The organism is Pseudomonas sp. MWU16-30322 (assembly GCF_020515535.1).
In the GTDB taxonomy this organism is placed as follows: domain Bacteria; phylum Pseudomonadota; class Gammaproteobacteria; order Pseudomonadales; family Pseudomonadaceae; genus Aquipseudomonas; species Aquipseudomonas fluorescens_H.
The window spans coordinates 228,840-283,989 of record NZ_JAIWYL010000001.1; the positions used below are offsets into that span (position 1 = coordinate 228,840).

At 59.7% G+C, this 55,150-nt stretch carries 54 protein-coding genes and 3 tRNA genes (2 of these 57 only partly in view); 18 read left to right on the forward strand and 39 right to left on the reverse strand.

Annotated elements, in window-relative coordinates; genetic code table 11:
* The 10 genes from LCH64_RS00955 to LCH64_RS01000 all read right to left on the reverse strand — a co-directional run.
* On the reverse strand, nucleotides 1-1,630 hold the 5' portion of the coding sequence (locus LCH64_RS00955) for an acetoacetate--CoA ligase (protein WP_226499205.1). It extends 326 nt beyond the left edge of the window; the window shows 1,630 of its 1,956 coding nt (coding positions 1-1,630); its start codon is at nucleotides 1,628-1,630; the stop codon falls past the left edge of the window.
* A gap of 167 nt (nucleotides 1,631-1,797) precedes the next feature.
* Complete coding sequence (gene hbdH / locus LCH64_RS00960; protein ID WP_027612662.1) at nucleotides 1,798-2,571, reverse strand: 3-hydroxybutyrate dehydrogenase; 774 nt, start codon at nucleotides 2,569-2,571, stop codon at nucleotides 1,798-1,800.
* 7 nt (nucleotides 2,572-2,578) lie between these two features.
* Nucleotides 2,579-3,970, reverse strand: a complete 1,392-nt coding sequence (locus tag LCH64_RS00965) for a GntP family permease (RefSeq protein WP_226499206.1) — start codon at nucleotides 3,968-3,970, stop codon at nucleotides 2,579-2,581.
* Nucleotides 3,971-4,248: 278 nt separating this feature from the next.
* A complete protein-coding gene (locus tag LCH64_RS00970; protein ID WP_226499207.1) occupies nucleotides 4,249-5,664 on the reverse strand; it encodes a sigma 54-interacting transcriptional regulator in 1,416 nt (471 codons plus the stop codon).
* 169 nt (nucleotides 5,665-5,833) lie between these two features.
* Nucleotides 5,834-7,408: an ABC transporter ATP-binding protein gene (locus tag LCH64_RS00975; protein WP_226499208.1), complete on the reverse strand. Its 1,575-nt coding sequence runs from the start codon at nucleotides 7,406-7,408 to the stop codon at nucleotides 5,834-5,836.
* Nucleotides 7,409-7,417: 9 nt separating this feature from the next.
* Entirely contained in the window at nucleotides 7,418-8,440 is a 1,023-nt protein-coding gene (locus LCH64_RS00980) for an ABC transporter permease (RefSeq protein WP_226499209.1), read from the reverse strand.
* Nucleotides 8,440-9,501, reverse strand: coding sequence for a microcin C ABC transporter permease YejB (locus LCH64_RS00985; protein ID WP_226499210.1), 1,062 nt, complete (start codon nucleotides 9,499-9,501; stop codon nucleotides 8,440-8,442). The genes LCH64_RS00980 and LCH64_RS00985 overlap by 1 nt, the downstream gene beginning before the upstream one ends.
* Nucleotides 9,501-11,369: an extracellular solute-binding protein gene (locus LCH64_RS00990; protein WP_226499211.1), complete on the reverse strand. Its 1,869-nt coding sequence runs from the start codon at nucleotides 11,367-11,369 to the stop codon at nucleotides 9,501-9,503. Before LCH64_RS00990 ends, LCH64_RS00985 begins: the two co-directional genes overlap by 1 nt.
* A gap of 135 nt (nucleotides 11,370-11,504) precedes the next feature.
* Complete coding sequence (locus LCH64_RS00995) at nucleotides 11,505-11,786, reverse strand: peptidylprolyl isomerase (RefSeq protein ID WP_007912303.1); 282 nt, start codon at nucleotides 11,784-11,786, stop codon at nucleotides 11,505-11,507.
* Nucleotides 11,787-11,882: 96 nt separating this feature from the next.
* Nucleotides 11,883-12,752, reverse strand: a complete 870-nt coding sequence (locus LCH64_RS01000) for a triacylglycerol lipase (RefSeq protein ID WP_226499212.1) — start codon at nucleotides 12,750-12,752, stop codon at nucleotides 11,883-11,885.
* A gap of 337 nt (nucleotides 12,753-13,089) precedes the next feature.
* On the opposite strand from LCH64_RS01000, the gene LCH64_RS01005 reads away from it, so the two are divergent.
* Nucleotides 13,090-14,268 carry a hypothetical protein gene (locus LCH64_RS01005; RefSeq protein ID WP_226499213.1) on the forward strand — a complete coding sequence of 393 codons (1,179 nt, stop codon included), beginning with the start codon at nucleotides 13,090-13,092 and terminating at the stop codon, nucleotides 14,266-14,268.
* Between the two features lie 67 nt (nucleotides 14,269-14,335).
* Here the strand turns inward: LCH64_RS01005 and LCH64_RS01010 are convergent, their stop codons facing one another.
* On the reverse strand, nucleotides 14,336-15,400 hold the full coding sequence (locus LCH64_RS01010) for a 3-deoxy-7-phosphoheptulonate synthase (protein ID WP_226499214.1): 1,065 nt from the start codon (nucleotides 15,398-15,400) through the stop codon (nucleotides 14,336-14,338).
* Between the two features lie 618 nt (nucleotides 15,401-16,018).
* Here LCH64_RS01010 and LCH64_RS01015 point away from each other — a divergent pair.
* The 8 genes from LCH64_RS01015 to LCH64_RS01050 all read left to right on the forward strand — a co-directional run bounded on the left by LCH64_RS01015 (nucleotide 16,019) and on the right by LCH64_RS01050 (nucleotide 20,945).
* Nucleotides 16,019-16,780 carry a carbon-nitrogen hydrolase family protein gene (locus tag LCH64_RS01015; RefSeq protein WP_226499215.1) on the forward strand — a complete coding sequence of 254 codons (762 nt, stop codon included), beginning with the start codon at nucleotides 16,019-16,021 and terminating at the stop codon, nucleotides 16,778-16,780.
* On the forward strand, nucleotides 16,777-17,220 hold the full coding sequence (locus LCH64_RS01020; protein WP_226499216.1) for a GNAT family N-acetyltransferase: 444 nt from the start codon (nucleotides 16,777-16,779) through the stop codon (nucleotides 17,218-17,220). The genes LCH64_RS01015 and LCH64_RS01020 overlap by 4 nt, the downstream gene beginning before the upstream one ends.
* 127 nt (nucleotides 17,221-17,347) lie before the next feature.
* Complete coding sequence (gene uvrY / locus LCH64_RS01025; RefSeq protein ID WP_226499217.1) at nucleotides 17,348-17,989, forward strand: UvrY/SirA/GacA family response regulator transcription factor; 642 nt, start codon at nucleotides 17,348-17,350, stop codon at nucleotides 17,987-17,989.
* Between the two features lie 2 nt (nucleotides 17,990-17,991).
* Nucleotides 17,992-19,815, forward strand: a complete 1,824-nt coding sequence (gene uvrC / locus LCH64_RS01030) for an excinuclease ABC subunit UvrC (RefSeq protein WP_003225418.1) — start codon at nucleotides 17,992-17,994, stop codon at nucleotides 19,813-19,815.
* A 32-nt stretch (nucleotides 19,816-19,847) separates the two neighbouring features.
* Nucleotides 19,848-20,408 (forward strand): CDP-diacylglycerol--glycerol-3-phosphate 3-phosphatidyltransferase, encoded by a 561-nt coding sequence (gene pgsA, locus LCH64_RS01035; protein WP_003225417.1) that lies wholly within the window; start codon nucleotides 19,848-19,850, stop codon nucleotides 20,406-20,408.
* A 60-nt stretch (nucleotides 20,409-20,468) separates the two neighbouring features.
* Nucleotides 20,469-20,544 (forward strand) — tRNA-Gly (locus LCH64_RS01040).
* Between the two features lie 46 nt (nucleotides 20,545-20,590).
* Nucleotides 20,591-20,664 (forward strand) — tRNA-Cys (locus LCH64_RS01045).
* A gap of 194 nt (nucleotides 20,665-20,858) precedes the next feature.
* Nucleotides 20,859-20,945: transfer RNA gene (locus LCH64_RS01050), tRNA-Leu, on the forward strand.
* Nucleotides 20,946-21,177: 232 nt separating this feature from the next.
* On the opposite strand, the gene LCH64_RS01055 is transcribed toward LCH64_RS01050, so the two are convergent.
* The 13 genes from LCH64_RS01055 to LCH64_RS01115 form a co-directional block, all read right to left on the reverse strand.
* Complete coding sequence (locus LCH64_RS01055; RefSeq protein ID WP_226499218.1) at nucleotides 21,178-21,954, reverse strand: hypothetical protein; 777 nt, start codon at nucleotides 21,952-21,954, stop codon at nucleotides 21,178-21,180.
* Nucleotides 21,955-22,051: 97 nt separating this feature from the next.
* Nucleotides 22,052-22,270: a hypothetical protein gene (locus tag LCH64_RS01060; protein ID WP_045122476.1), complete on the reverse strand. Its 219-nt coding sequence runs from the start codon at nucleotides 22,268-22,270 to the stop codon at nucleotides 22,052-22,054.
* Nucleotides 22,271-23,052: 782 nt separating this feature from the next.
* A complete protein-coding gene (msrA, locus tag LCH64_RS01065) occupies nucleotides 23,053-23,559 on the reverse strand; it encodes a peptide-methionine (S)-S-oxide reductase MsrA (protein WP_103485138.1) in 507 nt (168 codons plus the stop codon).
* Nucleotides 23,560-23,765: 206 nt separating this feature from the next.
* A complete protein-coding gene (locus LCH64_RS01070) occupies nucleotides 23,766-24,050 on the reverse strand; it encodes a hypothetical protein (RefSeq protein ID WP_003225413.1) in 285 nt (94 codons plus the stop codon).
* A gap of 107 nt (nucleotides 24,051-24,157) precedes the next feature.
* Entirely contained in the window at nucleotides 24,158-24,388 is a 231-nt protein-coding gene (locus LCH64_RS01075) for a hypothetical protein (protein ID WP_003225412.1), read from the reverse strand.
* Nucleotides 24,389-24,510: 122 nt separating this feature from the next.
* Nucleotides 24,511-24,741: a hypothetical protein gene (locus LCH64_RS01080; RefSeq protein ID WP_003225411.1), complete on the reverse strand. Its 231-nt coding sequence runs from the start codon at nucleotides 24,739-24,741 to the stop codon at nucleotides 24,511-24,513.
* A 70-nt stretch (nucleotides 24,742-24,811) separates the two neighbouring features.
* Entirely contained in the window at nucleotides 24,812-26,437 is a 1,626-nt protein-coding gene (locus LCH64_RS01085) for an ABC-F family ATP-binding cassette domain-containing protein (RefSeq protein WP_226499219.1), read from the reverse strand.
* Between the two features lie 146 nt (nucleotides 26,438-26,583).
* On the reverse strand, nucleotides 26,584-27,612 hold the full coding sequence (locus tag LCH64_RS01090) for a DNA topoisomerase IB (protein ID WP_103522285.1): 1,029 nt from the start codon (nucleotides 27,610-27,612) through the stop codon (nucleotides 26,584-26,586).
* A gap of 69 nt (nucleotides 27,613-27,681) precedes the next feature.
* On the reverse strand, nucleotides 27,682-28,761 hold the full coding sequence (modC, locus tag LCH64_RS01095) for a molybdenum ABC transporter ATP-binding protein (RefSeq protein WP_003225408.1): 1,080 nt from the start codon (nucleotides 28,759-28,761) through the stop codon (nucleotides 27,682-27,684).
* A 3-nt stretch (nucleotides 28,762-28,764) separates the two neighbouring features.
* Complete coding sequence (gene modB, locus LCH64_RS01100; RefSeq protein WP_003225407.1) at nucleotides 28,765-29,445, reverse strand: molybdate ABC transporter permease subunit; 681 nt, start codon at nucleotides 29,443-29,445, stop codon at nucleotides 28,765-28,767.
* Entirely contained in the window at nucleotides 29,446-30,213 is a 768-nt protein-coding gene (gene modA / locus LCH64_RS01105) for a molybdate ABC transporter substrate-binding protein (RefSeq protein WP_226499220.1), read from the reverse strand.
* Between the two features lie 170 nt (nucleotides 30,214-30,383).
* Nucleotides 30,384-31,448, reverse strand: a complete 1,065-nt coding sequence (locus tag LCH64_RS01110; RefSeq protein ID WP_226499221.1) for a nitronate monooxygenase — start codon at nucleotides 31,446-31,448, stop codon at nucleotides 30,384-30,386.
* 114 nt (nucleotides 31,449-31,562) lie between these two features.
* Nucleotides 31,563-34,025 carry an autotransporter gene (locus LCH64_RS01115; protein WP_226499222.1) on the reverse strand — a complete coding sequence of 821 codons (2,463 nt, stop codon included), beginning with the start codon at nucleotides 34,023-34,025 and terminating at the stop codon, nucleotides 31,563-31,565.
* A gap of 190 nt (nucleotides 34,026-34,215) precedes the next feature.
* On the opposite strand from LCH64_RS01115, the gene LCH64_RS01120 reads away from it, so the two are divergent.
* Nucleotides 34,216-35,199, forward strand: a complete 984-nt coding sequence (locus LCH64_RS01120; RefSeq protein ID WP_226499223.1) for an MDR family oxidoreductase — start codon at nucleotides 34,216-34,218, stop codon at nucleotides 35,197-35,199.
* 60 nt (nucleotides 35,200-35,259) lie between these two features.
* Entirely contained in the window at nucleotides 35,260-35,718 is a 459-nt protein-coding gene (locus tag LCH64_RS01125; protein WP_226499224.1) for a GyrI-like domain-containing protein, read from the forward strand.
* Here LCH64_RS01125 and ada read toward each other — a convergent pair.
* From ada to LCH64_RS01150, 5 genes are all read right to left on the reverse strand, one after another.
* Nucleotides 35,715-36,782 (reverse strand): bifunctional DNA-binding transcriptional regulator/O6-methylguanine-DNA methyltransferase Ada, encoded by a 1,068-nt coding sequence (gene ada, locus LCH64_RS01130; protein ID WP_226499225.1) that lies wholly within the window; start codon nucleotides 36,780-36,782, stop codon nucleotides 35,715-35,717. The genes LCH64_RS01125 and ada overlap by 4 nt on opposite strands.
* Before the next feature lie 87 nt (nucleotides 36,783-36,869).
* Nucleotides 36,870-37,535, reverse strand: coding sequence for a DNA oxidative demethylase AlkB (alkB, locus tag LCH64_RS01135; protein WP_226499226.1), 666 nt, complete (start codon nucleotides 37,533-37,535; stop codon nucleotides 36,870-36,872).
* Nucleotides 37,536-37,540: 5 nt separating this feature from the next.
* Nucleotides 37,541-38,251 (reverse strand): 2OG-Fe(II) oxygenase, encoded by a 711-nt coding sequence (locus tag LCH64_RS01140; RefSeq protein WP_226499227.1) that lies wholly within the window; start codon nucleotides 38,249-38,251, stop codon nucleotides 37,541-37,543.
* A gap of 93 nt (nucleotides 38,252-38,344) precedes the next feature.
* Nucleotides 38,345-38,515 (reverse strand): hypothetical protein, encoded by a 171-nt coding sequence (locus LCH64_RS01145; RefSeq protein WP_003225397.1) that lies wholly within the window; start codon nucleotides 38,513-38,515, stop codon nucleotides 38,345-38,347.
* Nucleotides 38,516-38,543: 28 nt separating this feature from the next.
* On the reverse strand, nucleotides 38,544-38,846 hold the full coding sequence (locus LCH64_RS01150; protein WP_003225394.1) for a DUF1883 domain-containing protein: 303 nt from the start codon (nucleotides 38,844-38,846) through the stop codon (nucleotides 38,544-38,546).
* A gap of 212 nt (nucleotides 38,847-39,058) precedes the next feature.
* On the opposite strand from LCH64_RS01150, the gene LCH64_RS01155 reads away from it, so the two are divergent.
* Both LCH64_RS01155 and LCH64_RS01160 read left to right on the forward strand, forming a co-directional pair.
* On the forward strand, nucleotides 39,059-39,415 hold the full coding sequence (locus LCH64_RS01155) for a hypothetical protein (protein ID WP_226499228.1): 357 nt from the start codon (nucleotides 39,059-39,061) through the stop codon (nucleotides 39,413-39,415).
* A gap of 72 nt (nucleotides 39,416-39,487) precedes the next feature.
* Nucleotides 39,488-39,718, forward strand: coding sequence for a hypothetical protein (locus tag LCH64_RS01160; protein WP_003225391.1), 231 nt, complete (start codon nucleotides 39,488-39,490; stop codon nucleotides 39,716-39,718).
* Nucleotides 39,719-39,721: 3 nt separating this feature from the next.
* Here the strand turns inward: LCH64_RS01160 and LCH64_RS01165 are convergent, their stop codons facing one another.
* Nucleotides 39,722-40,003 carry a hypothetical protein gene (locus LCH64_RS01165; RefSeq protein ID WP_226499456.1) on the reverse strand — a complete coding sequence of 94 codons (282 nt, stop codon included), beginning with the start codon at nucleotides 40,001-40,003 and terminating at the stop codon, nucleotides 39,722-39,724.
* A 157-nt stretch (nucleotides 40,004-40,160) separates the two neighbouring features.
* The gene (locus LCH64_RS01170) at nucleotides 40,161-40,346 is read right to left on the reverse strand and encodes a hypothetical protein (protein WP_003225388.1); all 186 of its coding nucleotides are present in this window, start codon (nucleotides 40,344-40,346) and stop codon (nucleotides 40,161-40,163) included.
* A gap of 258 nt (nucleotides 40,347-40,604) precedes the next feature.
* Between LCH64_RS01170 and galU the strand changes: the two genes are divergently transcribed.
* Nucleotides 40,605-41,444 carry a UTP--glucose-1-phosphate uridylyltransferase GalU gene (gene galU / locus LCH64_RS01175; RefSeq protein WP_007912230.1) on the forward strand — a complete coding sequence of 280 codons (840 nt, stop codon included), beginning with the start codon at nucleotides 40,605-40,607 and terminating at the stop codon, nucleotides 41,442-41,444.
* A gap of 342 nt (nucleotides 41,445-41,786) precedes the next feature.
* Here the strand turns inward: galU and LCH64_RS01180 are convergent, their stop codons facing one another.
* Nucleotides 41,787-43,535, reverse strand: a complete 1,749-nt coding sequence (locus LCH64_RS01180) for a phosphoethanolamine transferase CptA (RefSeq protein WP_226499229.1) — start codon at nucleotides 43,533-43,535, stop codon at nucleotides 41,787-41,789.
* A gap of 200 nt (nucleotides 43,536-43,735) precedes the next feature.
* Nucleotides 43,736-43,918 (reverse strand): DUF6026 family protein, encoded by a 183-nt coding sequence (locus tag LCH64_RS01185; RefSeq protein ID WP_003225385.1) that lies wholly within the window; start codon nucleotides 43,916-43,918, stop codon nucleotides 43,736-43,738.
* Nucleotides 43,919-44,192: 274 nt separating this feature from the next.
* Between LCH64_RS01185 and gnd the strand changes: the two genes are divergently transcribed.
* Genes gnd through LCH64_RS01200 form a run of 3 tightly spaced genes read left to right on the forward strand, consistent with a single transcriptional unit; the run spans nucleotide 44,193 to nucleotide 47,511 of the window.
* Entirely contained in the window at nucleotides 44,193-45,173 is a 981-nt protein-coding gene (gnd, locus tag LCH64_RS01190) for a phosphogluconate dehydrogenase (NAD(+)-dependent, decarboxylating) (RefSeq protein WP_226499230.1), read from the forward strand.
* Entirely contained in the window at nucleotides 45,170-46,693 is a 1,524-nt protein-coding gene (zwf, locus tag LCH64_RS01195; RefSeq protein WP_226499231.1) for a glucose-6-phosphate dehydrogenase, read from the forward strand. Before gnd ends, zwf begins: the two co-directional genes overlap by 4 nt.
* Complete coding sequence (locus LCH64_RS01200; RefSeq protein ID WP_226499232.1) at nucleotides 46,690-47,511, forward strand: HAD family hydrolase; 822 nt, start codon at nucleotides 46,690-46,692, stop codon at nucleotides 47,509-47,511. Before zwf ends, LCH64_RS01200 begins: the two co-directional genes overlap by 4 nt.
* 124 nt (nucleotides 47,512-47,635) lie before the next feature.
* On the opposite strand, the gene nhaB is transcribed toward LCH64_RS01200, so the two are convergent.
* The 3 genes from nhaB to LCH64_RS01215 all read right to left on the reverse strand — a co-directional run bounded on the left by nhaB (nucleotide 47,636) and on the right by LCH64_RS01215 (nucleotide 51,040).
* Nucleotides 47,636-49,138 (reverse strand): sodium/proton antiporter NhaB, encoded by a 1,503-nt coding sequence (gene nhaB / locus LCH64_RS01205; protein WP_226499233.1) that lies wholly within the window; start codon nucleotides 49,136-49,138, stop codon nucleotides 47,636-47,638.
* 68 nt (nucleotides 49,139-49,206) lie between these two features.
* The gene (locus tag LCH64_RS01210; protein WP_226499234.1) at nucleotides 49,207-50,493 is read right to left on the reverse strand and encodes a hypothetical protein; all 1,287 of its coding nucleotides are present in this window, start codon (nucleotides 50,491-50,493) and stop codon (nucleotides 49,207-49,209) included.
* 280 nt (nucleotides 50,494-50,773) lie between these two features.
* Nucleotides 50,774-51,040: a hypothetical protein gene (locus tag LCH64_RS01215; RefSeq protein ID WP_003225374.1), complete on the reverse strand. Its 267-nt coding sequence runs from the start codon at nucleotides 51,038-51,040 to the stop codon at nucleotides 50,774-50,776.
* Nucleotides 51,041-51,385: 345 nt separating this feature from the next.
* Between LCH64_RS01215 and LCH64_RS01220 the strand changes: the two genes are divergently transcribed.
* A complete protein-coding gene (locus LCH64_RS01220) occupies nucleotides 51,386-52,711 on the forward strand; it encodes a sigma-54 dependent transcriptional regulator (RefSeq protein ID WP_003225372.1) in 1,326 nt (441 codons plus the stop codon).
* Between the two features lie 86 nt (nucleotides 52,712-52,797).
* Here the strand turns inward: LCH64_RS01220 and LCH64_RS01225 are convergent, their stop codons facing one another.
* The 3 genes in view from LCH64_RS01225 to LCH64_RS01235 are tightly spaced (at most 45 nt apart) and all read right to left on the reverse strand, a layout consistent with a single transcriptional unit that may run on beyond the window.
* Nucleotides 52,798-54,120, reverse strand: a complete 1,323-nt coding sequence (locus LCH64_RS01225; RefSeq protein WP_226499235.1) for a hypothetical protein — start codon at nucleotides 54,118-54,120, stop codon at nucleotides 52,798-52,800.
* Nucleotides 54,121-54,165: 45 nt separating this feature from the next.
* Entirely contained in the window at nucleotides 54,166-54,912 is a 747-nt protein-coding gene (locus LCH64_RS01230) for a hypothetical protein (RefSeq protein ID WP_226499236.1), read from the reverse strand.
* A 44-nt stretch (nucleotides 54,913-54,956) separates the two neighbouring features.
* Nucleotides 54,957-55,150, reverse strand: the end of a protein-coding gene (locus LCH64_RS01235) for a C39 family peptidase (protein ID WP_134786490.1). Its footprint extends 487 nt past the window's final position; the window shows 194 of its 681 coding nt (coding positions 488-681); the start codon falls outside the window, past its right edge; it ends in the stop codon at nucleotides 54,957-54,959.

The following is a 55,150-nucleotide window of genomic DNA, read 5'->3' on the forward strand; positions in this document are numbered from 1 at the left end:
CTTTCTCGACCTGACGATAGATTTCCGCCGTGCCAATACGCACGCCGCCGGGGTTGAGCACGGCGTCGGAGCGACCGTGGATCAGCATCCCGCCGTGAGGCAGTTGCTCAGCGTAATCGCCCTGGGCCCAGACGCCGGGGAACAAGCTGAAATAGGACTTGTGCAGTTTTTCGCCGTCAGGGTCGTGCCACAGGCCGATGGGCATGGCCGGGAAGTGCCGGGTGCAGACCAGCTCGCCTTTTTCGCCGATCACGGCAACGCCGGCGTCGTTCCACACCTCAACCGCCATGCCCAGGCTCTTGCCCATGATTTCGCCTCGGCGTACCGCCGACAGCGGGTTGCCGTTGACGAAGCACGACACCACATCGGTGCCGCCCGACATCGACGCCAGGCACACATCGCGCTTGACGTCGCGGTAGACGAAGTCATAACTCTGCGGCGACAGCGCGGAACCGGTACAGAGCAAGGTCTTCAGGCTACTCAGATCATGGCTGTGCGCAGGCTTCAAGCCGCTGCTTTCCAGTGTTGCGAGAAATTTCGGGCTGGTGCCGAATACGCTGATGCGCTCGTCGTCGATCAGATCCAGCAGGCGCTCATGGCCGGGATGAAACGGCGAGCCGTCATACAGCACCACCGCGCTGCCGACCGCGAGCGCCGAGACCAGCCAGTTCCACATCATCCAGCCGCAAGTGGTGTAGTAGAACAACCGGTCACCGGGGCCGAGATCAACGTGCAGTCCGTGTTCCTTGGCATGCTGCAGCAGCACGCCGCCAGTGCTGTGCACGATGCATTTCGGTATGCCGGTGGTGCCACTGGAGTACAGCACGTACAACGGGTGATTGAACGGTACCGGGACAAAACGCGGTTCGCCGCCGGGTTGGTAGAAATCGTTCCACAACGTCACGTTGGCGTGGCTGCGGTAATCCTCGGCACGGGCCTGTTCGCGGGCATAGGGCACGATGATCAACTGCTGCAGCGACGGCAGTTGCGCGAGGATTTCGTTGACCTTGGTGGTCTGGTCGATGTCTTTGCCGGCGTAACGGTAGCCGGCGCAGGTGATCAACACCTTGGGTTCGATCTGGCCGAAACGGTCGATCACGCCGTGGGTGCCGAAGTCCGGCGATGAGCACGACCAGATCGCGCCGAGGCTGGTGGTCGCGAGCATCGCCACCAGGGTTTGCCAGGTGTTGGGCATGCACGCGGCCACCCGATCGCCGAGGCCGATTCCGCAGGCGATCAGGCTGGCCTGAAAACCGGCGACTTGCTCGGCCAGTTCGGACCAGGTCAGTTGTTCGCGCTGGCCGTTTTCCGCCACGGCAATCACCGCGACTGCATCGTCACGACGGCGCAGCAGGTGCTCGGCAAAATTCAGGGTCGCACCGGGAAACCATTCGGCACTGGGCATTTGCGCGCCTTCACGCAGGACGGCTTCGGGCTGGGTGTGAAAGCGGATGTCGAAGAAGTCGACGATCGCCTGCCAGAACGCCTCGCGCTGATCCACGCTCCAGCGGTGCAGGTCGGTGTAGCTGCTCAAGGCCAGGCCATGACGCTGATTGATAGCGCGGCGGAAATTGTCCATGCGCGATTGGGCGATACGCTCGGCATCGGGTTGCCAGAGGATGTCGGACATTGGTTTGCCTCTTGTTTTGTTGGTCAAGCACACAGGTCAGAGTGCAGCACTTACTTATGTGGCGAGGGAGCTTGCTCCCGATCGGCTGCGCAGCAGTCGTAAATTGCCGGGGGCGGCTTCGCCACCCAGCGGGAGCAAGCTCCCTCGCCACAGCGGTCCAGCGCTGCTTATTGCGCCAACCACCCCCCATCAATATTCCACGCCGCCCCCCGCACCTGACTTCCAGCCTCGCTGCACAGAAACAACACCAATTCCCCCAGATGCTGCGGCGTGACGAACTCCAGCGACGGCTGCTTCTCCGCCAGCAGATCATGCTGCGCCTGCTGCGGGTCGACCCCTTTGGCAGCACGATCATCGATCTGTTTCTGCACCAGCGGCGTCAGCACCCAGCCCGGGCAGATCGCATTGCAGGTGACATTGCTGGTGGCTGTCTCGAGGCCGACCACTTTGGTCAAACCAATCACCCCATGCTTGGCCGCAACATACGCGGCTTTGCCGGTCGAGCCGACTTGGCCGTGCACCGAGGCAATGTTGACGATCCGCCCCCAGCCCTTGGCGCGCATCCCCGGCAAGCTGAGGCGGGTGCTGTGGAACACCGATGACAGGTTGATCGCGATGATCGAATCCCAGCGCTCTACCGGGAACTCCTCAACGGCGGCGACATGCTGGATCCCGGCGTTGTTGACCAGAATGTCGACGCCGCCAAATTCACGTTCGGCGTAAGCGATCATCTCGGCAATCTGCGCCGGATCGCTGACATCGGCTGGGTGGTGACCGACCTTGCCGCCGAACTGGCCGACTTCGGCGATCACGCTCGACGCATCGCCAAAACCGTTGAGAATCAGATTGGCGCCGGCCTTGGCCAGGCTCAGGGCGATGCCCAGACCGATGCCGCTGGTGGAGCCGGTGACCAGTGCGGTCTTGCCCGAAAGAGTCGTCATGAATACCTCACACAATGCCAGTGGCGTAGAAAGTGCCGATCACTACGAAGACCGCCAGGGTCTTGATCAGCGTAATACAGAAAATGTCTTTATAGGCTTCGCGGTGGGTCAGGCCGGTAACCGCCAGCAGGGTGATCACCGCGCCGTTGTGCGGCAGAGTGTCCATGCCGCCGCTGGCCATCGCGGCCACGCGGTGCAGCACTTCCAGCGGAATGTTCGCCGCGTGCGCCGCCGCGATGAACTGCTCGGACATCGCCGCCAGCGCGATGCTCATGCCGCCCGACGCCGAACCGGTGATACCCGCCAGCAGGGTGACGGTAATCGCTTCGTTGACCAATGGATTGGGGATTTGCTTGAGCCAGTCGGCCAGCACCAGAAAGCCTGGCAACGAAGCGATTACCGCGCCGAAGCCGTATTCCGAGGCGGTGTTCATTGCCGCCAGCAATGCGCCGCTGACCGCGCTTTTGCTGCCTTCGGCGAGTTTGCTGCGGATCGCCTTGAAGCCGAACACCAGCACCATCAGGATGCCGATCAGCAATGCCGCCTGCACCGCCCAGATCGCCGTGAGCTTGGCGATTTCCGTGGTCACCGGCGCGGCCATCCCCGGCAGCGCCAGGCTGTGGGTCTTGCCGTACCACTGCGGAATCCACTGGGTGAACAACAGATTCATGATGCCCACCGCCAGCAGTGGCGACAGGGCGATCCATGGATTCGGCAGCTGCAGATCTTCGGCCGTTTCCGGCTCGTTACGCAGTTCGGTGCCGTAGCCTTCACCCGCGCGCTGCGCCTTGTTGCGCTGGCGCTGCAGGAACAGCATGCCGGCGCAGAACACGAAAATCGTACCGATCACCCCCAGCCACGGCGCGGCCCACGCGGTGGTGTTGAAGAAGGTGCTGGGGATGATGTTCTGGATCTGCGGAGTGCCGGGCAGGGCGTCCATGGTGAAGGAGAACGCGCCGAGGGCGATGGTCGCCGGAATCAGGCGCTTGGGAATATTGCTCTGGCGGAACATCTCGGCGGCAAACGGATACACCGCAAACACCACCACGAACAGCGATACGCCGCCGTAGGTGAGCAGGGCGCAGACCAGCACGATCACCAGCATCGCCTGTCGGGTGCCGAGCAAGCCAATCGCCGCAGCCACGATCGAACGGGAGAACCCCGACAATTCGATCAACTTGCCGAACACGGCGCCGAGCAGGAATACCGGGAAATACAGTTTGATGAAACCGACCATTTTCTCCATGAACACCCCGGTGAAGGCAGGGGCGACGGCGGACGGGTCGGTGAGCAGGACAGCGCCGAGGGCGGCAATCGGGGCGAAGAGGATAACGCTGTAGCCACGGTAGGCGGCGAGCATCAGCAGCGCGAGGGCTGCCAAGGCAATGATCACACTCATGGTGTGTCTCCAGGGATTGTTATTTTTGTGGGTGAAGCGGGTGTGGGGAGGGCTTTAGCGAGATCTGTGCCAGATATTCAAACCATTGAAATGTAAGGGTTTTATAGGTTTCAGCGTGTTGAGAGTTGAAGGGTTGTCTCTTTCTGGAGATTTTTGCTGAGAGGGCTGACGCCTTCGCGAGCAAGCCCGCTCCCACATTTGGAATGCGTACCCCCCTGTGGGAGCGGGCTTGCTCGCGAAGCTCTTGCTGCTGTCTTTTTTTGGAGACTTAAGTCTCTTTATTGAGACTCTGCGATACCCAAGGCCAGCATCTTCTTGTACAGCGTCGAGCGTCCCAGCCCCAGTCGAGCCGCCGCCTCCGGCACTTTGCCCGCACATTGCGCGAGGGCAGACTGGATCAACTGCCGGTCAAACCGCTGCCGTGCCTCGGCGAATGTCTCCTCGGCCAACGGTTCCAGCGTCGAACCCGACGGACGCTCAACCGGGGTAAACGTGCCGATGGCTGCACGAATATCCTCTTCGGTGAGGATCAGGTCATCGCTGAGCAGCGCCGCGCGCTCCAGCACGTTGCGCAATTCACGAATGTTCCCCGGCCAAGCATGTTGTCCGAGCAGTTCCAACGCCGCGCGGCTGAGTTCATGCTGGCTACGCAACTCTTCAAGAATCGCTTCGCTGAGCGCCGGCAAATCGTCGAGACGCTCGCGCAGCGGCGGAACCTGGATCGGCAGCACGTTGAGGCGGTAATACAGATCGGCGCGGAACTCACCGCGCTTGATCGCGGCTTGCAGATCGGTCGAAGTCGCCGCGATCACTCGCACATCGCTCTGAATCACGTCGTTGGAGCCAACCGGTTCGAATTCCTTTTCCTGCAGCACCCGCAGCAGTTTGCTCTGCAGCGGCAACGGCATGTCACCGATCTCATCGAGAAACAGCGTGCCGCCCTGTGCGATCTGCAACTTGCCGGTCCGACCCTTGCGGTCAGCGCCGGTAAACGCACCGGGCGCGGTGCCGAAAAACTCGGCTTCCAGCAGCGCTTCGGGAATCGCCGCACTGTTGATGCTGACGAAGGCTTTGTGCGCCCGGGGCGAAGCGCTGTGAATCGCCTGGGCCAGCAACTCCTTGCCGGTGCCGGTTTCGCCGAGCAGCAACACCGGTGAATCGGTGCTCGCACTGCGACGGGCGCGGCGTTTGACTTCGAGGCTGGCGCTGCTGGTGCCGATGAAATGGGCGAAGTTGTATTTGGTCTGCCGCGCCCGCAGCAGCGAGCGGGTCGAGGCCAGTTCTTCCTGCATGCTCAGGTAGCGCTTGAGCATCGGTGACAGGCTGCGCAATTCGTCGAACAGGGCAAACCCGATGGCGCCGATCACCGCTCCGGCGGCGTCGAGGATCGGCAGACGCATCACCACCAGCGGCTCTTTCGGCGTGTCCTGCATGTCCAGCAGAATGGGGCGGCCGGTGCGCACCACTTCACGCAGCAGGCTGCCGGGGATCACGCTTTCGCAGGGTTTGCCGATGGCTTTTTTCGCCGACTCAAGACCAAAACGCCGCGCATAGCGCTCGTTCATCCAGACGATGTTCGCGTCACGATCGACAATCACCGTGCCTTCGCTGGACTGCTCGATGATCTCGAACAGCGAGCGGATCGCCAGCGTGCGAACGCGTTGGTAGTCCTTGAGGCTTTCGGTGGTGTTCATGCGTGGGTTGATCCGGAGTTTGGGTTGTCTGTAAGGCCCTCTTCGCGAGCAAGCCCGCTCCCACAGGTTTCTCTGGGGTACCCAATATTTGGGTACAACCCGAATCCCTGTGGGAGCGGGCTTGCTCGCGAAGGCCGCGACTCGGTTTCAAGTCAAACGGTGATCATGCCTACCCCGGATGTGCCGCCGCCAACAGCTCCTTGGTGTAAGGATGCTGCGGCGAATCGAACACCTCATGGCTGGCACCGCGTTCAACCACTTTGCCGTCCTTGATCACGATCATGTCATGCGCCAGCGCCCGCACCACCGCCAGGTCGTGGCTGATGAACAGGTAGGTCAGGCCGTGTTTTTCCTGAAGGTCGCGGAGCAGGGCGACCACTTGTTTCTGCACGGTACGGTCAAGGGCCGAAGTCGGTTCGTCGAGCAGGATCAGCGCCGGTTTCAGCACCAGCGCCCGGGCGATGGCGATGCGCTGGCGCTGACCTCCGGAAAATTCGTGCGGGTAGCGATGACGACTCTCCGGGTCCAGGCCAACTTCCTTGAGCACGCGGATCACCTGTGCATCGCACTCTTCGGCGCTGGACTGGCAATGCACCTCCAGCCCTTCACTGATGATTTGCGCCACGGACATCCGTGGACTGAGACTGCCGAACGGGTCCTGAAATACCACCTGCATCTGCCGACGCCACGGCCGCAACTGCTTCTGATCGAGACCGTCGAGGGCCGCGCCCTGAAAGCGGATGCTGCCCTCGGAGTCGAGCAGCCGCAGAATCGCCTGGCCCAGGGTCGATTTACCCGAACCGGACTCGCCGACGATGCCCAGGGTTTTGCCGCGCTGGATATTCAGGCTGATGCCGTCCACCGCCCGCAAATATTGTTTGCGCTGGAACAGCCCGCCACCGACAACGAACTCGACCCGAAGATCATCCACCTCCAGCACGTTCTCGCGCTCGTCCCGGGGCAGGGCTTCGCCCTCCGGTTCGGCATTCAGCAGCACGCAGCTGTAAGGGTGCTTCGGTTCGGTAAACAGGGTTTCGCACGGCGCCTGCTCGACGATCTCGCCAGCCTTCATCACGCACACCCGTTGCGCGATGCTGCGCACCAGATTGAGGTCGTGACTGATCAGCAGCAGCGACATGCCCAGGCGTTGTTGCAAGGACTTGAGCAGCAGCAGGATCTTGCGCTGCACCGTCACATCCAGCGCCGTGGTCGGTTCATCGGCGATCAGCAGTTCCGGCTCGCAAGCCAAGGCCATGGCGATCATCACCCGTTGCCGCTGGCCGCCGGACAGTTGATGCGGATAGGCCTTGAGGCGTTCTTCGGGCTTTTGAATACCCACCAGTTCCAGCAGTTCAAGGATGCGTTGTTGCGCCGCTTTACCGCCCAGTCCCCGATGCACCAGCAGGGTTTCGCCGATCTGCTTTTCGATGGTGTGCAGCGGATTGAGCGAGGTCATCGGCTCCTGGAAGATCATCGCGATGCGGTTGCCACGCAGTTCACGCAGGACCTTGGGATCGGCGCCGAGCAGTTCCTGACCGCGATAGCGAATGCTGCCGCTGGTTTGCGCATCGCCTTCGGGGAGCAATTGCAGGATCGAATGCGCGGTTACCGACTTGCCCGAGCCCGACTCGCCGACCAGGGCCAGGCATTCGCCAGGGCGGATGTCCAGGCACAGGTTGCGCACCGCCGGCTGGCCATGGAAGGCGACATTCAGGTCACGGATTTCGATCAGGTTATCAGTCATGGTCACACTTCAGGATCGAGGGTCGAACGCGTCACGTAACGCTTCGCCGATGAACACCAGTAAAGAAAGAATCAGCGCCAAAGTGAAAAACGCCGTCAGCCCGAGCCATGGCGCTTGCAGGTTTTGTTTGCCCTGACCGATCAGCTCGCCCAGCGAAGCACTGCCGGCGGGCATGCCGAAACCTAGGAAGTCGAGGGCGGTGAGAGTGGAAATCGCCCCGGTCAGAATGAACGGCAAGTAACTCAGCGTCGCGTTCATCGCATTGGGCAGGATGTGCCGGAAAATCACTTTGCGGTCAGTCAGGCCCAACGCGCGAGCCGCTTTGACGTATTCCAGGTTACGTCCGCGCAGAAACTCCGCGCGCACCACATCCACCAGTGCCAGCCACGAAAACAGCGCCATGATCCCCAGCAGCCACCAGAAATTCGGCTCGACGAAACCGGACAGAATGATCAGCAGATACAGCACCGGCAATCCGCTCCAGACCTCCAGCACGCGTTGCCCGAGCAGATCGACCCAGCCGCCGTAATAACCTTGCAGAGCGCCGGCGGCGATGCCAATCAACGCGCTGATAGCGGTCAGCATCAGGGCAAACAGGATCGACACCCGGGCGCCGAAAATCACCCGCGCCAACACGTCGCGCGCCTGATCGTCGGTGCCCAGCCAGTTGACACTGGAGGGCGGGCTCGGCGCGGGTTGGTTGAGATCGTAGTTGGGGGTGTCCTCGCTGAACGGGATCGGCGGGAACAGCAGCCAGCCACCGTCCTTGCGGATCAGGTTCTGCACATACTCACTGCGGTAATCGGCCTGGAACGGCAGTTGCCCGCCAAACTCCTGCTCGGTGTAGCGCTTGAAAACCGGAAAGTAGAGTTGGTTTTGATAGCTGACGACCAACGGTTTGTCGTTGGCGATCAGTTCACCACCAAGGCTGAGCAGGAACAGGCCGATAAACAGCCACAACGACCACCAGCCTCGGCGGTTTTTCTTGAATCGTGCAAAACGGCGACGGCCCAGAGGCGAGAGCTTGAACATCAGGCGTTCCTCGCGGCGAAGTCGATACGGGGGTCGACCAGGGTGTAGCACAAGTCGCCGATCAGTTTTATCAGCAGGCCGAACAGGGTGAAGATGAACAACGAGCCGAACACCACCGGATAGTCCCGGGAAACCGCCGCTTCGTAGCTCATGCGGCCGAGGCCGTCGAGGGAAAAGATCACTTCGATCAGCAGCGAACCGGCAAAAAACACGCTGATAAACGCCTGCGGAATTCCCGAAACCACCAGCAGCATCGCGTTGCGGAACACGTGGCCGTAAAGCACACGGCGTTCGCTCAAGCCTTTGGCGCGTGCGGTGACCACATATTGTCGGGTGATTTCATTGAGGAACGAGTTCTTGGTGAGGATCGTCAGCGTGGCGAAACCACCGATGACCAGTGCCGTCACGGGCAACACCAGATGCCAGAAGTAATCGGCGATCTTGCCCAGGGTCGACAGCGATTCGAAGTTGTCGGAGACCAGCCCGCGCACCGGAAACCAGTTCAATGATGTGCCACCGGCAAACACCACGATCAGGAACATCGCGAACAGAAACGCCGGCATCGCGTAGCCAATGATGATCGCAGTGCTGCTCCAGATATCGAAATGGCTGCCGTGATGCACCGCCTTGCGGATGCCCAGCGGGATCGACACCAGATAGGTGATCAGCGTCGCCCACAGGCCGAGGGAAATGGTCACTGGCATTTTTTCCAGAATCAGGTCGGTGACCGTCGCGCCGCGGAAAAAGCTTTTGCCAAAATCCAGCTGCGCGTAGTTCTTGAGCATCAGCCACAGGCGTTCATGCGCCGGTTTGTCGAAACCGTACTGTTTTTCGATGTCCTTGATCAGTTGCGGATCGAGGCCGCGGCTGGCACGCGAAGTGCTGCTCATGGTCTCGCTGGAACTGCCGCCGACACTGGCACCGCCGATCCCTTGCAGATGAGCGATGGCCTGTTCGACCGGGCCGCCGGGTGCCGCCTGAATGATCACGAAATTGACCAGCAGAATGATCACCAGCGTCGGAATGATCAGCAGCAGGCGCCGCAGAATGTATGCCAACATCAGTGCGGTCCTCCGGGTCTGCCACGGCCGATTTTTGCGGCGGTCATCTGCTGGTTGGTCAGCGGCGTACTGCTGACTTCCCACCAGCTCTCGATCGCTTCGTCATTGCTGGCCTGTATCGCCGGCATGCCGAAACGGTTCCACCACACGGTGGAGGTGCCCGGCGGGTAATAATTGGGAATCCAGTAGTAATTCCATTGCAACACCCGGTCCAGGGCGTGGGCGTAGTGCAGCATGTCGCTTTGGGTCGAGGCGCGGATCAGGCCATTGATCAAGGTATCGACTGCCGGATTCTTCAGCACCATGTAATTGTTGGCGCCGGGGTCGTTGGCCGAAATCGAACCGAAGTAATTGAGCAGCTCGCCACCCGGAGACGTGGTGACCGGATAGCCGGTGACGATCATGTCGTAGTCGCGGCTCATCAGGCGATTGACGTATTGCGAAGAGTCGATGCGGCGGATATTCAGGTCGATGCCGATCTGTTTCAGCGTGCGCTTGTAAGGCAGGAGCAGACGGTCCATGCCGTTCTGGCTGACCAGAAAGGTGAAACTCAACGGCTCGCCCTCGGCGTTGACCAATTGGTCGCCATCAGGTTTCCAGCCAGCCTGTTCCAGCAATCGCAGGGCTTGCAGTTGCTTGTCGCGGATCAAACCGCTGCCATCGGTTTTCGGCGCTTCGAAGACCTGGGTGAACACCTCTTCTGGAATTTGCCCGCGCAACGGTTCGAGGATTTTCAGCTCGGCGGCATCCGGCAACTCGCGGGCTGCCAGTGCGGAGTTGGAGAAATAGCTCTGCTGGCGGATGTACATGTTGCGCATCATCTGCCGGTTGCTCCACTCGAAATCCCAGAGCATCGCCAGCGCCTGGCGTACCCGACGATCCTGAAACATCGGTTTCTGCAGGTTGAATACAAAGCCTTGGGCCGATTGCGGGGCTTCGGTGGCGAGGTGGGCTTTCTGCAAGCGGCCGTCACTCAGCGCGGGGCTGTCGTAGCCGATCGAATAGCCGGTCGCGGAAAACTCGCGGTTGTAGTCATAGGCGCCACCGCGCAGAACCTGACGGGCGACATCGGTGTCGCCGAAATACTCGATGCTGAAGTGATCGAAGTTATACAGGCCGCGACTGACCGGTAGATCCTTGCCCCACCAGTCAGGGTTGCGCTCGAAGGTGATGCTGCGCCCGGAGTCGACCTTGCCGACCCGATACGGGCCGCTGCCCAGTGGCGGTTCATAACCACCACCGCCGGCGAAGTCGCGGGTTTTCCACCAGTGCTCGGGGAATACCGGCAGGGTGGCGATGTCCAGCGGCAAGGTGCGGTTCTCATTGCTCTTGAAATCGAAACGCACGGTCAGCGGCGCTTCCACTTCCACGCCTTTGACGTCGGCGAACTGCGTGCGATAACGCAGGCTGCCCTGGGTCATCAACAGGTCATAGGTGTAACGCACATCTTCGGCAGTGATCGGTTTGCCGTCGGCGAAGCGTGCCTTGGGATTGATGAAGAAGCGCAGCGACAGGCCATCCTCCGAGCGCTCCATCTTTTGCGCCACCAGGCCGTAGACCGTGTAAGGCTCATCCATCGAGCGCTGGGCCAGAGGCGAATAGAGCATGCCGTCGATCTGGGTGACGCCGATGCCTTTGTCTATATAAGGCAGGATGTGATCGAAATGCCCGATCTCTATCGCCGAGCGGCGCATGGTGCCGCCCTTGGGGGCCTGCGGGTTGGTGTAGTCGAAATGGCTGAAACCGGCCGGGTATTTGGCGGGTTCGCCATAGACGGTCAAAGCGTGTTGCGGGGTGGCGTCCACACCAGCGGCGCCCAACAACAGGGCCACGGCAGTGAACAGCAAAGTCGGGAAAGCCAGTCGCATTGTCAGCCTTAAAGCCGGGTGATCGATAAGCGCAATTTGTACGCGAGCGGCGCGTCAGTCGCCAGCCGTATCCTGTAACCAAAACACAACGGCCCACCAAAAGGCGGGCCGTGGCACAGCAAACCGGACGCGAGATCAGTCCTGGCGGCTGGTGACTTCGAGCAGGTGATAACCGAACTGGGTCTTCACCGGGCCTTGCACGACGTTGATCGGCGCGCTGAAGACCACGGTGTCGAATTCCTTGACCATCTGGCCAGGACCGAACGAGCCCAGGTCGCCGCCCTGACGGCTGGACGGGCAGGTAGAGTTGGCCTTGGCGACTTCGGCGAAATCAGCACCGCCTTCGATCTGGGCCTTGAGTTCGTTGCACTTGTCTTCGCTGGAAACCAGGATGTGGCGGGCAGTGGCTTTAGCCATGGGGAAACTCTCCAATCTATTTCAGTAAAGTGTGGAGCCTACCGGATTCAGTAAGCGATTTCTCGGCAAAGTTCCACTCGGCTTATTGGCGTATGTCTACAGTTGTGCGGCTTTCAGGCGCAGAGCGTGCTCGACGTAGAGTTCGACGGGATCAGGGGCGGGGTTTAGTAAACCGTCTGGTCGCCGCAGGGTGGCGAGGTGGTTGAAGGGGTAGTCGGAGCGGATGACCGAGCCCAAATGCGAGCTGTAGCGGCCCACGAAACCATCGTTCTGTCCCGCTTCCGCGACGAAATGGCCGGACAATGCCCGGCAGACGGCATGTACCGGATCAAGCGGCGCAAGCCATCCTTCCTGCAGCGTGCCGCTCCAGGAATAGTAGTGAACGTCATTGACCCGTTCCGCGCCTTGGCCGCCCCAGGTAGAAGGCAGGCCTTGAGGATACTTCTTGTTGAATTGGCTGACCGCCAGGGTGGTCAGGGCGTTCAGCGCTGCCACGGCATTCTGCGGCAGGGTCGGTTGACCACTGAGTAGCGAGAGGAAATCAGCGAACCGGGTCGCCACTTGCTCTGCCACCTGCTCCGGCAGGCTCCCCGGAATCAGTGCCTGGCGCAACGTGTCCGCCAGTTCCGAACCGTGGTTGGGCCCACTGACCGACGTGACCGAGGCGACCTTGTGCGGTGCCACTGCTGCGGCGAAACGGCTGGCCAGCGCACCTTGGCTATGTCCGATCAGGTTGACCCTGGCGGCCCCGGTGCCCTGCAGGACCCGTTCAATCTGCAGCAGCAGTTGCTGGCCACGAACTTCGTTGTCATGGGCTGCGGAGAGTTGCGGCACAAACACTTGTCCACCTGCCGCCCTCAGTGCTTGCTTGACATCATGAAAAAGCTCGAAACGGCCGATACGGTCAAACCCGAACAGGCCATGGACCAAAAGGATGGGGTAGCGGGTTGTCGCATTCCGTTGCATGTTCCTGCCTCTTTTGCAGATGCTTGTCAGTGGTTGGTGCGTGCCACTGTAAAACAGGCCTACGGGTTGGCGATGTCTGAAAAATCCTCGGAGTGAAAGGGAATCTGGACTAAAAATGGTGCGAATTTTCGTTTCTGCTTGAGGGGCTAGTCGGAACATTTGGCAATCTTTTGCCGCGTATCGACAGATTCGTCGCTGTCTGCCTACGTCAGACGGTGTGTTTGCCTCGGGGGTGCGGGGCTTTGGGCTGACTTCGCCGATTCGCTGGATGATGTTCAATGGATTTCGTTCGACGCTGCCTTGATGGCAGCGTTCTATCCAAGGAATGGAGCTGCGAATGTCTATTTACGAAGTCACTAGCGAGTCTTGTGCAATGCCGCCGGCAAACATTGTCCCCTTGTCGGTTGCCACCGAAGGAGGCGGCCATCTGAGCTTGAAGGTGGACGGTGAAAATTTCGAATTCAGCTATCGACCGGCGTCTGCACCCGCTTCATCGCCGGCCTTGGACCTGTCCGCCCCGACGGTCGAGGTGTTGGAGGGCGGGATGCTTGATCCTTCTCTGAGCCATGCATTCGTCAGGATTGCGCCTTACCCGGACATGATGTGCGGCGACAAACTGGTGCTGAGCTGGCGAGGACTCGATGACGAAGGGTTGGCTTATAGCCATGAGGCCACCCGCTCGGTAAGTGAAGGCCAGGTGGGCGAGGAAATCGTCTTTGTCATAAAAGGTCTGCACATTGCGCCGCTGGAGCGCGGTTCGCTGGAGCTTTACTGGACGCTGCATAGCGTTGCACTGCCTCAGCCGGTGTCATCCCGTCGCCTGCAACTGGATGTGGGCGATCCAGAGCCTGAGCTGCTTGCACCGATCATTGAAGAAACAGTGGGCGGGACGCTCGATCCGTCCCGTGTTCCACAGGGTACAAGTGTCACTGTGCGCCCCTATGCCCGGATGGCGGCCGGTGACCGGATCAGCCTGTCCTGGCAAGGCGCGGAGGGAGCGCCGGCATTCAATGATGTGTTGACCGTGGAGCCGTTTGCCGTTGGTGAAGCGTTGTCTTTCTGGATAAACGCCGATTGCATCGCTGCCCATTCCACACAAGAGGTGAACGTCAGTTACCGGGTCGAATCAGCAGCGGCGCAGGTAAGGAAGTCTGCGAACTCGCGAATTCTGATCGCACCGTTGATTCGGGGGGATCTCGCGGCGCCGCAGGTGCTGGAAGCGCAAGACGGTGAGCTGGAAGCGGCAGATGCGGTAGACGGGGTTACCGTGGTGATCGGCGATGCTCAGGCCGAGGAGGGAGAGCTGGTGTACCTGAAATGCGATGGCGAGTATTTCAGTCATCGCGATGACCGGGACATCACTCGGGAGAACGCTGGGCAACCTTTGGTGTTCATCGTGCCGTACCGCTTCTGGCGCGAGCATCGGGAAACCGTGGTGCAGGTGTCGTATTCGGTGGAGCGACTGGATGATGCCAGTCAGGCTTCCGGCGTTGCCCGGGTCCGAGTACGGGCGTAACTCTGGATTGAGCGATGGTCCGACCTTTGCGGGTTACTGATTCAACCCGCAAAGGCTGTTCTGAGCGTCAGGCTTTCAGTCGTTTGGCTGCGTTCGAGAGCAACTGCTCCGTCGCGCCGAACCCCAGGCAACCATCGGTGACGGATACGCCATAACGCAGGGCGGGGCTCAAAGGCTGGCAGCCCTCGAACAGATGGGACTCGATCATCATGCCGATCAAGGAGCGATCACCTTGCAGCCGTTGCTCGAGTACCTCGTTGAACACGTCGGGCTGGCGCAGTGGATCCTTGCCGCTGTTGGCGTGGCTGCAATCGACCATGATTCGGCTCGGAATCTTCAAGCGATTCAGGTCGGCATGTACCCGGGCGACGCTTTCGCGATCGTAGTTCGGGCCTTGATGACCACCGCGCAGTACCAGATGAGTGTCGGGGTTGCCCGGTGTCTGAATGATCGCCGGGTGCCCTTGGCTGTCGACGCCGAAGTGTCGATGTGGATGGGCTGCCGAACGCATGGCATCGACGGCTACGGTTACGCCACCGTCGGTACCGTTCTTGAAACCGACGGGCATGCTCAGGCCGCTGGCCATTTCCCGGTGAATCTGCGACTCGGTGGTGCGTGCGCCGATGGCAACCCAACTAAGCAGGTCGTCGAAGTAGCCGGCAGCCATTGGCTGCAGCAACTCGGTAGCGATAGGCAGTCCCAGACGGATCATTTCAAGCATCAATTCACGCGACAGGGTCAGGCCGGCGGCCATGTCATCGCTGCCGTCCAGGTGTGGGTCGTAGGCAAGACCTTTCCAGCCAACGGTGGTGCGTGGTTTTTCGACGTAGGCGCGCATCACCAGCAGCATTTCGTTGCTGACTTCATGGGCCAGGCGGGAAAGCTTTTCCGCGTATTCGAGTGCGGAGCGTGGATCGTGAATGGAGCAAGGGCCGACAACGACCAGCAAGCGATGGTCTTCGCCATTGAGAATCGCACGGACCGCCTGGCGGTGGGCTGCGACTTGCTGGGCGAGGGCATTGCTCAGGGGCAATTGCTGTTTGAGCTGCAACGAGCTGGGCAGACGCAGGGTCAGTGCTTCGTTGGCAGAGTTCAGGGTGGTCAGTGGCAGAGCAGAAACAGACGAGTTCATATTCGGAATTCCTGGGCTGGCGGCGGGTGCTTCCCGCTCACTCGGCCCTACTGGGGTGTTCGACAATTGGCCGGATTGGCTGCGTGTGTGTGCTTGCCACCTGTGGGTGACCGATCGGAGGCGGCAGGCTGTCCCGAGCGGAGGCTGCTAAATCGCCAGGCGGTAAAAGTGTCGTAACGGTAATAAGTGGCGTAGTTCATGTCGTGATTCCTCAAAGTGTCTGGTGTGTTGCTGAAAAAGTTATGGGCCTGAAAAAACAAAACCCCCGGTCGGGAGGCCGACCGGGGGTTGAGAATTCTCTGGTAGGCGACCCGTTTTTATGGGCGCCGTGTGGGTATCAGGCGCGCCAGTGGCTAAACCAATACCCAAAATAAAAGCTCGCTGGAGCGCAAACGTCATTCGCCCGTGCAGCCGCAACCGAGCGCAGGGCGCTAGCGGAACGAAGCTGTGAGAGGGCGTTGAACATGGTCTGTCTCCGATGAATGCGCCGAGCTTACTAGAGGCCCATATGCCTGAGCAATCAGAAATTGCTATTGCTCATTCAAGGCGTTACCTATCGCTTGAGTGCCACGGACGTTGTGACACACTGCGTGTTTTGCATCACTCTAGGGATGAATAATGTCGACGTTCACCATCGCTGCCGCCCAATCGTTTTCCGTTGCTGGTGATCTGGCGGCAAACATCACCCGTCATTTGCGTTTCATGGCCACGGCGGCGGAGCAGAGCGTCGAGCTGCTGGTGTTCCCGGAGTTGTCGTTGACAGGCTACGAAGGCCAGATGGCCGCAGACCTGGCAATCGATCCGCTGGATCCGGTGCTGCAACCCTTGCGCGATTGCGCTCGCGAGCTTGGGCTGAGCGCCGTCGTCGGCATGCCGATTCGCCAGCAGGGCAGTAAGCAGGTATTGATCGGCGCTCTGACGTTAGGCAAAGACGGCTCTCTAGAGGTTTACAGCAAACAACATTTGCACAGCGGCGAAGAGCTTTTCTATGCCCCAGGGACTGGTGGTTCGACCTTGCGCATAGGTCGCGACACCGTCGCGCTCGCGGTCTGCGCTGATTTTTCCCACTCCAGCCACGCGGCAGCGGCCGCCGGTGCTGGCGCCGACCTGTACGCAGCAGGCGTGCTGATTGGCGAAAAAGGCTATGGCGTGGATAGCGCAATACTGCAGGGCTATGCCCAAAGCCACTCAATGGCGGTGCTGATGGCCAATCACGCCGGGCTAACAGGTGGATGGCAGTCGGCGGGGCGCAGCGCGGTCTGGTCTGAAAACGGGGCGCTGGTCATCGCCGCGCCAGGCCCAGGTCAACTCCTGGTGATCGCTCGACGTGATGCTGGCGAATGGCTCGGGCGGACAGTCCCTGTGACGGTGGGGCAATGACCTACCATTTGCGTCGCGCTGAGCCGGATGATCGGGAATTTGCCCGCGAACTGACGTGCCGGAACATGCTGCGCTATTACATTGAGCACGATTTGCTGTGGCAGGACGAAGCGTTCGATGTTGCCTGGGATGGGCGGGACAACTGGCTGATCATTCTTGATGAAGTTCTCTTGGGTTTTTTCAGCCTCAGTCGGGATCGTCGGGCGCTGTACATCCGCGAGCTGCAAATAACCGAGGCCTTTCGCAGGCAGGGCGCAGGATCCTGGGCGATTGATCAGGTTATCGCCATGGCCCGCACCGAAGGACTTCCGGCGCTGCGTCTGACAGTATTCAAAAATAATCCGGCACAAAGCCTGTATAAGAGAAAGGGCTTGATCAGGTGTGGCGAGGACGAGTGTTTCCTGAGGATGCAGCTCGATTTCGGTACACCTGTGCTCTGAAACCCACGGCCGGCAAGCCCTCGATGATGAATTGAAACTTTTTAAATGATGCTTGCCGCTAGGTCTGTCTGGCACTTTTTGCTAAGGTGTCCGGCATCCCAATAAGACCATATCGCGAGGTGTCTGCTTGATTAGGGGGCTAGTGGTCGATGACCATGATCTCGTTCGTACAGGCATTACACGTATGCTGGCCGATATCGATGGCTTGCAGGTGGTTGGACAGGCCGAGTCCGGGGAAGAATCCCTGATCAAGGCCCGTGAGTTGAAACCCGATGTAGTCCTGATGGACGTCAAGATGCCCGGTATCGGTGGTCTTGAGGCCACGCGCAAGCTGCTGCGCAGTCATCCGGACATCAAGGTCGTCGCTGTCACTGTGTGCGAGGAAGATCCATTTCCTACGCGTCTGCTGCAGGCGGGCGCCGCCGGCTACCTGACCAAGGGCGCTGGATTGCCGGAGATGGTCCAGGCCATCCGGCTGGTGTTCGCCGGGCAGCGTTACATCAGTCCGCAGATTGCCCATCAACTGGCGATCAAGTCGTTCCAGCCAACCAACGATTCACCTTTTGATGCCTTGTCCGAACGGGAAATCCAGATCGCGTTGATGATTGTCGGCTGCCAGAAGGTGCAGATCATCTCCGACAAACTCTGCCTGTCGCCGAAAACGGTGAACACCTATCGCTACCGGATCTTCGAAAAGCTGTCGATCAGCAGCGACGTTGAGCTGACGCTGTTGGCAGTACGCCACGGCATGGTTGATGCCAGCGCCTGATCATGACTGAAGCATTTGATCCCGGCGCCTTTCTGGCGACTGTCAGTGGGCGTCCCGGCGTCTATCGCATGTTCGACAGCGAGGCGCGCCTGCTGTACGTAGGCAAGGCCAAGAACCTGAAGAAGCGCCTTGCCAGCTATTTTCGCAAGACCGGGCTGGCGCCGAAAACCGCTGCGCTGGTCGGGCGTATCGCGCAGGTCGAAACCACCATCACCGCCAACGAAACCGAGGCGTTGCTGCTTGAGCAGACCCTGATCAAGGAGTGGCGGCCGCCGTATAACATTCTGTTGCGCGATGATAAGTCCTACCCTTATGTGTTTCTGTCTGACGGCCAGTTCCCACGCCTGAGCATCCACCGTGGTGCGAAGAAGGCCAAGGGCAAGTATTTCGGCCCGTATCCGAGCGCCGGGGCCATTCGCGAAAGCCTCAGCCTGCTGCAAAAGACCTTTTTCGTCCGCCAGTGCGAAGACAGTTACTACAAGAATCGCACTCGCCCGTGCCTTCAATATCAGATCAAGCGCTGCAAGGCGCCTTGTGTCGGCCTTGTCGAACCAGAGGTCTACGCCGAAGATGTGCGCCACTCGGTGATGTTTCTCGAGGGGCGCAGTCATGCGCTGACCAATGAACTGTCCACGGCAATGGAAGAGGCGGCGATCAATCTTGAATTCGAGCGTGCCGCCGAGTTGCGTGACCAGATTGCCTTGCTGCGCCGGGTCCAGGATCAGCAAAGCATGGAAGGCGGCACGGGCGACATCGATGTCATTGCAGCCTTCGTCAATCCAGGTGGCGCCTGTGTTCATCTGATCAGCGTGCGCGGCGGACGAGTGCTGGGCAGCAAGAACTTCTTTCCTCAGGTCGGTATCGAGGAGGAGGTTGCCGAAGTCATGGCGGCGTTCCTCGGTCAATATTTCATCAGCAGTCCGGAACGCGACCTGCCGAGCGAGTTGATCGTCAACGTGGTTCCTGAAGACGCCACCGCCCTGATCGAAGCGATCCATGAGCTACGTGGTCGTGAACTGAGCATCAGTCACCGGGTGCGTGGCACCCGGGCTCGCTGGCAGCAGTTGGCAGTCACCAATGCCGAGCAGGCGCTGGGTGCGCGTCTGGCCAATCGTCAACACACGGCAGCACGCTTCGATGCGCTGGCTGAAGTGCTGAATCTGGATGAGCCACCGCAGCGACTTGAGTGCTATGACATCAGTCACTCCAGTGGTGAGGCTACTGTCGCTTCCTGTGTCGTGTTCGGCCCGGAAGGCGCGATCAAATCCGACTATCGTCGTTACAACATTGAGGGCGTCACGGCGGGCGATGACTATGCGGCCATGCATCAGGCCTTGACTCGCCGCTTCAGCAAATTGAAGGACGGGGAGGGCAAGCTGCCGGACATTCTGCTGGTGGACGGTGGCAAAGGTCAGTTGTCGATGGCCCGTGATGTGCTCAACGAATTGGCGGTGCCGGATCTGATCCTGCTGGGTGTGGCCAAGGGCGCAACACGCAAGGCGGGTTTCGAAACTTTGTATCTTAATGATGCTGCGCATGAGTTCACCTTGCGCGGAGATTCGCCGGCACTGCACCTGATACAGCAGATTCGCGACGAAGCTCACCGCTTCGCGATTACCGGCCACCGTGCGCGGCGGGGCAAGACCCGCCGCACGTCAACGCTGGAAGGCGTTGCGGGCGTCGGGCCAACTCGCCGTCGGGACTTGTTGAAACATTTTGGTGGATTGCAGGAGCTGTCTCGTGCAAGCATCGAAGAGATCGCCAAAGCACCGGGGATCAGTAAAAAGCTCGCAGAGTCGATTTATGCAAACCTGCATAGCGAGTAGAATGCCAACTCACCTCGTAGCCAGTTGTGCCGATGAATATCCCTAATCTGATTACCGTTCTCCGCGTCCTGCTCATACCGATCTTCATTTTGTTGTTTTACTTGCCTTACCAGTGGAGCTATATGGCTTCCGCCTCGGTATTCGCTTTTGCCGCAGCAACTGACTGGCTGGATGGCTACCTGGCCCGCCGCCTGGAACAAAGCACGCCGTTCGGTGCGTTTCTCGATCCGGTTGCCGACAAGTTGATGGTGGCGGTCGCGCTGGTACTTCTGGTGCAGGAACACGGCAACTTGTGGCTGACACTTCCCGCTGCCGTGATCATTGGCCGTGAGATCGTCGTATCGGCCTTGCGCGAATGGATGGCCGAACTCGGCGCTCGCGCGCATGTAGCGGTGTCCAATCTCGGCAAGTGGAAAACCGCGGCGCAAATGCTGGCGCTGGTGATCCTGCTGGCCAATCCGCGTGACTTCAGCTTCTGGGTCTTGTTGGGTTATGCCTTGCTGATGATCTCGGCGGGCCTGACATTGTGGTCGATGGTTCAATACCTGCGGGCCGCTTGGCCGCATCTGAAAACCGACGTTGAAAAGAAATAAAACTTTTTTGAATCAAAGGGTTGACGGGGCTTCTGAAATCTATAGAATGCGCCACACCAAGCGGGAATAGCTCAGTTGGTAGAGCACGACCTTGCCAAGGTCGGGGTCGCGAGTTCGAGTCTCGTTTCCCGCTCCAAGTTTGTACGCGGTTGTTGTTGTGCTACTAAACAGCGACCGTTTGAGGCCGAGTAGCAAAATGGTTATGCAGCGGATTGCAAATCCGCCTACGCCGGTTCGATTCCGACCTCGGCCTCCACTATAAACAAGCTCCGTAGATCCATGATTTACGGAGCTTTTTTATTTCCAGTGCGCTGCAAGATTTAGTCTTGAAATCAGCTACTGTGAACTTGCTTCACCGGGACGTGATGTATATATTTCCCGCTCTGCTTCACAAGGCTCAACATTGTCAGGTGTGCTGATCGACTGACATGAGCACTACACCGCGCTACCGCCCGAATGGCGAAACTGGTAGACGCATGGGACTTAAAATCCCCCGCTCGTAAGGGCGTGCCGGTTCGATTCCGGCTTCGGGCACCATCTAAAATCAAGGGTTTGCGGGCGAAAGCTGAGGCAAACCCTTGTTTGTTTCCGGTCCGCCATTTTGGACTTGATCAGCCATTTACCTTGCGGGCATGACCTTTTTGCCCTTGTGATTCAGCTGCTTCAACTCATTTGCCCTCAGGCCATGTCGAATCTCCTGCGCAGACTTCCGCGCCATGATTTGATCAAGATGGCATTTAGAGCGGGTTCGGCCAGCGCACGACGTTCTTCAGGCTGTGGGTTTGACACGGAAGGCCAAGTACACCGGCCCGAATGGGAAGGTACTGACTTCCAACTCGTCTAGAGGGGCGAGCGTACGGGTGCGGGTTCCGGCGTTGCTGTAGATCATGTGATTGTTCGACACTGCAATGTTGATCTTTCCGGCGGCAGCCTGGATTAGTGTCGCCTTGAACCCCTCAATCACATCGTCACCAATCGTCAGCGTGACGTCTGTGTCGCTAATGACCAGGATCGACTTACCTGAATCCGCCATGGTCAGGGGCCTGCTGCCGGTGATCGAGACATTGGTGTGAACGTGGCCGCCGGCGTGGTAGCTGACCATCCTCGGGTCGGCGAAGACGCGTGCGAAGGAGCCGACATAATTCACACTGGCGCGCATGTCATCGAATTGCTCGACCACATAGGTGCCGATGCTGCCCGAGACTTCGCCATTGGGGTCCAGAACCCACTTTCGTCCTACCATCAGCCCGATCTGGGTGTTGGCGCGTACTCCTGCGCGCATTTCTTCGAGAAAAAGTTGGCTGATCTGACCGCCACCGTTGCCCTGAACATAGGTAAATCGTGCAATGGAGTGGCTGTCTCCAGTCGGGCTGCCTTGGGTGGTATCGACTCGATAGTCGACAAAGTCTGCCGATACAGTGGTGGTCGTCGTGTTGGTGTTAGGCGCCCAGGTGAAATCCAAGGCTCTTCCGGTTTTCACCTGCTCCAGCGAGGTGGTGGTCTGTGTGGTAGTAGTCGAGCCTGACTGCTTCAAATCATCGTTCATGATGCTCATCCTTAAGTGAAGTGCGGTATGCCTGCTACTGAGCGGGGTTTTCATTCATCTGACAGGGGCAGGTGGAAGATTCGGACTGCGCCGGGGACTAAATGCGCAGGCTGTACCAAGCCAGGCAGACGGTCTCCAGTTCTTCTGTAAGACATGTCAATTCGTCGTGAGTGATCATTCCGGATATTTGTAGTGCCTGGTTAAAGCTGATCGAACTGCTCTTCAGCGCAAGAAGCTGAATTTCATCTCGGGCTTCGCTGAGATACCCGAAGTTTGAGCGTGCCATTGCCATGACGGTAATTGCTTCAGTGGGCATAGCCTATTCGATCAATCATTAAAAATGAGAGGTTGCCAGCTATGGTCGCTGTTTGGCCATCAACCAATTGGCAGGGTGTCAATAGAGCGCGACACGATGCTTCGCGTCCAGGATGTTGCAATGCGTCTGCTGGAGTTACATTTCGACGATGTCGAGACCAGCATTGGTCATGCCCGTTGCGGACTCGACTGCTGAAGAGATTCTCCAGCAGGTGGATGGGAGGGTACTTAACCAGGTCGTGGTGGTTACGTGAGCAAGGCCGCTTCACCCTCTTGAAAAATATTGTGCTGATTGGCAGGAAACAAAAAGCCCGGACGTATCCGGGCCTGTCAGAGGAATCACTCAGCGCGAATTTACTTCTTCCCGAGTCCGGGCAGACGCTCTTTCCCTACGCCGGCGAACCCAGCTGAAGAAAGCGTGAACCGGGTGTAAAAACGCTGCAAGCACGCACAGCAGCATGATGATGAAAATGGCGATCAGCGGGAGGCTTTCGTGCGAGAACATGGTGGGGTACTCCTGTAGGCACTATGTTGGAACCCGCAGGCTAGACGCATTGAGCCATGCTTGCGATGAACGTATGTTCATCCTCGGGCGCTTGAACTGTGCTAAGGACGGACTCGCCAAAATGATCGATTCTGGAAGTGCGCAAACAGTCGTCGCGCAATCAACCATCGATCTTTTTTCAATACAGTAAGGTTTCGTAACGCGGTAAACCGGCGACGTTCGGCGCCGGCCTTGGTTAAGGCCAACGCCGTGCGTGGAATGATTAAGCAGGTGTCTTGTCAGCCGCGCTTGGGCAGTTTCCAGTTCGGGCGGATGAAGTGGCAGGTGTAGCCATTCGGTATCCGCTCCAGGTAGTCCTGATGCTCCGGTTCCGCTTCCCAGAACGGTCCGGCAGGTTCGATTTCGGTGACCACTCGGCCCGGCCAAAGACCAGAAGCGTCGACGTCGGCGGCGGTGTCCTCGGCGATGTCGCGTTGCTCGTCGCTGAGGTAATAAATCGCCGAACGATAGCTAGGGCCGAGATCGTTGCCTTGGCGGTTGGGCGTGCTGGGGTCGTGGATCTGGAAGAAGAACTCGAGGATCTGCCGGTAGCTGATCAGGGCAGGGTCGAAGATGATTTCGATGGCCTCGGCGTGGTTGCCGTGGTTGCGGTAGGTGGCATTCGGCACCTCGCCGCCGGTGTAACCGACGCGGGTTTTCAGCACGCCAGGATAACGCCGCAGCAGGTCCTGCATGCCCCAGAAGCAGCCGCCGGCGAGAATCGCGGTTTCGGTTTGTCCGGTCATGATCTTTTTTGCCTCTCGGTGACTGTAGATACGGTTCTGGTTATGCGGGCGTGTTGGCTATTTGCAAGCCTGATTCAGGATTACGGGCTGCTCGATCCGGTGTCTTCAACAAAAAGCCCTGACGATAAGGCCAGGGCATTGATGGGTTCGAGCTGAATTCGGGCAGTTCACATCGAGTGATGTACTAAAGACACCACATCAAGCGGTTATACAAACGCTTGCCCGAAAAAGCCCCGTGGCAGGCGCTGCGGCCCAGCCAGCGCGGTCAGTCGTTCGATCCACTCCGTACGCCAGTTCGACGCGCCGTGGTCAGCCTTGGTGTGGCGAGCCGCGCGCCGTGCCGCATTGCGCTGGGTTTTGCGCGCTTCCTTGTAGGCATCGGTGTTGCGGCAGCTGCGGCATTTGACGCGATTGAGTTCCAGGCTCGAGGCTAGGTTGTTGCCCTTATGACCACAAGCCAGATGTCCGTCTGTTTTGAAATGGATAACCATGAACAGTCTCCTGGGTGACGTGTACAGGTTATGACCCCTCACGGCAGCAGGCGTTCGCTGTATCGGCCAAGCGGTAGGCCAGGAGACTGTCGTTTATCGCTGTGCAATCATCTGAAGCGAGGCAACGGCCGTTCGACGGGTTCTAGCGAAGACAGAGTGCGGCGGATCAGCGGCGTGTCTTTTTCGATGTCGTTAAGGCGATCACGGATGCGCAGGGCGGTCGGGTGCCCGCCTTGATGATCGACCCAGTCGGCGATTTCCTTGCAGGCCGCGGCAAGGCGCGCCTGACGGGAGTCGAGCAGGGTGAGGAGGGTGGTGATGGACTCTTTTTCGGACATGGAACACCTCCGTTCAGACAAACCGTTGAGAGGCAGCAAAAAGCTCGCGGGTTGCGAGCTGTCTGCCGTTGGGGCGCTGGTCCGTCAGCTGCCTTGAGTATAGACCCCGCCTGTCAATTGCATCAGCCGGCTGTTTGGCGCGCCAGCATTGGCGAGCTGGCCGCATTGAGCCGTCGGCATTCGTGTCGGGCCTCTTCCTCAAGGTCGTAGCCATCACCGATGAAGCCGCCGGTGCGGGTATCGTTGATCCGAAACCAGCTGCTGGCCTCGGCGGGTTCATGCTGGCTTTCCCCGGCGCGCCGGCCGTGAATGATGATCTTGTTGCAGCGCTTCACGACAAATATGTCTTCCATGGCGTCACCACAGCAAATGGGTGTCAGATCAACTATAGAAGCCGTGGCCGATCGTGCAAAAAATAGACAGTCAGTTCGTCGGTTGCAGCCGCCATCCCTCGCGATACCCATCCAGGCGATGCGTCGGTTTCAAGGCTTGCAGAAAGTCAGGATCGTGGGAAACCGCGACAATTGCACCGGGAAACGTCTGCAATGCCTGTTCGAAAGCTTGCACCGACGCCAGATCCAGATGATTGCTCGGCTCGTCGAGCAACAACAGTTGCGCGGGCGTCTTGCCCCACAATGCCACCGCCAGTGCGGCTTTCAGGCGTTCGCCACCGCTCAGTGAAATGCTCGGTCGGGTCACCCGTTGCGCGTCCAGTTGCAGGTGAGCCAAGTGGCTGCGCAGTGCGCTTTCACTCAACGGGCTCTGAAGCGCGATCAGTTGCTCGATGACGCTGAGACCGTCGTCCAGCAACTTCAGATGCTGGTCCAGATAAGCCACGGGAACATGGGTGACGCATTCGCCGCTGGCGGGATGCAGTTGGCCCGCGAGCAACCTGAGCAACGTCGATTTGCCGCAGCCGTTCGGACCATTGACGGCGACGCGCACAGGCCCGCTCAGCGCGAGGTTGAACAGCTGCGCCGGCAGCCATGGCAGACGCACGTCCACCAGCGTACAGACCCGGCGCGCAGGCGGTATTGCGCTGCCGGGCAGGTTCATCAGTACCACATCGTCCGGGAGCACGTTGGCGTAGGCATCACGCACCTGCGCGTCGAGCTCCGATTTGCGCTGCTGATGACCATGTCGCACCTGGCCCATGATCTGCCTCGCGGCACCTTTGAGGCCTGCACGCTCGAAACCCGAGACATTGGCGGTTCTGGCGTTGCGCAGTGAGCGGGCAGCATGGCGCTGGATGGTGTCGTGTTCGTTTTGCAAGCGCTGCTGCTCGCGCCGGCGCTCGGTTCTGCTTTGATCCAGCGTCGCTTGCGCCGCCGCCTGATGGATCTGTCGTTGCTGCTGGTAAGTGGAAAAATTGCCGCCGTACACCGTGGCACCCCGCGGCGTCAGCTCGACGATACGCCGCATGCGCTCAAGCAATTGGCGGTCGTGGCTGATGACGATCAATCCGCCGCGCCAATGCTCCAGCCTGTTCATCAGCCAGTCGCGGCCGGGGCCGTCGAGATGGTTGGTCGGCTCATCCAGCACCAACAGGCGCAGCGGATTCAGAAATGCCCCGATCAACGCCAATCGTGCTTGCTGGCCGCCGCTCAGCGGTTGGGTCAAATCCGTGGGGGCGACGTCCGGCAGACCGGCGTCATCCAGCCATTGGCGCAGGCGTTCGGGCAGATCCCAGCGTTCGCCGAGGATGTCGAAATCTTCCGTCGACGCCTCGCCGCACTGCAGCCGTTGCAATGCGCGAAGGGCGGCAGCGGTGCCCGTGGCGTCGGCCACGGTCTGTCCCGCGTCGGCGATGAATGTTTGCGCCACATAGGCCAGGGGAACCGAGCAAGTCACGCTGCCGGCAGTCGGTTGCAAGTGTCCGGCAATCAGCTTGGCCAGCACGCTTTTACCGACGCCGTTGCGCCCGACGATTGCGGTGTAGGTGTGATCGAATTGCAGATTCAGCTCGTTGAAAATCGTCTCGCCATTAGCGAACTGAAAAGTCGTTTGATTCAGGGAGACGAGGGCAGGCGTACGCGAGACGTGAGTCATCGGCACCTCCGAAAAATGTCGTGAACACTGACAGGCGCTATTCAGCGCTTATCGCGATTACATTTTCAGAAGGCTTGATTGTTCACTTTCTGCGGTCGTCCTGAAGGGGGAAAGGTGGCTAGCCTAGACCACCCATCCAGCGCAGATCAAGGCGCATCCATCATTTGCTCAAGAAACATCGCCAGCGCCACTTCCTCGGAGCGCAAGCCCTTGCGGACTCTCGGGCGTGGTAATTCGGCCAGCGCACCGAGCAGGAAACGCTCGACCACAGCCGGATGGATGTAGCACTTGCGGCACACCGCCGGGGTGTTGCCTAACTGTTTGGACACGCTCTTGACCATCTCCACTACATGCCGTTTCGCCTCGGTTTCCGACTCCCATTGCAGTTCGCGCAATACCGCCAGGGCCAGCGCACTGCCAGCCCAGGTTCGGTAATCCTTGGCAGTGAAGTCGGCGCCGGTGAGGGTTTTCAGATAGGTGTTGACGTCGTGCGAGCTGACGGAGTGTCGCTCACCGTTTTCGTCCAGGTACTGGAACAGATTCTGTCCGGGGATTTCCAGGCAACGCTTGATGATGCGCGCCAGGCGCCGGTCTTTCACGGTGATCTGGTGTTCGATGCCGCTTTTACCGCGAAACTGGAATAGAATCGCGCTGCCGTTGACCTCGACATGCCGGCTGCGCAGGGTAGTCAGGCCATAGGAACGGTTGTCCCGTGCGTACTGGGTATTGCCGACGCGGATCAGCGTGGCGTCGAGCAGCGTGATGACAGTGGCCATCACTTTGTCGCGACTGAAGCCGGGAGCATCCAGCAGCGTTTCAAGCTGTTTGCGCAGTTTTGGCAGCGCCAGGCCGAATTCACGCAAGCGCGAGTACTTGTCTGCATCGCGCACCTCGCGCCAGCGTGGGTGATAGCGATACTGCTTGCGGCCCCGGGCATCGCGGCCAGTGGCCTGCAAATGGCCACGCGGATCGGCGCAGATCCACACGTCGGTGTAGGCCGGCGGCACTGCCAGCGAATTGATCCGTTTGATCTCATCAGGGTCGGTGATGCGCTGCCCGGCCGGATCGAAATAGGCGAACTTGCCGCGCAGTTTTTTGCGGGTCAGGCCGGGTTGGGTATCGTCGACGTAATGCAGGTCGGGTGGGAGCACGTCGGCTGGCGCGGTGTCGGGCATGGCAGTGTCCTTGGCGAATCGCTCTGTTACAGCGATTGACCGCGCGCCATGGCCGTCGTGCCAACGAATTCAGGCCAGTACGGCGACGGCCTTGATCTGCGCCCACAAATGCTGGCCCGGGTGTATGCCGAGCTGATCCCGGGAAAACCGCGTGATCCGCGCCAGCAGCGGTGTGCCGCCGGCATCGAGACGAATCAGCACATGCGCGGCATTGTCCGCCGCCAGCTCGCTGACCACGGTAACCGGCAAGCGATTGAGGATGCTGCTGGCCTCGCTGTTGTGCAGGGCCAGACTGATGTCCCGCGCATGCACCTTGCAGCGCAGGGCTTGGCCGACTGCCATTGGCGCGTGAGTCACGCGGATGTTCATGGCGGTGGCCGGCAATTGCAGGCTGAGCAACTGGTACTCGGCATCGTAGGCGCTGACCTGGCCTTCGATGATCACCCCGGCGTCATCGCCCATCGCCATTGGCAGATCCAGCCGGGCGAGGGTTTCGCCAATCGGGCCGCTGGCCAGGGCCTTGCCGTCGCTGAGCAACACCAGATGATCGGCCAGGCGAGCCACTTCATCTTGCGCGTGGCTGACGTAGAGCACTGGAATCTCCAGCTCATCGTGCAGACGTTGCAGGTACGGCAGGATTTCGTTTTTGCGCTGGCTGTCGAGGGCGGCCAGCGGCTCATCCATCAGCAACAGTTTCGGGCTGGTCAACAGTGCGCGGGCGATGCCGACACGCTGGCGTTCGCCGCCGGACAGGTGCTGCGGATGGCGCTCCAGCAAATGGCCGATGCCCAGCAGTTCGGTGGCCTGCGCCATGTCGACCCTACGCTGGGCCTTGGCGATGCGTTTGAGGCCGAACTGCAGGTTGGCCAGTACCGACAGGTGCGGAAACAGACTCGCTTCCTGGAACACATAACCGATTGAACGTTTGTGCGGCGGGACAAAAATTCGTCGCTCGCTGTCCTGCCAGACTTCGTCGTTGACCTTGATAAAACCTTGTTCGGCCCGCTCAAGGCCGGCGATACAACGCAGGCAGGTGGTCTTGCCTGAGCCGGAATGACCGTAGAGCGCGGTCACGCCACGCCCTGGCAAATGCAGATCGACATCCAGGCTGAAACCCGAATAAGCGATTTTCAGACGTGCATCAATCATTGATCAGCTCCAGCCCGCGCGGGTCTTGCGGCTGGAGTAGAGCGCCAGCAACACCAGAAACGAAAACACCAGCATCGCCCCGGCCAGCCAATGGGCCTGGGCATATTCCATGGCCTCGACATGGTCGTAGATTTGCACCGAGACCACTCGGGTCTTGTCGGGAATGTTGCCGCCGATCATCAGTACGACGCCGAATTCACCGACGGTGTGCGCGAAGCCGAGGATCGCCGCGGTCACGAAACCGGGGCGGGCCAGAGGCAGGATCACGCTGAAAAAAGTGTCCCATGGATTGGCGCGCAAGGTTGCGGCCACTTCCAGTGGGCGGGTGCCGATCGCCGAGAACGCGTTTTGCAACGGTTGCACCACAAACGGCATGGAATAGATCACCGAACCGATCACCAGCCCGGTGAAGCTGAAAGTCAGGGTGCCCAGGCCCAGCCACTGAGTGAAATGGCCGAGAAAGCCGTTGGGACCCATCGCCAGCAGCAGATAGAAGCCGATCACGGTCGGCGGCAGTACGAGGGGCAGGGCGACGATTGCGCCGATGGGGCCGCGCAGCCAGGAACGGCTGCGCGACAACCACAGGGCAATCGGAGTGCCGACGACCAGCAGGATAGCGGTGGTCAGGGACGCCAGTTTCAGGGTCAGCCAGATCGCCGCGAAGTCGGCACTCGTCAGCGACATTTAGAGCTGGTAACCGTAGGACTTGATCACCGCAGCGGCTTTCGGGCCCTTGAGGTATTCAACCAGCGCTTTGGCGGCGGCGCTGTCCTTGCCTTTGTTGAGAATCACCGCGTCCTGTTTGATCGGGTCGTGCATGTCGGCCGGAACGATCCACGCCGAACCGCTGGTGACCTTGCCGTCCTTGTAGATCTGCGACAGCGCCACGAAGCCCAGTTCAGCGTTGCCGGTGGACACGAACTGATAGGCCTGAGTGATGTTCTGGCCTTCGACGATCTTGGCTTTGGTCGCTTCAGTCAGCTGAAGTTTTTCCAGCACCTGAGTGGCGGCCAGGCCATATGGCGCGGCTTTCGGATTGGCGATGGAGAGGTGCTGGTACTCGTTTTTCTTCAGGACTTCACCCTTCGAATCGACGTAACCTTCTTTCGCCGACCACAGTGCCAGGGTGCCGATGGCGTAGGTGAAGCGCGAGCCTTTGACGGTGTCGCCTTCGGTTTCCAGTTTTGCCGGAGTGGTGTCGTCAGCCGAGAGGAACACTTCGAACGGTGCGCCGTTCTTGATCTGGGTATAGAACTGACCGGTGGCACCGTAGGCGGCGACCAGTTTGTGCCCGGTGTCTTTTTCGAAATCGGCAGCAATTGCCTGGATCGGTGCGGTGAAGTTGGCGGCAACCGCCACTTGCACTTCATCAGCCTGAGCGGCGCCGAAAGCGAATACCGCCAGCAGGGAAGCCAGGCAGGTTGGGGCAAAACGTGAGGCACGAATGGTCATGTAACAGCTCCGTTATGGGCGAGTGCAGAGGGCAGTTATTGTTGTGGGTGGACTGCACCGATGCGAGGGGGGTGAAACGCTATATAGCGAAATATATAGCGAAACGCCGCTAAACAGGAAGTGCTGTTGTATACAGGATGAAGCTGTACCGTGCCTCACCCTGGATCGGATCAGCGACGGACCAATTTTTCCAGCGCGCCTTGCGCCAGCTTCTGGGTCAGTTCGGCGCTGCTCAGCTCCTTGCCCAGCGGGAAAGCCTGACCGGCCCAGAGGTTGCTGAATTGCGCTTCACTTTTGGCGCGCAATGGCATCAGCGCCCCGCCAGCCAGCGGGAACGCCGGGGCGATGGGCGACATCGGCCCGATTTCGCGCATCACCCGATTGAGAATGCCGCGAGCCGGACGGCCGGTGAACAGGTTGGTCATCGCGGTTTCACTTTCCTTGGCGGTACGCAGCGCCTGGTGATGCGAGGCGCTGACTTTCGCTTCCGGAGTGAACAGATACGCGGTGCCGACCTGTACCGCTGACGCGCCGAGCAGCAACGCCGCGGCCACACCGCGCGCATCGGCGATGGCCCCGGCAGCGATCACCGGCACCTTCAGAGCATCGACGATCTGCGGAACCAGAGCAAAGGTGCCGACCTGGCTGCTCAGGTCATCGCTGAGAAACATCCCGCGGTGCCCGCCAGCCTCGTAACCCATGGCGATGATCGCGTCGCAACCGTTTTGCTCAAGCCACACCGCTTCATCGACAGTGGTGGCGGACGAGAGAATTTTCGCACCCGTGGCCTTGACCCGATCCAGCAAGGATTTCTCCGGCAGACCAAAGTGAAAACTCACCACTTCCGGGCGAAACTCTTCGAGCACTTCGCACGCTGCCGCATCGAATGGCGCCCGGTTGGAAACCGGTGTCGGTGCGTCGAAATCGACACCCAGTTCGCGGTAGTACGGCTCCAGCAGATTCTTCCAGTCTTGCGCGCGCTGTTCATCGGCGGCCGGTGGCTGGTGGCAGAAGAAATTGACGTTGAACGGCTTGCGAGTGTGCTCGCGAATGGTCTTCAGTTCTTCGCGCAACTGCTCGATGCTCAGCATCGCGGCCGGCATCGAACCCAAGCCGCCCGCGTTGCACACGGCGATCACCATGGACGAGTTCGTGGCACCGGCCATCGGGGCCTGGATGATCGGCAGCTCGATACCGAGCAGGTCAAGGATGCGGGTGTCAGGCCATTGGCTCATGGAAGCGGTTCTCCGAACGATGAAGCGGGGCAGGGACGGCAGAACCGGTTTTTTAACAGCTAAACCGGCCCCAGGGCCAGTCCGATTTTTTCGCACACGGACAGTCGCGCGCCGTCAGCGTCGATGAAAACCACCGCCACCGCCGCCTCCAAATGATCGGTTCATGACTTGCGAGGAATTGTGAAAGTTGTTGGTTCGCTGGTTGCCGAAGTTACGTGCGGCCGACTCGCGATTGAGGTTTTGCAACTGGGCATTGTTGTTGACCGGTGCCGTGCGAGTCGGGCTGCCCTTGACCATCGATTGCCAACCGTTGTCGGTTTTCTTGTAGACGTTGCCGTCGTGCCCGGCATAGACGTTGTCGCCCACTCGCGCGGCGCCGCCGTTACGTCCTTTCACGCTGCCATATTGTGTGGTCTTGTCAGTGTTGGGGTTGTACACCGCGCCACGATTGGCGGTGACCTGGGTGCCATTGCGAGCGTTGCCTGCGGTCACTTTTCCACCGGCGATGGCACCACCGTTCGGCCCGACCACCTCACCACTGCGCCCGGCCGCGTAATTGCCGTTGTAGACATTGTGTACGGCACCGCGCTGGCCTGCGGCCGCAATGCCGGTGCGCGAGTTGTAGGAGGAGCCGACCTGTCCGGCCCAGCGATTGCCGGTCCAGGCGTTGTACCCGGCGCCATAACGGCTTACGGTCGCGCGGTCGCCCCATTGCCGATAGATATTGCCGGTGGTGCCGGCCCAGCCACCGGGCCCCCAGGCCACGGCGCCCCCGCGATAGCCGTAAGCGGCGCCGCCCCAGGCCAGCGGCGCGGGGTACAGGCGCGGTCCCCAGTCGTATCCCCAGCCGTAATTGCCCCACCATGGATAAGCACCCCAGCCCCAACCCATCGCCACGGTGTTGCCGCCCCAGCTCCAGCCGAAGCCAAAACCGAAGGTCCAGCCAGTCCACGGCGTGTAGCGCATGGCGACGCCGAAACCGTAGGTCACCGGCGGCCCGTACCAGACGCTGCCGACCCACGGTGTGTAGGGATAACCGGTGCCATAGACCACTACACCCGTGGCCGGATCCAGATTCGATCCTTGATAGCCGGGGGTGTAGCCCACCACCACGGTGTCGCCGCTGGATTCGTAGACTTTGACGTAGGTGAGGTAATGCATCGGTGAACTCGGCGGGATCGAATAGATCACCGCCGGTACGGAGCTGGCCACGGCCCAAGGCCCGTTAACCGAGGTGGCGGTGAACCAGATACCGTTTTCCACCGCATACCAGCTGTCGTTGTCGACCCGAATGATCGGCGTCGCGCTGTTGACCACGTATTGCAGCGGCGTGCTGTTGATCGCCTTCAGCTGCGGCTCGCCATCGAACTGCGGCGCGGTCATTTTCACTGCGCTTTTCTTGATCGCCGAGGTTTGCGGAATGGTTGCAGCGATCGCGGCTTCCCTGGCCTGTGGCGTGCCGGCGACCGACGCCTTGACGTTCTCTTTCGGGCTGTCATCCGGGATATTGGCGAAGTCTGCCGGCAGTTTGTCAGCCGGGGTGAAGGTCCATGGGCCTTGCATGTCAGCGGCGCGGAACCAGCGGCCGGAGATCAGCACGTAACTGTTCTGGTCGCCGATTTCCTTGAAGATATGCCCGGTGGTATTGCTCACATACAGCAGACGGGTGCCCTGTATTGGCAGCCACTGCGGCGCGCCGTCGGTGACGATCAGTTCAGTGGGCGTGGTGGCGATGAAGATTTTCGGTTGCGGTGATTTGGCCAGACTCGGAACCTTGTCTTTCGGATCGCTCTGGCCGGTCAGCAAATCGACCTGACGACTCTGGATCGCCGCCTGTTTGGCCTTCTCCAGATCGGCCGGTGGTGTGGTCAGGCGGGTGTATTCGCCCCTGAGGCTGTCAGCGACCATCCAGCCGTCGAACACGTGCAGGTAGTGTTTGCCCTCGGCGTCCTTGAGCAATAGCGGACGGGTGTTGATCACCCGTTGCAGCCCGGTGCCATCGACCTCCCGGTACACGGCGTCGCCATCGATGTAGACGAGCAGGGCAGGGACGTCGGAACTGATGATCGCGGGCGGGGTATTTTCCAGTGGCGCGCTGTCGGCTTTCTGCTCTGCCGACAGCACGCCGACCGCGGCTTCGAGTTGATCGAGGGATATGGTTTTCCTGCGGCTTTCGGCATCTTTTTGCAGGGCTCCAAGCCAGACGTCGGCCTGACTGGCATCGGCGGGGAAGTCGGCCTTGATGATCTTGTATTGATCCAGCGCGACCCAGCGCGTGGCCTTGTCGACCAGCGTGTGCGCGCTGAACTGGACAATGCCGAAAGTGGGTTTGCCATCGGCTCCGGTGGCTTCGACGGCGGCCCGGGCATTGAGGGTGTAGCCATCCCAACTGTCGAGTTGCGGCTGATACACGGTGAGTCTGGCCTTGCCGCTGGTAATCACTTGCGGCCATGTCGGCGCGCTCGCAGCGGAGTCGGCAGCAGGGGCTTTGGTCGCGGCAGCGGGGGCAGCCCAGACATTGCCAATGATCAGCAGGCACAGCATCAGCATCGCTAGCAATGAGCGCGGGTAAGGCATTGTCAGCTCCATCGACAGGGGCCGCTTTCAGCAGGGATGACAGCGAAAGCACGACCGTCGAAAAAGCATAGCCGCCCGCTTCACAATGACTTGGCGGATTTGCGAATTGGCGCAAAGTCGGGTGGGGCAATGTGTTGCTTTGTGTTATTTCAGGGCACGAGGAATTGAATTCATTGATTGAGAGGCAGCCATGTTCAACGGCATTTTGATCGACAAAGACGACAGCAGTTACCACGCCAGCCTGCAGCAGATCAGCGAAGCGCAGTTGCCTGAAGGCAACGTGACGGTGAAGGTTGCGTACAGCACGCTGAACTTCAAGGACGGTCTGGCGATTACCGGCAGCAGTCCGGTGGTGCGCAAGTTTCCGATGGTGCCGGGGATCGATCTGGCGGGCACGGTGGAAGTCAGTTCGCATCCCGACTACCAGGCCGGTGATCAGGTGCTGCTCAATGGTTGGGGGGTGGGCGAAAGTCACTGGGGCGGGCTGGCGCAGAAGGCGCGGCTCAATGGCGACTGGCTGATTCCGTTGCCCAAAGCCTTTACCGCCGCGCAAGCCATGGCCATCGGTACCGCCGGCTACACGGCGATGCTGTGCATTCTGGCGCTGGAGCGTAACGGCGTGACCCCGGATCAGGGCGAAGTGCTGGTGACCGGCGCCAATGGCGGGGTGGGCAGTTTCGCCATCGCCTTGCTCAGCAAGCTCGGTTATCGCGTTGTGGCGTCCACAGGCCGGGTGTCCGAGCATGAGTACCTGAAACAACTGGGCGCCAGTGAGATCATCGACCGCGCAACCTTGTCCGAGCCGGGCAGACCGCTCGCCAAGGAACGTTGGGCCGGGGTGATCGATTCGGTCGGCAGTCACACCTTGGCCAACGCTTGCGCCAGTACCCGCGCCGAGGGCACCGTCGCTGCCTGCGGTCTGGCTCAGGGCATGGATTTTCCGGCGTCGGTGGCGCCGTTCATTTTGCGCGGCGTGACGCTGGCGGGGATCAACAGCGTAACTCAGCCCAAAGCGCGGCGGATCGAGGCCTGGGCGCGTCTGGCCAAGGATCTGGACTTCGCCCTGTTGCCCTTGATCAGTCATGAAATCGCCCTGAGCGAGGCCATCGACGCGGCGCCCAAGTTGCTCGCCGGACAGCTTCGCGGCAGGGTTGTGGTCGACGTCAATCGCTGACAAAGTAGGCGTCATTGCGGCCCGTGTGGCCGCATTTCTATTCAGGGAGCGGCAATTTCGATGGATTTGAAACGACAGCAAATCGACGCCTTCACCGTTGCCGGCCTGCGCGTGCGTACCACCAACGCCACAGAGCACCAACCCGAAACCGCGAAAATCGGCCCGATGTGGGGGCGGTTTTTCGGCGAGGAGTTGGCCGAAACCATCCCGGGCAAGTCAGCAAACTCAGCCATTTATGGCGTGTATTCGGCTTACGAGTCGGATGCCTCGGGTGAGTTCGATGTCACTGCCGGTGTCGCCGTGAATGCCCCGACCAAAGACTTCGAGTCGGTCCTGATCGAAGCGGGCGAGTATCTGGTATTCGAAGCGCAGGGGCCGTTGCCTGACGCGGTCATCTCGACCTGGGGAAAGATCTGGAAGTTCTTTGAGGAGAATCCGCAGATCCAGCGCCGTTACGCTACCGACTTCGAGGCCTATACCGGCCCCGAGTCCGTGTCGGTCTGCATCGGCGTGCGCTAAGGCTGCGTTTCGCGCTCCAGCAGTTGGCGCTTGCGCTCTACGCCCCAGCGATACCCCGAGAGATTGCCATCGCTGCGCACCACGCGGTGGCAGGGGATCGCTACGGCCAGACGGTTGGCGCCACACGCCTGCGCCACGGCGCGCATGGAGGTCGGCGCACCAATGCGTTGAGCGATCTCGGCGTAACTGGCGGTGCGGCCCGCCGGGATTTCCCGAAGTGCCTGCCACACCCGTTCCTGAAACGCCGTACCGCGTACGTCCAGTGGCAAGTCGAGGCCCAGTGCCGGGGCTTCGATGAAACCCACCACTTTGGCGATCAACTGTTCGAATCCGGCATCGGCGCCAATCAGGTTGGCCTGACGAAACTGATCCTGCAGGTCGCAGACCAGTTGATGCGGATCATCGCCCAAGAGAATCGCGCACACGCCGCGTTCGCTTTGCGCCACCAGAATCGCCCCGAGCGAGCATTGGCCGACGGCAAAATGAATGTCGTTGTTGCGCCCGGCAGCGCGATAGTCTCCGGGCTTCATGCCCAGGACCTTGTCGGCTGATTCGTAAAAGCGACTGTTGGAGTTGAAACCAGCGTCGTACAGCGCATCAGTGACCGAGCCGCCACCCGCGAGCCGTTCCCGCACCCTGCGCGAGCGATGCGCCGCTGCGTAACCCTTGGGCGTCAGGCCGGTAGCGGCCTTGAACATCCGGTGAAAATGGAAAGGACTGAGGCCGGCAGCTTCGGCGAGCTCGCTGAGCGCGGGCGCCGTTTCGCAAGACTCGATGTGGCGGCAGGCCATCGCCACAGTCGCGGCGTGTTGGCTGGCGACGTCAGTCTGATCCTTGCTGGTGCGCTTGCTCGGGCGGTAACCCGCCGCCTCGGCGGCTTCGGCGTTGTCGAAGAATTCGACATTCTGCGGCTTGGGCAACCGCGACAGGCTGCTCGGGCGGCAATAGATGCCGGTGGTCTTCACCGCGTAGACAAACTGCCCGTCAGCCCGAGGATCCCGCGCAACGACGGCAGCCCAGCGTGGATCGGTTTCAACGTTGATGATTGGCGACAGCTTTTTCATGGCGAGTAGTCCGTTGACCTGTTTGATTCAGGTTAACCAGCGGCGATGTTCGTAACACTCCGGGCCTTGCGGTCAAACTTTTCAGGATCATCCGGCAACACGGAAAGTCAGGTTGATCCGCCGTTCGCCCAGACGCGGATGCCGGCCGGGTTTGATCGGCAGCACCCCGTGAAAGCGCAGGCGATCAACGCCGCCCCAGATCACCATGTCGCCGTGCAGCAGAGGAATGCGCTGGCTCTTGTCGCTGCGGGCAAAACCACCGAACAGGAACATGGCCGGCAAGCCCAGGGACAGTGAGACGATCGGCGCGGCGTAGGCATTTTCGTCTTTGTCCTGATGCAAAGACATCTTCGCGCCGGGGACATATTGGTTGATCAGGCAGGAATCGGCGTGGAAGTCGGCAAATCCTGCGCGTTGCGCCGCTGTCTGCGCCAGCTCGGACAGCACCTCAGGCATTGCTGGCCAAGGGTTGCCGGTCAGTGGATCCCGTGCGCTATAGCGATAACCGCTGCGGTCGGTGATCCAGCCCAGTGCGCCGCAACTGCTGGTGCCCACCGACATGCTGAAACCACCCGGCGTCATCATGTGACGCAACGGCGCTGCGGCGAGAACGGCATCCAGCGCCGGCAGCAGTTGATCGAGCACCGGCAGGGCGAAGCCGCGCAACACCCACGATTGCTCGCCGATCTGTTCGGTACGGGGTTGCTGCTCGGGTTCGTGGTCGGCGAACAGGTCGAAAGTGGTCGGTTGCATGCTGCTCAGGACGCATCGTGGAAGATGATGCCTAGGGTATGCCGATTTCCACTGTGCAGGCGACTGACGCCGTGACGCATGGTCACCCGGTAGTCGCCGCGTGTGCCTCTGACCGGGCGCTGGTTCACTGCGAAAAGCACTGCATCACCCTTGTGCAGATCCACGACGTGCGGGCGCGACTGCATGCGTGGACGCTGCTCGGTCAGGACGAACTCGCCGCCGGTAAAGTCTTGCCCCGGCGCTGACAGAAGAATCGCCACCTGCAGAGGGAAAACCAGTTCTCCATACAGATCCTGATGCAGGCAGTTGTAGTCCTGCGGGCCGTATTGCAACAGCAGTGGCGTCGGTCGCAACTGGCCGGCGACGTGGCATTGCTGCAAAAACTCGGCAAGGGTTGCGGGAAATCGGACGGGCAAATTCATGCGTTCGTACCAGCGATTAGCCAACGGCATCAGGCGCGGGTATAGCGCGTTGCGCAGACGCTCGAGGGTGGTCGGAAGGGGATATCGAAAGTATTTGTACTCCCCGCGACCGAAACCGTGGCGGGCCATGATGACCTGCGAGCGAAACGGTTCGGTCTGTGAATACAGGGCGCTCAAGCGCTCACAGGCTGGCGCCGACAGCAGCGAACGGATGATGGCGTAGCCGTATTGATCCAGTTGCTGCTCCAGGCTGGGCCAATCGAGCGCATCCAGCCGTGACGGGGACATTGACATGCTGACTCCTGAACACTTGGTCTAGGCTGTCAGTCTGGGCAAGTCCCTGCGGCAGAACACCCCGCCGCTTGCGGTTGAATTCGACGGACTGCGTTACAGGGCTTTGCTGACGGCGATATCGCTGATCACGTCATCGGTCTGGCCGTGAATGGCATCCAGTGCAGCCTTGGCTTCTTCCACGGTGCCGTGCTCCAGTTGCGCGAACTCGAAGCGGCGATCACCGTTGAGCTTGTATTTGATGACGTATTTGGTCGTTTGGGCCACGGTCGTACTTACCTTGTGTCAGGGCGACTCAGCTGAGTTTGGTGCTGGAGCGGCGGATGATCTTGATCGAGTGGGTCAGGTTCGGTTTGCGCGTGACGCTGATGGCGCGACGGCTGACGGTGTCGATGGTGATGTTCCAGAAACCGGTGCTCGGCGCGGTGATGCGTGCTGGAAACTTGTCGAAAGCGCCGCCGTGGTAGGTGTGGCGTCCGCCATTCTTGAACGCGCGGAAGTTGGCGTCGTTCATCAATCGGATGTTGCAGGTTTGCGAGCATTGGATGACGACAATGTCGTCTTCGTTGAGGTGCTCGCGCTGGTGAATGAATTTCATGGGCGCCTCCAGAAGGGCTTTTTCTACTAAATCAAAACGATAGCATGTGCGATTGGCGCAGTTTATCAGCCCGAACAGGTTATTATCCCGCCGTCGAGCGCTGCTTTGACAATTAAAAACAGTTATTCGCGATTCGATGCGGGTTTAATGGAGTAAGCCTCGGAGAAAAATGGCATTACTGCTGTCCGAGGGTCTTTATGGGAGGTATTTGTATGAAGTGGGGTGTGGTGTGTCTGCCGTTGATGTTGGTCATGGGTGGTTGCGCGAGTGTTTCTGAGATCAATGAAACCTTGCCGACCATGAGCGTGATTTCCGGCAAGAAACCCCATGAGTATGCTCAGTGCCTTGCGGACAAGCTGGCCAGCAGCCGTGGCGCGCTGCAGATGCAGCCGCACAAGGATGGCGTGCGAGTGATTGTCCCCGGGAAATTTTCCACCGGCGCGGCAGCGGTGTTTGACATCGAAGACCGCTCCGGCGGCAGCAGCATCAAGCTGCATGAGCGCATGTCCAATGTGCCGATTCGCCCTCGTGACGTGCAAAACGCCGCCAATGCCTGTATTTCCGGCTGATAGAATAGCGGCCATCAGCACCGATGCCGTCACAGTCATGCTGTGACGGCATTTTCATTTCTGGAGTCGCGCATGAAGCGAGAGCAAGTACGGGAACGGCATGCAGAGGGCCTTATCTCTGCCACGCATGTCATTCAAAATCCGGCGAACCCGGGTGAGTGGATCGTTTTTTTCAAGAAGAGTGCCGGTCGCAGCTATTTCCTGGTGGACGATAACGACGAAGTCGAATCCTTTGCCCGGCTCGACGACTTGATCGAGATCGTGCGCGGGCTCGGGATCAAATTCGCCGAGATTCACATGTAGGGTCTATTTGCAGACCACCACCACGCTACGGTTTTTGTAGTTGCCGACATCGACCCCCAAAGTCTTGTCGCTTTCTTTGGGGGCCGGCGTGCCATCGGTCCCGACAATGCGATAACCGGTGCCGGCACAGGAGGCATCGGCCTTCTCATAGCAGGTGGCCCAGGAGTTGGCCTCGCCCGAGCAATCGATGGTCAGGCCCTGTTCGCCGTTGTTCAGGTATGTGGTTTGCGAGGTGGCACAGCCACCCAGGGCCAATACCGCAATCAGCGGCAGCAATCTTTTCATGTTCATAAGTGTGTCGTCTTCAGCGAGGGAGGGGCTAAACGCTCTGACAGCGCCGGAGTGAAAAGGTTATAGCGATTGGCCACTTGTTTGCGCTGGTGTGCCCGGCAGTCACAAAAAGCCCTGCACAAGGGCAGGGCTCGGGATGTGTCGCAATCGATCAGTCCTGATCTTTGCCACGGCGTTTGGACGACGCCGGGGTGTCGGTGAACACCGACGCCACATCAGTCGCCAACTGCTCGCTGTCGAAAGGCCCGGCGATGTGTTCGCCATTGGTAGTGGTCAGCGTCCACTTGCCGTCTTTCTTGTCGATCACATACCCGTTGATGATTTTTACCGCGGCCATCTATCTGTCTCGTTCGCTGGTTCAAAGGCGCCATGATACCGACAAATCCTCACATTGGGGGACGATGAGCGTATGGTGATGCAGCGCATTTGCGTGTTTGAGCTACTCTGTTTTCGCGGGTCGAAGACGCCAACGGAACTATCGGAGAGAATATTTCTCTATGTTGGCATCGGTTAGCCAGTGCGGGGCATTGTAAGGTGCGCGCCGCCTGATTAGACTGCGCCGAAACTCGTACACACAGCCCTTTCAAGGACTTATATGATCAAGAAATGCTTGTTCCCAGCAGCCGGTTACGGTACTCGCTTCCTGCCAGCGACTAAAGCCATGCCCAAAGAAATGCTGCCGGTGGTAAACAAGCCACTGATCCAGTACGGCGTTGAAGAAGCTCTGGATGCTGGCCTGACTGAAATCTCGATCGTGACCGGTCGTGGCAAGCGTGCTCTGGAAGACCACTTCGACATCAGCTATGAGCTGGAAAACCAGATCAAAGGCACCGACAAGGAAAAATACCTGGTCGGCATCCGCAAGCTGCTCGACGAGTGCTCGTTCTCCTACACCCGTCAGACCGAAATGAAAGGCCTGGGCCACGCGATTCTGACCGGTCGCCCACTGATCGGTGACGAGCCGTTCGCCGTGGTACTGGCGGACGACCTTTGCGTCAACCTCGAAGGCGACGGCGTACTGACCCAGATGGTCAAGCTGTACAAGCAGTTCCGCTGCTCGATCATCGCCATTCAGGAAGTCGATCCACAGGAAACCAGCAAATACGGCGTGATCGCCGGCGAGATGATCCGCGACGACATCTACCGCGTACACAGCATGGTCGAGAAGCCAAAGCCGGAAGACGCTCCGTCGAACCTGGCGATCATCGGTCGTTACATCCTGACCCCGGACATCTTCGATCTGATCGAGCAGACCGAGCCAGGCAAGGGTGGCGAAATCCAGATCACCGACGCCCTGATGAAGCAGGCCCAGAATGGCTGCGTAATGGCTTACAAGTTCAAGGGCAAGCGTTTTGACTGCGGTGGCGCCGAAGGCTACATCGAAGCCACCAACTTCTGCTTCGAGAACTTCTACAAGACCGGCAAGGCTTACTGATAGCGCCGGATCTGCATCGCGACGGGTGTTAAATGCACCCAAGTGAATGTACCCACAAACGCCCCGGCTTGTTCGGGGCGTTTGTTTTTGTGCTGGAAAACCCCTTGAGTCCAGCAGTGCGGTTCACTGGTGCGCTCTGAGCGCGCTGGCTGCTTTTTCAAGGGGAGGGCACGTTCGAGCATGCTGGCTGTGCCGATTCGCTTCAGACGGCACAGCAGAGCCCCGCACAAGCGAGCAACCTGTCCGCCCGAAACGAAAAAAGCTCCGTATCTTGCGATACGGAGCTTTTTCTTTATTCGTTGCGCCGATTGCGATCTCTCGAAACCGGCGCCTTCCAGGCCGTTACTGCTGCACGACATTCGCTGCGGCGGGCTCGACCTTTTTCGGCTTCATCAGGCTGAAGTCGATCAGCGCGCGCTGCTCACGCTCGTACGGGTTGCCGATCATCAGCGGACGCGGCTTGAAGCTGTCGCTGACCAGGCTCTTGCTGCGGTCCAGTTCATCGAAACTCAAGCCGGCCATGTCCGCCCAAGTGTGGATCAGGTGCGAGCTGCTGTACGGCCGGCCGAGGTCTGCGGCGAAGTTCCAGTCATGGTTCTCGCGCCATTTCGGCGAAGCCCAGGCCATGAACGGAATGGTGTACATCGGCGCCGTCGGTTTGTTCTCGTTACGGCCCAGGGTGTTGTGGCCGGCGGAGTCGAACACGTCTTCTCCGTGGTCGGAGAGGTACAGCAGGAAACCGTTCGGATCGGACTTGGCGTAGTCCTTGATCAGGCTGGACACCACGAAATCGTTGTACAGCACGGCGTTGTCATAGCTGTTGTAGGTCGGCACCTGGTCATCACGCACGCCGGCCGGCACGCCGGTACGATCCTGGAACTTGTCGAAGGTCGGCGGATAGCGGTACTGGTAGCTCATGTGAGTGCCGAGCAGATGCACGACGATCAGCTTGCGTTGAGCCGGATCAGTCAGCGCCTTGTTGAACGGCTCGATCACGTCACCGTCGTACTGCGCGGCGTTCTGATTACGGTTGTTGTTCAGGTACACCTGCTCGTCGGCCTGTTCGGAGAAGGTCGTGAGCATGGTGTTGCGTTTGGTCATGGTCTGCTGGTTGGTGATCCAGAACGTCTTGTAGCCGGCCTGTTTCATCATGCTGACCAGCGAAGGCGTCGACAGGTACAGATCAGGATTCTCTTCGTCGGCGAAGGTCAGGACCTGTTGCAATGCTTCAATGGTGTAAGGGCGCGGAGTGATGACGTTGTCGAACACCGCGAGCTGATCCTTGAGCTTGTCCAGCTCCGGCGTGGTCTTGCGCGGATAGCCGTACAGGCTCATGCGCTGACGGTTGGTCGATTCGCCGATCACCAGCACCAGGGTCGAAGGTTTATCGGCGTCTGCAACCTTGAGGTTATGCAGCGGCGGGACCTTGCTGGTGCTGTGCAGCATCTCTTCCATGCCGGCCAGCGTATCGAGGTAGCGGTGGTAAGCCACCGCCATCTGCCAAGGCACGGCTGGCTCGATGCGGTCTTCGAACTTCTCGAAACCGCCGGCGAAACTGCCGGTGCGCTGGGTTTGTTTGATCAGCGGGTAGCCGACTACGGCGAAGACGATCGCGATCGCAGCCACGAACGCGCGGCCACGGGGCATGTAAACCGGGCGCAGGCGGGTCCACAGGAAGTAGGCGAAAGCGGTATGGGCGAGGAACGCCGGGATCATCCACCACGCGAAGTACTGGGTCATGTACTCGCCCGCCTCAGACACGTTCGACTCGAACATGATGAAGATGACGCTTTGCGAAAACTCCTGCTGATAGATGAAGAAGTAACCCAGGCTGGCCATGGAGCAGGCCCACAGGACCACGCCGATCAACGCGGCGAGCAGTTTGGTGCGCTTGGGGAACGCCAGCATCGGGGCGAGCCAGAGCGCACTCATCACGAAGGCTTGACGGAAACCGCTGAAACCGGAGGTGCCGGTCAGCTGGATCAGCAGTTGGGTGATTCCCGAGAAATACCAGAAGAACGCGAACAGCCAGAGAACCCCGGCCCAATCGAAACCTGTCGCAGTCGTTTTGCTGCGTTTGAACAATGCCATTCAGCACTCCAGCTCATCGTCACTAACCACCGTCGGAGCGCTACATCAAAACCGACGAACGGAAGCCGCGCGCAAACGCACGGCCAGAATGGGCCGGAGTATCACCAAGGCAATGTGAAAACTTCGTTAGTTGCTGATCAGGGGCGGGGGAGCATCATGTCGGGAACGACAGGCGCCGTTCCCGAAGCTGGCGAGACAGGTCAGGCGTGCGGATTACGCTGGACAACCGGCAGAGGTTTGGGCTGAGCGCCCTGGGTCAGCGAGCGCAGCTGCGCCAGCTCCTGCTTCAACTGGTCGCGCTCGTCTTTCAACTGGCGCAATTCATCGCGACGGATCGTGACGTACAGGGTTTGTGGCGGCATTGCTGTGTGTACTGTGCCCATTGCTCACCTCGCAAATGGCGTGTCTCAACTGCAAATCGTCCCCGCGTCGGGGCTACTGACCTGCTATCGGCGCCAATTTTGATTTCTTTTGCCCGTGAATGGAACTTTTTTATTTTTCATGGTCGGTGTGTCTTCGGCAGGATTCGGGGCGTTATCAGTCTGGATCGGGCACAATGCCCGGAAACTTCATCGCAACGCTCTGGACTAACCTCCATCAGTCGCGTTGGGCTATAACCAATGACACACATTTATTTGTAGTAAGGAGCATCAGCACATGCAACTCGGGATTATTGGACTGGGCCGCATGGGCGGCAATATTGCGCGACGTCTGATGCTCAACGGTCACACCACCGTTGTTTACGACCGCAATACCGCTTTCATCGATAACCTGGTCGCCGAGGGCTCCACCGGCGTTGCCGACCTGCCCGCTCTGGTGGCAGGCCTGGCCAAGCCACGTGCCGTATGGGTCATGCTGCCGGCCGGCGCGCCGACCGAAGACACCATCAACACCCTGAGCGACTTGCTGGAAGCCGGTGACACCATCATCGACGGCGGCAACACCAACTATAAGGATGACATTCGCCGGGCGAAAACCCTGGCCGAGAAGGGCTTGCATTACATCGACGTCGGTACCTCCGGCGGCGTCTGGGGCCTGGAACGCGGCTATTGCATGATGATCGGCGGCGATGCCGAGACTGTGCAGCGCCTTGACCCGCTGTTCGCTGCGCTGGCGCCGGGCATGGGTGACATTCCGCGCACCAAGGACCGCAAGTCCGATGATCACCGTGCCGAGCACGGCTACATTCACGCCGGTCCTGCCGGTGCCGGGCACTTCGTGAAGATGATCCACAACGGCATCGAGTACGGCATGATGGCCGCGTTTGCCGAAGGCTTCGACATCCTCAAGACCAAATCCAGCGAGCGTCTGCCGGAAGACCAGCGCTTTGATCTGAATGTTGCCGACATCGCCGAAGTCTGGCGTCGTGGCAGCGTGGTTTCGTCCTGGCTGCTGGACCTGACCGCCGACGCGCTGGCCAGCGACCCGAAACTCGATGGGTTCTCCGGTTCGGTGGCTGACAGCGGCGAAGGTCAATGGACCATCGAAGCGGCCATGGAACAGGCAGTGCCGGTGCCGGTGCTGTCGAACTCGTTGTTCTCGCGCTACCGCTCCCGCGGTCAGGGCACCTTTGGCGACAAGATCCTTTCGGCCCAACGCTTCGGCTTCGGCGGCCATGTGGAGACACCGAAAAAATGACCCATACGATCCGCAGGAAATCCAAGGCAGAACCCGCTCCACCGACCACGCTGTTTCTGTTCGGTGCCCACGGTGACCTGGTCAAGCGCTTGCTGATGCCGGCGCTGTACAACCTGAGTCGCGACGGCCTGCTGAATGATGGCCTGCGGATCGTCGGCGTTGACCACAACGCCATTAGCGATGAAGCCTTCGCGCAAAAACTTGAAGACTTCATCCGTACCGAAGTGGCGGCGAAGGTCGGCAAGGGCGATCAGATGCTTGATCCGGCCTTGTGGGCCAAGCTCGCCAAAGGTATCAGCTACGTCCAGGGCGACTTCCTGGACGACAGCACCTATTCAGCGCTGGCGGCGAAAATAGCCGACAGCGGCACTGGCAATGCGGTGTTCTACTTGGCCACCGCGCCACGTTTCTTCAGTGAAGTGGTGCGCCGTCTCGGCGCGGCCAAACTGCTTGAGGAAACCCCCGAGGCGTTCAGAAGGGTGGTAATCGAGAAGCCGTTCGGCTCCGATCTGCAAACCGCCGAAGCCTTGAACGCCTGCCTGCTCAAGGTCATGTCCGAGAAACAGATCTATCGGATCGACCATTACCTGGGCAAGGAAACCGTGCAGAACATTCTGGTCAGCCGGTTCTCCAACAGCCTGTTCGAGGCCTTCTGGAACAACCATTACATCGACCACGTGCAGATCACCGCCGCAGAAACCGTCGGTGTTGAAACCCGTGGCAGTTTTTACGAACACACCGGCGCGTTGCGGGATATGGTGCCCAATCACCTGTTCCAGTTGCTGGCGATGGTCGCCATGGAACCACCGGCCGCGTTCGGCGCTGACGCCGTGCGTGGCGAGAAGGCCAAAGTGGTCGGCGCGATCCGCCCATGGACGGTCGAGGAGGCGCGAGCCAATTCGGTACGCGGTCAATACAGCGCCGGTGAAGTCGATGGCAAAGCGTTGAACGGTTACCGTCAGGAGCCGAACGTTTCGCCCGACAGCAGCACCGAAACCTACGTCGCGCTGAAAGTCATGATCGACAATTGGCGCTGGGTCGGTGTGCCATTCTATTTGCGCACCGGCAAGCGCATGAGCGTACGCGACACCGAGATCGTCATCTGCTTCAAACCGGCGCCGTACGCGCAGTTCCGTGACACCGAGGTCGACGAGCTGCAGCCAACCTATCTGCGTATCCAGATCCAGCCCAATGAGGGCATGTGGTTCGACCTGCTGGCCAAACGGCCGGGGCCGGCGTTGAACATGGCCAACATCGAGCTGGGGTTCGCGTACAAGGACTTTTTCGAGATGCAGCCGTCAACCGGTTACGAAACGCTGATCTATGACTGCCTGACCGGCGATCAGACGCTGTTCCAGCGTGCCGACAACATCGAGAACGGCTGGCGTGCGGTGCAACCGTTCCTCGACGCCTGGCAGCAGGACGCCAGCGTGCAAAGCTACGCTGCCGGTGAAGATGGCCCACAAGCCGCCAATGATCTGCTGACTCGCGATGGTCGCGTCTGGCATGGTCTGGGATGAGTAACGCAACGCAACACTCCATCCGTTTTCTGCTCAGTGACATGGACGGCACACTGTTGCAGCCCGATCACAGCCTGAGCCAGCGCACGCTCGACGCGGTTCGCTCGTTGCGCGAGGCGGGCGTGTTCTTCAGCCTGGCCACCGGGCGCCCGCCCAAAGCCATGTTGCAGCAGATCGAAGCCTTGGGTATCGACGTGCCGACAGCGGCGTTCAACGGCGGCACCATCGTCAAGCCTGACGGCACGCTGCTGGCTGCGCACTATCTGCCGGTAACGGTGGCGCTGACGGCTTTGGCGACGTTCATCGATCAGCCAGGTGTTGAAATCTGGGTGTTCAGTGGCGGTGACTGGCTGCTCAAGGACCCCAACGGGCCAATGGTGCCGCGTGAACAGCACGGTCTTGGCTATCCGCCGGTGGTGGTGGAGAGTTTCGAGCCATATTTGCAAAGGATCGACAAGATCGTCGCCACCAGTCAGAACACGGATCTGCTGATTGAACTGGAAGCTCGCTTGTTGACCAAGGTTGAGGGACAGGCGCAGGTTTCACGTTCGCAACCGGTGTATCTGGACGTCACGGCGCTGGAGGCAAACAAGGGCACCGCGCTGTCGACGATTGCGGAGTACCTGAACGTGCCGCTGGAGCACACCGCCGCGATTGGCGATGGCGGTAATGACCCGGCGATGTTCCATCGTGCCGGGTTCTCGATCGCCATGGGGCAGGCGGAAGAAGCGGTGCGACGGCAGGCCGATGCAGTGACCGCGCCAAACACCGACGATGGCGTGGCGCAGGCGATCGAGAAGTACATCCTCGGTCGCTGATTCACCCGGAAACAAACTGTGGGAGCGGGCTTGCTCGCGAATGCGGTGTGTCAGTCAACACATCAAGTGCCTGATACTCCGTCTTCGCGAGCAAGCCCGCTCCCACAGTTTTAATCGCGTGTTGTCAGAGCCAGTAACTCACCGCATACCACCCCAGCAACCCCATCACCACGGTGTACGGCAACGCCATCCACACCATCCGCCCGTACGAAAGGCGCACCAGCGGCGCGATCGCCGAGGTCAGCAGGAACAGGAACGCCGCCTGACCATTCGGCGTCGCCACGCTCGGCAGGTTGGTGCCGGTGTTGATCGCGATCGCCAGTGTCTCGAAATGCTCGCGACTCATGTGCCCGGACAGGAACGCCTGTTTCACTTCGGTGATGTAGATGGTGGCGACGAACACGTTGTCGCTGATCGCCGAGAGCAAGCCGTTGGCAATGAACAGCATGCCCGGTTGTTGCTCCGCCGGCAGGGCCAGCACCCACTGGATCAACGGGGCAAACAGTTGTTGATCGTGAATCACCGCGACCACGGCAAAGAACACCACCAGCAATGCAGTGAACGGCATGGCGTCTTTGAAGGCGCTGCCCAGGCGATGCTCGTCGGTGATGCCAGTGAACGCGGTGATCAAGACGATTACCATCAAACCGATCAGGCCGACCTCGGCGACATGAAACGCCAGGCAACCTATCAGGATCAACGCAGCAGTGCCTTGCACCAGCAGGGCGGCACGCTGGCGCGGGGTGCGTTCGGCGTTGTCTTCGGCGGCGTAATTGGCTAGCACGGCACGCACGTTGTCCGGCAGCAGGGTGCCGTAGCCAAACCAGCGCAACTTTTCCAGCAGCATGCAGGTCAGCAGGCCAGCCACCAGTACCGGCAGCGACACCGGCGCGACCTTCTGGAAGAACTCTGCGAAGTGCCACCCCATCTCATGGCCGATCAGCAGATTCTGCGGCTCGCCCACCAACGTACAGACCCCGCCGAGTGCGGTGCCCACCGCGCCGTGCATCAGCAGGCTGCGCAGGAATGCGCGAAACTGTTCGAGATCGTCATGGTGCAGGGCTGGCAGGTGCCGGTCGTCGCTGAATTCGCTGTCCTGGCGCGGATCGTTGCCCGAGGCTACGCGGTGGTAAACCGAATAGAAACCGACCGCCGCGCTGATGATCACCGCCGTCACGGTCAGCGCATCAAGAAACGCCGACAGAAACGCCGAGAGAAAACAGAACATCAGCGCCAGCAGCGTCTTGGAGCGCACGCCGAGCAGCAGGCGCGAGAACAGAAACAGCAGCAGGTCTTTCATGAAGTAGATGCCTGCGACCATGAACATCAGCAGCAGGATCACCGGAAAGTTGTGCACCAACTCATCGTACAGGGCCTGCGGCGTGGTCATCTTCAGCAGCAGGGCTTCGATCAGCAACAACCCGCCGGGCATCAACGGATAGCACTTGAGGGCCATGGCCAGGGTGAAAATGAACTCGATCACCAGCAGCCAGCCGGCGGCGACCGGGCCGACAGTGAACAGCACCACGGCATTGAGGATCAGGAACCCGACGATGCACGCCTTGTACCAGCGGGGCGAATGCCCGAGGAAATTGTGCGCGAACGCCTGGGCCAGTGAACCGGACATCGGTTGCTCCTTGTATTAAGAAGCGCGCAAGTTGCCGCAAGTGTCTGGCAAGTTCAAGTCCGCGGGAGTTATTGATTCAGATAGCGCGCGACCATGGCGCGGTAGTTGCCGTCTAGTGAATAGCCGCCAACCAGGATGCGTCCGTCTACCTGCACGGCGAGCGAATTGGCGGTGTCCAGGCTGTGCCCCAGACGCGTGCGTAGCCAGCCGCCGTTGCCGAACTGCGCGTCGAGTCGTCCGTCGAGCAGATAGCGCGCCACGATGAAATCCGCCTCGATCCCGCCAATCGTTGCACCCACCGCGATGATTCGGCCATCAGCCATGCATTGGGCTGCGCTCCACTGGCAACCGCTGGGACCGATTTCCAGCAGATGCGGGAGGCCTGAGTTGTTGCGCAATTCCGGACGACCATTTCGGTGCAGGCTCAGCGTCAGGCAGCGGATCGGGTCGCGACTGCTGCCAAAGCAGTGCAGATGCTCCTGCGACTCGATGACCTGGCTGACCATCGCGCTTTGGCCGTGGGCCTTGAAGGCGAGGAAACCATCCACCGCGAAACGTTCATCAAGGCGCCCGTCAGGCAAATAGCGCGCGACCAGCCCCTCTTGGGGGAAGTCAATTGAGCCAGCGACGAGGATCCGCCCATCCTCCTGCAATACAAGGCTGCTGAGCCAGGTGTTGAGCAGCAGATGGCGGATCATCACGAAGCCGCGGCCATTGAAGCTTGTATCGAGCTCGCCGTCCGGCATGAGGCGGATCAGCATGCCGGCATGGTCGGCAAGTTCGAAGTGGTGATTGGCGATCAGCAGAATGTGCCCGTCGTCTTGCACGGCGATGTCGCAGGCTTCGGCGCCTGGCACGCCGGGCGGTAGCCAGGTATCGCGGGAACCGATGGACAGGTCTCCAGGCAGGCGTACTACTTTGCAGCCATTTTCGCCAAAACCCGGGTCGGGAATTCCGTCGGCGCTGAACAGGGCAAGGGCGGGCAGGGTGCGATGGGTGTTTTGATAATGCAGCCCGGCCAGCAGGATTCGTCCGTCGGGCAGCACCTGGACCTTGCCACCCGTGGCTTCAAAACCGCGTTCAAATTCACCGATCACACTGCCTTGCTGTCCAAACGCGAGGTCGGCCGAACCGTCAGCGAGTATTCGCGCCAGACCAAAACGGCTGCCCTGGGCAGTGCCGATCTTGGCGGCGACCAACACGCGTCCCTGTCGGTCCAGCGCAACACCCTGGGTCATGCTGGAAACACTGCCGGCGAAATAGACTTGAGCAACGCCAGTGTTGGCAAATTGTTTGTCCAGTTGTCCGCAGGTATTGAGTAGTGCCGGGCGCGCAAAGGCGTTCTCGGAGGACATGCATGCTTCTCCTTGCAAGTTGACCAGGCCCGAATCGGGCGGGTAACTGCATGAGCGGAACATTCAATCCCTGAATACACGCAAGTTCAACTGAGAGAACTAACAGGTGGAGGGTCGCACTGTGCCATAACAGTGTCTTTTTGAACCAAATGAAAGCCTGCCAAGCAGTGGCGCCTGACGCTTGAAGGAAAGTTGTACAAAAGTACTGGAGATAAACAGCAGTTTGTAACTAACGAAACACAATGCGGATGACCTGAATGTCACCCGCATGCCCCTCTGATCAATGCGGCATCGACCACGATTGCAGCAGGTAACCTTCTTTGCTCAATTCAGCACGGGCCTGTTGCAACAGCAATTCCAGCTGCGCCGGGTCGGAGTAGGCGCTGCTTGGGATCTGCTGGCGGCCGATATGCGAGTTGGTGCGATCGATGACGGTCAGGTTCAGTTCGCCGTTGCCGTCTTGTGGGGCCCAGGCCACGCACTGGAAGGGTTTGAACGCGTGGTTGGCAATCAAAAGAGCTTCGTTGATACGGAGCGGGGCGGTCATGGGGTCTTCTCTCTGTCGTGCCCAATCAAATGATGTGCCGTCGGTTGGGCTTACCGTTCGGCTGGTTACTTGTACTGATGCACGCAACCCCGTGGCAGGTCACACACGACATAAAGAAATTTCAACTTTGTTGCTGAGGCCGGACATTTCGAGCGTTTTTGAAAGCTTGCTGAAAGATAGCAAGTCGATAGCTAACTAATAAACTCGCTTCTTATAACTCGTTAGCTTGTATACCTATAAGCAATCGATACAAGGCCCTGTCAATTTCTTGCTAATGTTACAGTCGGGTCTGCCAAATGACTGTTTTTACAATAATTTCCTTAAATTTGGCGCCAAGGAACAGTCATGATCGAAGCGCCAGCGTTACGACGTTTATTGGTAGTCGACCCCTGTGACGACTGCCATCGCCTGTTACCCGGATTGCGCGCGGTGGGCTGGGATGTTGACAGTTGTACCCTGGAAAATGCCGCCGATCGGACATGTGATGTCGGGCTGCTGCGACTGCAACCTTTTCACCTTGAACGCCCCGAAGCGGTCAAGGAACTGATCAGTCGCAGTGGCACCGAGTGGATCGCGGTGTTGAATCAGGAAGTCCTGCGATTACAGAACGTCGGTGACTTCGTCTGCGAATGGTTTTTCGATTTTCATACCTTGCCGTTCGATGTCTCACGTGTACAGGTGACCCTGGGCCGCGCATTCGGCATGGCGCGTTTGCGCGGGCAAGGCACGATTCACGTCGACCAGCCTGAACACGAGTTGCTCGGCGACAGCAAGCCGATCCGTGAGCTGCGCAAGTTATTGAGCAAACTGGCGCCGACCGAATCCCCGGTATTGATCCGTGGCGAAAGCGGCACCGGTAAAGAACTGGTCGCTCGCACGCTGCACCGCCAGTCCCAACGCCACAGCAAGCCGTTTGTAGCGATCAATTGCGGGGCGATTCCCGAACATTTGATTCAGTCCGAACTGTTTGGCCACGAGAAAGGTGCCTTTACCGGTGCGCATCAGCGCAAGGTCGGGCGCATCGAGGCCGCCAATGGTGGCACGCTGTTTCTCGATGAAATCGGCGATCTGCCACTTGAATTGCAGGCTAACCTGTTGCGTTTTCTCCAGGAAAAACACATCGAGCGCGTCGGCGGCAGTCAGCCGATCCCGGTCGATGTTCGTGTGCTGGCGGCCACCCACGTTGACCTGGAAGCGGCCATCGAGAAAAAGCGTTTTCGCGAAGACCTCTATTACCGCCTCAATGTGCTGCAAGTGGTAACCGCGCCATTGCGCGAACGCCACGGTGATCTGTCGATGCTGGCCAACCATTTTTCCCACTTTTACAGCCACGAGACCGGGCGCCGTCCGCGCAGCTTCAGTGAGGATGCGTTGATCGCCATGGGCAAACACGATTGGCCAGGCAACGTGCGGGAACTGGCCAACCGCGTGCGACGTGGTCTGGTGCTGGCGGAAGGAAGGCAGATCGAAGCCCGGGATCTGGGATTACTCAGTCAGCACTCGATTTCGGCGCCGATGGGGACGCTGGAAGACTACAAGACTCGCGCCGAACGCCAGGCGCTGTGCGATGTGTTGAACCGGCACAGCGACAACCTCAGTGTGGCGGCGAAGGTGCTGGGCGTGTCGCGGCCGACGTTTTATCGCCTGCTGCATAAGCATCAGATTCGTTAGAGACCAAAGCTCAAAAGATCGCAGCCTGCGGCAGCTCCTACAGGGATTAACTCTGTAGAAGCTGGCGCAGGCTGCGATCTTTTGCTTTAGAAGTAGTACGGGAATTTCAGGCTGAAGGAAAAGTCGGGGGCATCCGGGGTCATGCCGATCGACAGGTTGGGCACGATAGTCAGGTTGTCCGTGGCGGCAATGGTCATGCCGACGTTGAAGTAACCCGCGTTGGCGTCACTGGACACCACCGATTGCCAATCTCCGCCATCGGGTTTGAGTTTGCTCCTGCGTTGCACAAGATCAGACATCGAAAACGACATACTCATCTTTTCGTTCAGTGCAAACGCAATACCGGCGCCGATCTGGAAGCTGTCGCCGATGCTGACCTTGCCCGGGGTTTTCTGGTTGACGGTCGAACTGATGTCGTCGAACGACTCTTCCAGGTTGTGGGTGTAGGACAAGCTGCCGAACAGCACTGCCGGGTCAAACGTCTTGACCAGCGAAACCCCGGGTGTGATCGACCAGACGCCGTTGCCGGTAGGCAGCGTATCAGGCACGAACAGGTTGGAGTTGGCATCGGTCTGGCGCAGTTTGATGCCGAACGGGTCCTTGCCGGTTGGCGCCTTGACCCGCAGGGTGACCACGGCGTCCGGCGTGTTGGCCGACTCGTCGAGGAACTTGTACGCGATGCCGAAGTTGACGTCGCCGATGGTCGGGTCGCGCGAAACATCCTGTTCCGTGGTGACGTTCGATGCACCACCATTACCCCCACCGGACTGGTAGGTCGATTCGCGGTAAACCACCGGCACGTTCACGTCGAACTGCCAACGGTTGTCGAAGTTGTAGCGCCCGGTCAGGTCCAGCGTCCAGGTGTCAGCCTTGATCCGGTCGAGGTTGATGTTGCCCAGAAAGATCGAATCCAGGGCGAGGAAGCCGTTGAGGATCAGCTGTCGGGTGTCGTAACGCGAGTAGGTCACACCGGTTTCAAAGCTGAATTTACCGCCGCCGAAGAAGCCGCTGGCCTCGTCGTAGAGGTTGGATACGCTCTGGGCCGGTTGCGAATCGTCGGCCAGCGACTGGCCGTAAGAAGCGCCACTGCCCCCGGCTGCGCCCCCCGACGCTGCCGCCGCGCCAACTCCGGGAGCCCCGGTGCTGGTCGCGACTTTTGGATTGCCCTTCATATCGGATGGCGACTTGGCCAGGCGTTTGGGTTGTGGGGCAGCCGGTTGGTCTTCAACCTGACGGACCCGTTGTTCGAGCACCGCCAGGGCCTTTTGTTGTACTTCGTATCGTTGCTTCAGCTCCAGAAGTTCCTGTTTCAGGGTCTCCACATCTGCGTCGGGTGCTGCTTGCAGCATCGCCGCGGGTAGAAGAGTACTCAGACATACAGCGGCACGCAGTGATACTGATCGATACATGAATAAGCCGTCCCTTTAAGCCCAATGATCGAGACTCAGCGTAGTTCAATATCCGATATTGCGTAGTGTCCTGAGTTGAGTCAGGTTGCAGTCCAGTGCGCCGGGGCTGATGCCGTTATTGTTAAGCACAACATTGAGTTGGGTCATGTTGTTGACCACGTTGGCGCTGCCGAGCAGGCGGGTGTTCTGCAGCAGGCCGCCTTGGGCGACTTGTTGCAGGGCGGTGCCTTGATTGCCCGAGGCCTGAATGGCCATTTGCACGCCACTGTTGCTGGCCGAAACGGCGACACTGCCGGCGGCGTTGCTGGCCCCGATGGTCTGCCCGGCCATCAGGGCCTGGCCTTGTGCGGGTGCCAGCGGCGGAGGGGTGTTGGCTTCTTTTACATTGATGGCCACATTGTTGCTGGCGGTGTTGCCGTCGCCGGCGGCGCGTACGCTTTGGGTCACGCCCTGGCTGCTGTTGAGTGCCGCGCCACCAATGACATTGCCAGTGCCCGGAGTCGGGGTGCTGCCGTTGCCCTGTTCCTTGATGGTCGAGACATAGAATTCCGGTTTGATCGTGGTGGCCTGGATTTGCATCGACGTCGCAGCGCCGATCAGATCACCGCTGGCGTTGCGCCAGGTACTGCTCATGACAATGCCGAAGCTGATGATCCGCCCCGGCATGACGTAACGACCACGAAGCTGGGACAGCTCCTGATCCTGAACTTCGATGGGTTTGAATCCTGCATTGGCATAGCCTGACGCGCTCGCTGCCAGGCAGGCGGCGGCCAGCCAGTATGAGGTTTTCATCTGCTGCTCCCGGGACATCCAGCCCCATTCTTTATAATCGGCGATTAAAAGAAGTCGCTCTGTATGAACCCGAAGTCCATCAATTCGGCATCTCTGACAGGGTTGAAGTTATCCAGCTTGTTCTTCGCGGTCAGCGGGGTCGGTGGCATGCGCAATGCATTGGTTTTGTCATAACCGGGGCCGACGATGGCGAAGACGATGCCGTTCCAACCTTTGACAAAGTCATCATGGGCGTAGC

What these genes read in the sequence shown, in the direction of transcription:
- LCH64_RS01120 (WP_226499223.1), top strand. Translation starts at nt 34,216, where the DNA reads ATGTTCAACGGCATTTTGATCGACAAAGACGACAGCAGTTACCACGCC.
- hbdH (WP_027612662.1), bottom strand. Translation starts at nt 2,571, where the DNA reads ATGACGACTCTTTCGGGCAAGACCGCACTGGTCACCGGCTCCACCAGC.
- LCH64_RS01140 (WP_226499227.1), bottom strand. Translation starts at nt 38,251, where the DNA reads ATGTCAATGTCCCCGTCACGGCTGGATGCGCTCGATTGGCCCAGCCTG.
- LCH64_RS01070 (WP_003225413.1), bottom strand. Translation starts at nt 24,050, where the DNA reads ATGGTTATCCATTTCAAAACAGACGGACATCTGGCTTGTGGTCATAAG.
- LCH64_RS01170 (WP_003225388.1), bottom strand. Translation starts at nt 40,346, where the DNA reads ATGGCCGCGGTAAAAATCATCAACGGGTATGTGATCGACAAGAAAGAC.
- LCH64_RS01075 (WP_003225412.1), bottom strand. Translation starts at nt 24,388, where the DNA reads ATGTCCGAAAAAGAGTCCATCACCACCCTCCTCACCCTGCTCGACTCC.
- LCH64_RS01055 (WP_226499218.1), bottom strand. Translation starts at nt 21,954, where the DNA reads ATGAACGATGATTTGAAGCAGTCAGGCTCGACTACTACCACACAGACC.
- LCH64_RS01085 (WP_226499219.1), bottom strand. Translation starts at nt 26,437, where the DNA reads ATGACTCACGTCTCGCGTACGCCTGCCCTCGTCTCCCTGAATCAAACG.
- LCH64_RS01080 (WP_003225411.1), bottom strand. Translation starts at nt 24,741, where the DNA reads ATGGAAGACATATTTGTCGTGAAGCGCTGCAACAAGATCATCATTCAC.
- LCH64_RS01215 (WP_003225374.1), bottom strand. Translation starts at nt 51,040, where the DNA reads ATGACCGCCCCGCTCCGTATCAACGAAGCTCTTTTGATTGCCAACCAC.
- LCH64_RS00995 (WP_007912303.1), bottom strand. Translation starts at nt 11,786, where the DNA reads ATGGCTAAAGCCACTGCCCGCCACATCCTGGTTTCCAGCGAAGACAAG.
- LCH64_RS01160 (WP_003225391.1), top strand. Translation starts at nt 39,488, where the DNA reads ATGAAGCGAGAGCAAGTACGGGAACGGCATGCAGAGGGCCTTATCTCT.
- LCH64_RS01060 (WP_045122476.1), bottom strand. Translation starts at nt 22,270, where the DNA reads ATGCCCACTGAAGCAATTACCGTCATGGCAATGGCACGCTCAAACTTC.
- msrA (WP_103485138.1), bottom strand. Translation starts at nt 23,559, where the DNA reads ATGACCGGACAAACCGAAACCGCGATTCTCGCCGGCGGCTGCTTCTGG.
- LCH64_RS01020 (WP_226499216.1), top strand. Translation starts at nt 16,777, where the DNA reads ATGACCTACCATTTGCGTCGCGCTGAGCCGGATGATCGGGAATTTGCC.
- alkB (WP_226499226.1), bottom strand. Translation starts at nt 37,535, where the DNA reads ATGCAACCGACCACTTTCGACCTGTTCGCCGACCACGAACCCGAGCAG.
- LCH64_RS01115 (WP_226499222.1), bottom strand. Translation starts at nt 34,025, where the DNA reads ATGCCTTACCCGCGCTCATTGCTAGCGATGCTGATGCTGTGCCTGCTG.
- gnd (WP_226499230.1), top strand. Translation starts at nt 44,193, where the DNA reads ATGCAACTCGGGATTATTGGACTGGGCCGCATGGGCGGCAATATTGCG.
- LCH64_RS01155 (WP_226499228.1), top strand. Translation starts at nt 39,059, where the DNA reads ATGAAGTGGGGTGTGGTGTGTCTGCCGTTGATGTTGGTCATGGGTGGT.
- LCH64_RS01225 (WP_226499235.1), bottom strand. Translation starts at nt 54,120, where the DNA reads ATGTATCGATCAGTATCACTGCGTGCCGCTGTATGTCTGAGTACTCTT.
- LCH64_RS01185 (WP_003225385.1), bottom strand. Translation starts at nt 43,918, where the DNA reads ATGGGCACAGTACACACAGCAATGCCGCCACAAACCCTGTACGTCACG.
- LCH64_RS01000 (WP_226499212.1), bottom strand. Translation starts at nt 12,752, where the DNA reads ATGCAACGGAATGCGACAACCCGCTACCCCATCCTTTTGGTCCATGGC.
- LCH64_RS00965 (WP_226499206.1), bottom strand. Translation starts at nt 3,970, where the DNA reads ATGAGTGTGATCATTGCCTTGGCAGCCCTCGCGCTGCTGATGCTCGCC.
- galU (WP_007912230.1), top strand. Translation starts at nt 40,605, where the DNA reads ATGATCAAGAAATGCTTGTTCCCAGCAGCCGGTTACGGTACTCGCTTC.
- uvrC (WP_003225418.1), top strand. Translation starts at nt 17,992, where the DNA reads ATGACTGAAGCATTTGATCCCGGCGCCTTTCTGGCGACTGTCAGTGGG.
- modB (WP_003225407.1), bottom strand. Translation starts at nt 29,445, where the DNA reads ATGTCGCTGACGAGTGCCGACTTCGCGGCGATCTGGCTGACCCTGAAA.
- ada (WP_226499225.1), bottom strand. Translation starts at nt 36,782, where the DNA reads ATGAAAAAGCTGTCGCCAATCATCAACGTTGAAACCGATCCACGCTGG.
- modA (WP_226499220.1), bottom strand. Translation starts at nt 30,213, where the DNA reads ATGACCATTCGTGCCTCACGTTTTGCCCCAACCTGCCTGGCTTCCCTG.
- LCH64_RS01010 (WP_226499214.1), bottom strand. Translation starts at nt 15,400, where the DNA reads ATGAACTCGTCTGTTTCTGCTCTGCCACTGACCACCCTGAACTCTGCC.
- LCH64_RS00975 (WP_226499208.1), bottom strand. Translation starts at nt 7,408, where the DNA reads ATGACTGATAACCTGATCGAAATCCGTGACCTGAATGTCGCCTTCCAT.
- LCH64_RS01150 (WP_003225394.1), bottom strand. Translation starts at nt 38,846, where the DNA reads ATGAAATTCATTCACCAGCGCGAGCACCTCAACGAAGACGACATTGTC.
- LCH64_RS00980 (WP_226499209.1), bottom strand. Translation starts at nt 8,440, where the DNA reads ATGTTCAAGCTCTCGCCTCTGGGCCGTCGCCGTTTTGCACGATTCAAG.
- LCH64_RS01015 (WP_226499215.1), top strand. Translation starts at nt 16,019, where the DNA reads ATGTCGACGTTCACCATCGCTGCCGCCCAATCGTTTTCCGTTGCTGGT.
- modC (WP_003225408.1), bottom strand. Translation starts at nt 28,761, where the DNA reads ATGATTGATGCACGTCTGAAAATCGCTTATTCGGGTTTCAGCCTGGAT.
- LCH64_RS01090 (WP_103522285.1), bottom strand. Translation starts at nt 27,612, where the DNA reads ATGCCCGACACCGCGCCAGCCGACGTGCTCCCACCCGACCTGCATTAC.
- zwf (WP_226499231.1), top strand. Translation starts at nt 45,170, where the DNA reads ATGACCCATACGATCCGCAGGAAATCCAAGGCAGAACCCGCTCCACCG.
- nhaB (WP_226499233.1), bottom strand. Translation starts at nt 49,138, where the DNA reads ATGTCCGGTTCACTGGCCCAGGCGTTCGCGCACAATTTCCTCGGGCAT.
- LCH64_RS01125 (WP_226499224.1), top strand. Translation starts at nt 35,260, where the DNA reads ATGGATTTGAAACGACAGCAAATCGACGCCTTCACCGTTGCCGGCCTG.
- LCH64_RS01110 (WP_226499221.1), bottom strand. Translation starts at nt 31,448, where the DNA reads ATGAGCCAATGGCCTGACACCCGCATCCTTGACCTGCTCGGTATCGAG.
- pgsA (WP_003225417.1), top strand. Translation starts at nt 19,848, where the DNA reads ATGAATATCCCTAATCTGATTACCGTTCTCCGCGTCCTGCTCATACCG.
- LCH64_RS00970 (WP_226499207.1), bottom strand. Translation starts at nt 5,664, where the DNA reads ATGAACACCACCGAAAGCCTCAAGGACTACCAACGCGTTCGCACGCTG.
- LCH64_RS01210 (WP_226499234.1), bottom strand. Translation starts at nt 50,493, where the DNA reads ATGTCCTCCGAGAACGCCTTTGCGCGCCCGGCACTACTCAATACCTGC.
- LCH64_RS01180 (WP_226499229.1), bottom strand. Translation starts at nt 43,535, where the DNA reads ATGGCATTGTTCAAACGCAGCAAAACGACTGCGACAGGTTTCGATTGG.
- LCH64_RS00985 (WP_226499210.1), bottom strand. Translation starts at nt 9,501, where the DNA reads ATGTTGGCATACATTCTGCGGCGCCTGCTGCTGATCATTCCGACGCTG.
- LCH64_RS01005 (WP_226499213.1), top strand. Translation starts at nt 13,090, where the DNA reads ATGTCTATTTACGAAGTCACTAGCGAGTCTTGTGCAATGCCGCCGGCA.
- LCH64_RS01200 (WP_226499232.1), top strand. Translation starts at nt 46,690, where the DNA reads ATGAGTAACGCAACGCAACACTCCATCCGTTTTCTGCTCAGTGACATG.
- LCH64_RS01230 (WP_226499236.1), bottom strand. Translation starts at nt 54,912, where the DNA reads ATGAAAACCTCATACTGGCTGGCCGCCGCCTGCCTGGCAGCGAGCGCG.
- LCH64_RS00990 (WP_226499211.1), bottom strand. Translation starts at nt 11,369, where the DNA reads ATGCGACTGGCTTTCCCGACTTTGCTGTTCACTGCCGTGGCCCTGTTG.
- LCH64_RS01220 (WP_003225372.1), top strand. Translation starts at nt 51,386, where the DNA reads ATGATCGAAGCGCCAGCGTTACGACGTTTATTGGTAGTCGACCCCTGT.
- LCH64_RS01165 (WP_226499456.1), bottom strand. Translation starts at nt 40,003, where the DNA reads ATGAAAAGATTGCTGCCGCTGATTGCGGTATTGGCCCTGGGTGGCTGT.